Source organism: Ligilactobacillus ubinensis (assembly GCF_024160875.1).
Classification (GTDB): domain Bacteria; phylum Bacillota; class Bacilli; order Lactobacillales; family Lactobacillaceae; genus Ligilactobacillus; species Ligilactobacillus ubinensis.
Map to the genome: position 1 here is coordinate 173,015 of NZ_JAIULA010000001.1, position 56,268 is coordinate 229,282.

General features: G+C 35.3%; 68 protein-coding genes and 1 pseudogene. 58 read left to right on the forward strand and 11 right to left on the reverse strand.

Going from position 1 to position 56,268, the window contains the following annotated elements:
• Positions 1-289: 289 nt before the first annotated feature.
• Genes LB941_RS00760 through cydC form a run of 4 tightly spaced genes read left to right on the forward strand, consistent with a single transcriptional unit; the run spans position 290 to position 6,190 of the window.
• Positions 290-1,711: a cytochrome ubiquinol oxidase subunit I gene (locus LB941_RS00760; RefSeq protein ID WP_253358610.1), complete on the forward strand. Its 1,422-nt coding sequence runs from the start codon at positions 290-292 to the stop codon at positions 1,709-1,711.
• Positions 1,712-2,728 carry a cytochrome d ubiquinol oxidase subunit II gene (gene cydB, locus LB941_RS00765; protein ID WP_253358612.1) on the forward strand — a complete coding sequence of 339 codons (1,017 nt, stop codon included), beginning with the start codon at positions 1,712-1,714 and terminating at the stop codon, positions 2,726-2,728.
• Positions 2,728-4,464, forward strand: a complete 1,737-nt coding sequence (gene cydD / locus LB941_RS00770) for a thiol reductant ABC exporter subunit CydD (protein WP_253358614.1) — start codon at positions 2,728-2,730, stop codon at positions 4,462-4,464. Before cydB ends, cydD begins: the two co-directional genes overlap by 1 nt.
• Entirely contained in the window at positions 4,442-6,190 is a 1,749-nt protein-coding gene (gene cydC, locus LB941_RS00775; protein WP_253358616.1) for a thiol reductant ABC exporter subunit CydC, read from the forward strand. The genes cydD and cydC overlap by 23 nt, the downstream gene beginning before the upstream one ends.
• A 50-nt stretch (positions 6,191-6,240) precedes the next feature.
• On the opposite strand, the gene LB941_RS00780 is transcribed toward cydC, so the two are convergent.
• The 3 genes from LB941_RS00780 to LB941_RS00790 all read right to left on the reverse strand — a co-directional run bounded on the left by LB941_RS00780 (position 6,241) and on the right by LB941_RS00790 (position 8,278).
• A complete protein-coding gene (locus tag LB941_RS00780; RefSeq protein WP_253358618.1) occupies positions 6,241-6,567 on the reverse strand; it encodes a MoaF-related domain-containing protein in 327 nt (108 codons plus the stop codon).
• Positions 6,568-6,590: 23 nt separating this feature from the next.
• Positions 6,591-7,166 (reverse strand): NADPH-dependent F420 reductase, encoded by a 576-nt coding sequence (locus tag LB941_RS00785; RefSeq protein ID WP_253358620.1) that lies wholly within the window; start codon positions 7,164-7,166, stop codon positions 6,591-6,593.
• Between the two features lie 128 nt (positions 7,167-7,294).
• Positions 7,295-8,278 (reverse strand): polyprenyl synthetase family protein, encoded by a 984-nt coding sequence (locus tag LB941_RS00790; RefSeq protein ID WP_253358626.1) that lies wholly within the window; start codon positions 8,276-8,278, stop codon positions 7,295-7,297.
• Between the two features lie 175 nt (positions 8,279-8,453).
• Here LB941_RS00790 and LB941_RS00795 point away from each other — a divergent pair, with 175 nt between their 5' ends.
• The 10 genes from LB941_RS00795 to LB941_RS00840 all read left to right on the forward strand — a co-directional run bounded on the left by LB941_RS00795 (position 8,454) and on the right by LB941_RS00840 (position 18,420).
• A complete protein-coding gene (locus LB941_RS00795; RefSeq protein WP_253358628.1) occupies positions 8,454-9,356 on the forward strand; it encodes a prenyltransferase in 903 nt (300 codons plus the stop codon).
• A 19-nt stretch (positions 9,357-9,375) separates the two neighbouring features.
• Positions 9,376-10,584, forward strand: a complete 1,209-nt coding sequence (locus LB941_RS00800) for an NAD(P)/FAD-dependent oxidoreductase (RefSeq protein ID WP_253358629.1) — start codon at positions 9,376-9,378, stop codon at positions 10,582-10,584.
• A gap of 41 nt (positions 10,585-10,625) precedes the next feature.
• Positions 10,626-11,516, forward strand: coding sequence for a hypothetical protein (locus tag LB941_RS00805; protein WP_253358630.1), 891 nt, complete (start codon positions 10,626-10,628; stop codon positions 11,514-11,516).
• Positions 11,517-11,795: 279 nt separating this feature from the next.
• Positions 11,796-12,884, forward strand: coding sequence for an ABC transporter ATP-binding protein (locus LB941_RS00810; RefSeq protein WP_253358631.1), 1,089 nt, complete (start codon positions 11,796-11,798; stop codon positions 12,882-12,884).
• A gap of 12 nt (positions 12,885-12,896) precedes the next feature.
• A complete protein-coding gene (locus LB941_RS00815; protein ID WP_253358632.1) occupies positions 12,897-13,703 on the forward strand; it encodes an ABC transporter permease in 807 nt (268 codons plus the stop codon).
• A gap of 3 nt (positions 13,704-13,706) precedes the next feature.
• Complete coding sequence (locus tag LB941_RS00820; protein WP_253358633.1) at positions 13,707-14,534, forward strand: ABC transporter permease; 828 nt, start codon at positions 13,707-13,709, stop codon at positions 14,532-14,534.
• Positions 14,531-15,604, forward strand: coding sequence for an ABC transporter substrate-binding protein (locus LB941_RS00825; RefSeq protein WP_253358635.1), 1,074 nt, complete (start codon positions 14,531-14,533; stop codon positions 15,602-15,604). The genes LB941_RS00820 and LB941_RS00825 overlap by 4 nt, the downstream gene beginning before the upstream one ends.
• A gap of 246 nt (positions 15,605-15,850) precedes the next feature.
• Positions 15,851-17,275 (forward strand): hypothetical protein, encoded by a 1,425-nt coding sequence (locus tag LB941_RS00830; protein WP_253358637.1) that lies wholly within the window; start codon positions 15,851-15,853, stop codon positions 17,273-17,275.
• On the forward strand, positions 17,272-17,460 hold the full coding sequence (locus LB941_RS00835; RefSeq protein ID WP_253358639.1) for a hypothetical protein: 189 nt from the start codon (positions 17,272-17,274) through the stop codon (positions 17,458-17,460). The genes LB941_RS00830 and LB941_RS00835 overlap by 4 nt, the downstream gene beginning before the upstream one ends.
• A gap of 474 nt (positions 17,461-17,934) precedes the next feature.
• The gene (locus tag LB941_RS00840) at positions 17,935-18,420 is read left to right on the forward strand and encodes a hypothetical protein (protein ID WP_253358640.1); all 486 of its coding nucleotides are present in this window, start codon (positions 17,935-17,937) and stop codon (positions 18,418-18,420) included.
• Positions 18,421-18,552: 132 nt separating this feature from the next.
• Here the strand turns inward: LB941_RS00840 and LB941_RS00845 are convergent, their stop codons facing one another.
• The 5 genes from LB941_RS00845 to LB941_RS00865 all read right to left on the reverse strand — a co-directional run bounded on the left by LB941_RS00845 (position 18,553) and on the right by LB941_RS00865 (position 23,315).
• On the reverse strand, positions 18,553-19,581 hold the full coding sequence (locus LB941_RS00845) for a DUF1002 domain-containing protein (RefSeq protein WP_253358642.1): 1,029 nt from the start codon (positions 19,579-19,581) through the stop codon (positions 18,553-18,555).
• 102 nt (positions 19,582-19,683) lie between these two features.
• Entirely contained in the window at positions 19,684-20,334 is a 651-nt protein-coding gene (locus LB941_RS00850) for a type II CAAX endopeptidase family protein (protein ID WP_253358644.1), read from the reverse strand.
• Between the two features lie 247 nt (positions 20,335-20,581).
• Positions 20,582-21,742, reverse strand: coding sequence for a tyrosine-type recombinase/integrase (locus LB941_RS00855; RefSeq protein ID WP_253358646.1), 1,161 nt, complete (start codon positions 21,740-21,742; stop codon positions 20,582-20,584).
• Between the two features lie 163 nt (positions 21,743-21,905).
• The gene (locus LB941_RS00860) at positions 21,906-22,571 is read right to left on the reverse strand and encodes a DUF3862 domain-containing protein (RefSeq protein WP_253358648.1); all 666 of its coding nucleotides are present in this window, start codon (positions 22,569-22,571) and stop codon (positions 21,906-21,908) included.
• Between the two features lie 60 nt (positions 22,572-22,631).
• A complete protein-coding gene (locus tag LB941_RS00865; protein ID WP_253358650.1) occupies positions 22,632-23,315 on the reverse strand; it encodes a helix-turn-helix domain-containing protein in 684 nt (227 codons plus the stop codon).
• Between the two features lie 137 nt (positions 23,316-23,452).
• Here LB941_RS00865 and LB941_RS00870 point away from each other — a divergent pair, with 137 nt between their 5' ends.
• The 12 genes from LB941_RS00870 (at position 23,453) to LB941_RS00925 (ending at position 29,424) form a co-directional block, all read left to right on the forward strand.
• Positions 23,453-23,674: a helix-turn-helix domain-containing protein gene (locus LB941_RS00870; protein ID WP_253358652.1), complete on the forward strand. Its 222-nt coding sequence runs from the start codon at positions 23,453-23,455 to the stop codon at positions 23,672-23,674.
• Positions 23,675-23,714: 40 nt separating this feature from the next.
• Positions 23,715-24,443: a phage regulatory protein/antirepressor Ant gene (locus LB941_RS00875; protein ID WP_253358659.1), complete on the forward strand. Its 729-nt coding sequence runs from the start codon at positions 23,715-23,717 to the stop codon at positions 24,441-24,443.
• A gap of 40 nt (positions 24,444-24,483) precedes the next feature.
• Positions 24,484-24,684, forward strand: a complete 201-nt coding sequence (locus LB941_RS00880) for a hypothetical protein (protein ID WP_253358660.1) — start codon at positions 24,484-24,486, stop codon at positions 24,682-24,684.
• A 17-nt stretch (positions 24,685-24,701) separates the two neighbouring features.
• A complete protein-coding gene (locus tag LB941_RS00885; protein ID WP_253358661.1) occupies positions 24,702-25,010 on the forward strand; it encodes a hypothetical protein in 309 nt (102 codons plus the stop codon).
• A 38-nt stretch (positions 25,011-25,048) separates the two neighbouring features.
• Positions 25,049-25,276, forward strand: a complete 228-nt coding sequence (locus LB941_RS12510; protein WP_275979968.1) for a helix-turn-helix domain-containing protein — start codon at positions 25,049-25,051, stop codon at positions 25,274-25,276.
• A gap of 382 nt (positions 25,277-25,658) precedes the next feature.
• The gene (locus LB941_RS00895; protein WP_253358662.1) at positions 25,659-26,162 is read left to right on the forward strand and encodes a helix-turn-helix domain-containing protein; all 504 of its coding nucleotides are present in this window, start codon (positions 25,659-25,661) and stop codon (positions 26,160-26,162) included.
• A gap of 5 nt (positions 26,163-26,167) precedes the next feature.
• A complete protein-coding gene (locus LB941_RS00900; protein WP_253358664.1) occupies positions 26,168-26,434 on the forward strand; it encodes a hypothetical protein in 267 nt (88 codons plus the stop codon).
• A 12-nt stretch (positions 26,435-26,446) separates the two neighbouring features.
• On the forward strand, positions 26,447-26,662 hold the full coding sequence (locus LB941_RS00905; RefSeq protein WP_253358666.1) for a hypothetical protein: 216 nt from the start codon (positions 26,447-26,449) through the stop codon (positions 26,660-26,662).
• Positions 26,663-26,731: 69 nt separating this feature from the next.
• Positions 26,732-26,989 carry a hypothetical protein gene (locus tag LB941_RS00910; protein ID WP_253358668.1) on the forward strand — a complete coding sequence of 86 codons (258 nt, stop codon included), beginning with the start codon at positions 26,732-26,734 and terminating at the stop codon, positions 26,987-26,989.
• A gap of 149 nt (positions 26,990-27,138) precedes the next feature.
• On the forward strand, positions 27,139-27,927 hold the full coding sequence (gene bet / locus LB941_RS00915; RefSeq protein ID WP_253358670.1) for a phage recombination protein Bet: 789 nt from the start codon (positions 27,139-27,141) through the stop codon (positions 27,925-27,927).
• A complete protein-coding gene (locus LB941_RS00920) occupies positions 27,899-28,729 on the forward strand; it encodes a PD-(D/E)XK nuclease-like domain-containing protein (RefSeq protein WP_253358672.1) in 831 nt (276 codons plus the stop codon). The genes bet and LB941_RS00920 overlap by 29 nt, the downstream gene beginning before the upstream one ends.
• A gap of 2 nt (positions 28,730-28,731) precedes the next feature.
• Complete coding sequence (locus LB941_RS00925; protein ID WP_253358674.1) at positions 28,732-29,424, forward strand: putative HNHc nuclease; 693 nt, start codon at positions 28,732-28,734, stop codon at positions 29,422-29,424.
• Positions 29,425-29,473: 49 nt separating this feature from the next.
• Here LB941_RS00925 and LB941_RS12515 read toward each other — a convergent pair whose 3' ends face one another.
• Positions 29,474-29,605 (reverse strand): hypothetical protein, encoded by a 132-nt coding sequence (locus LB941_RS12515; RefSeq protein ID WP_275979971.1) that lies wholly within the window; start codon positions 29,603-29,605, stop codon positions 29,474-29,476.
• Positions 29,606-29,658: 53 nt separating this feature from the next.
• Here LB941_RS12515 and LB941_RS00930 point away from each other — a divergent pair, with 53 nt between their 5' ends.
• From LB941_RS00930 to LB941_RS00955, 6 genes are read left to right on the forward strand one after another with little or no spacing between them, the layout of a single operon-like run.
• The gene (locus tag LB941_RS00930) at positions 29,659-29,967 is read left to right on the forward strand and encodes a hypothetical protein (protein ID WP_253358676.1); all 309 of its coding nucleotides are present in this window, start codon (positions 29,659-29,661) and stop codon (positions 29,965-29,967) included.
• An 11-nt stretch (positions 29,968-29,978) separates the two neighbouring features.
• The gene (locus tag LB941_RS00935; protein WP_253358678.1) at positions 29,979-30,857 is read left to right on the forward strand and encodes a hypothetical protein; all 879 of its coding nucleotides are present in this window, start codon (positions 29,979-29,981) and stop codon (positions 30,855-30,857) included.
• A gap of 5 nt (positions 30,858-30,862) precedes the next feature.
• Positions 30,863-31,072 (forward strand): hypothetical protein, encoded by a 210-nt coding sequence (locus LB941_RS00940; RefSeq protein WP_253358680.1) that lies wholly within the window; start codon positions 30,863-30,865, stop codon positions 31,070-31,072.
• Positions 31,069-31,263 (forward strand): hypothetical protein, encoded by a 195-nt coding sequence (locus tag LB941_RS00945; protein ID WP_253358686.1) that lies wholly within the window; start codon positions 31,069-31,071, stop codon positions 31,261-31,263. Before LB941_RS00940 ends, LB941_RS00945 begins: the two co-directional genes overlap by 4 nt.
• Before the next feature lies 1 nt (position 31,264).
• The gene (locus tag LB941_RS00950) at positions 31,265-31,579 is read left to right on the forward strand and encodes a hypothetical protein (RefSeq protein WP_253358687.1); all 315 of its coding nucleotides are present in this window, start codon (positions 31,265-31,267) and stop codon (positions 31,577-31,579) included.
• A 34-nt stretch (positions 31,580-31,613) separates the two neighbouring features.
• Positions 31,614-31,817: a hypothetical protein gene (locus tag LB941_RS00955; protein ID WP_253358689.1), complete on the forward strand. Its 204-nt coding sequence runs from the start codon at positions 31,614-31,616 to the stop codon at positions 31,815-31,817.
• 260 nt (positions 31,818-32,077) lie between these two features.
• On the opposite strand, the gene LB941_RS00960 is transcribed toward LB941_RS00955, so the two are convergent.
• Complete coding sequence (locus LB941_RS00960; RefSeq protein WP_425270465.1) at positions 32,078-32,560, reverse strand: TspO/MBR family protein; 483 nt, start codon at positions 32,558-32,560, stop codon at positions 32,078-32,080.
• 111 nt (positions 32,561-32,671) lie between these two features.
• Here LB941_RS00960 and LB941_RS00965 point away from each other — a divergent pair, with 111 nt between their 5' ends.
• The gene (locus LB941_RS00965) at positions 32,672-33,202 is read left to right on the forward strand and encodes an ArpU family phage packaging/lysis transcriptional regulator (protein ID WP_253358691.1); all 531 of its coding nucleotides are present in this window, start codon (positions 32,672-32,674) and stop codon (positions 33,200-33,202) included.
• 210 nt (positions 33,203-33,412) lie between these two features.
• Here LB941_RS00965 and LB941_RS00970 read toward each other — a convergent pair whose 3' ends face one another.
• Positions 33,413-33,700, reverse strand: coding sequence for a hypothetical protein (locus tag LB941_RS00970; protein WP_253358692.1), 288 nt, complete (start codon positions 33,698-33,700; stop codon positions 33,413-33,415).
• Positions 33,701-33,702: 2 nt separating this feature from the next.
• On the opposite strand from LB941_RS00970, the gene LB941_RS00975 reads away from it, so the two are divergent.
• From LB941_RS00975 to LB941_RS01095, 25 genes and pseudogenes are all read left to right on the forward strand, one after another.
• Positions 33,703-34,572: a hypothetical protein gene (locus LB941_RS00975; RefSeq protein WP_253358693.1), complete on the forward strand. Its 870-nt coding sequence runs from the start codon at positions 33,703-33,705 to the stop codon at positions 34,570-34,572.
• Positions 34,573-34,594: 22 nt separating this feature from the next.
• Positions 34,595-35,419, forward strand: a complete 825-nt coding sequence (locus LB941_RS00980) for a terminase small subunit (protein WP_253358694.1) — start codon at positions 34,595-34,597, stop codon at positions 35,417-35,419.
• The gene (locus LB941_RS00985; protein WP_253358696.1) at positions 35,406-36,698 is read left to right on the forward strand and encodes a PBSX family phage terminase large subunit; all 1,293 of its coding nucleotides are present in this window, start codon (positions 35,406-35,408) and stop codon (positions 36,696-36,698) included. The genes LB941_RS00980 and LB941_RS00985 overlap by 14 nt, the downstream gene beginning before the upstream one ends.
• A gap of 3 nt (positions 36,699-36,701) precedes the next feature.
• A complete protein-coding gene (locus LB941_RS00990) occupies positions 36,702-38,261 on the forward strand; it encodes a phage portal protein (protein ID WP_253358698.1) in 1,560 nt (519 codons plus the stop codon).
• Positions 38,262-38,268: 7 nt separating this feature from the next.
• The gene (locus LB941_RS00995) at positions 38,269-38,982 is read left to right on the forward strand and encodes a minor capsid protein (RefSeq protein WP_253358700.1); all 714 of its coding nucleotides are present in this window, start codon (positions 38,269-38,271) and stop codon (positions 38,980-38,982) included.
• Between the two features lie 69 nt (positions 38,983-39,051).
• Positions 39,052-39,282, forward strand: a complete 231-nt coding sequence (locus tag LB941_RS01000; protein ID WP_253358701.1) for a hypothetical protein — start codon at positions 39,052-39,054, stop codon at positions 39,280-39,282.
• A gap of 136 nt (positions 39,283-39,418) precedes the next feature.
• On the forward strand, positions 39,419-39,964 hold the full coding sequence (locus LB941_RS01005) for a capsid assembly scaffolding protein Gp46 family protein (protein WP_253358702.1): 546 nt from the start codon (positions 39,419-39,421) through the stop codon (positions 39,962-39,964).
• 14 nt (positions 39,965-39,978) lie between these two features.
• Entirely contained in the window at positions 39,979-41,115 is a 1,137-nt protein-coding gene (locus LB941_RS01010; RefSeq protein WP_253358703.1) for an Ig-like domain-containing protein, read from the forward strand.
• A gap of 67 nt (positions 41,116-41,182) precedes the next feature.
• The gene (locus LB941_RS01015; protein ID WP_253358705.1) at positions 41,183-41,527 is read left to right on the forward strand and encodes a phage head-tail connector protein; all 345 of its coding nucleotides are present in this window, start codon (positions 41,183-41,185) and stop codon (positions 41,525-41,527) included.
• Positions 41,524-41,814: a hypothetical protein gene (locus LB941_RS01020; protein WP_253358707.1), complete on the forward strand. Its 291-nt coding sequence runs from the start codon at positions 41,524-41,526 to the stop codon at positions 41,812-41,814. Before LB941_RS01015 ends, LB941_RS01020 begins: the two co-directional genes overlap by 4 nt.
• Positions 41,815-42,195, forward strand: a complete 381-nt coding sequence (locus LB941_RS01025; RefSeq protein WP_253358709.1) for an HK97-gp10 family putative phage morphogenesis protein — start codon at positions 41,815-41,817, stop codon at positions 42,193-42,195.
• Positions 42,195-42,548 (forward strand): hypothetical protein, encoded by a 354-nt coding sequence (locus LB941_RS01030; RefSeq protein ID WP_253358712.1) that lies wholly within the window; start codon positions 42,195-42,197, stop codon positions 42,546-42,548. Before LB941_RS01025 ends, LB941_RS01030 begins: the two co-directional genes overlap by 1 nt.
• A gap of 12 nt (positions 42,549-42,560) precedes the next feature.
• Positions 42,561-43,163 (forward strand): phage major tail protein, TP901-1 family, encoded by a 603-nt coding sequence (locus LB941_RS01035; protein WP_253358714.1) that lies wholly within the window; start codon positions 42,561-42,563, stop codon positions 43,161-43,163.
• A 57-nt stretch (positions 43,164-43,220) separates the two neighbouring features.
• Positions 43,221-43,649, forward strand: a complete 429-nt coding sequence (locus LB941_RS01040; RefSeq protein WP_253358717.1) for a tail assembly chaperone — start codon at positions 43,221-43,223, stop codon at positions 43,647-43,649.
• Between the two features lie 41 nt (positions 43,650-43,690).
• Complete coding sequence (locus LB941_RS01045) at positions 43,691-43,954, forward strand: hypothetical protein (protein ID WP_253358719.1); 264 nt, start codon at positions 43,691-43,693, stop codon at positions 43,952-43,954.
• Positions 43,954-47,214, forward strand: a complete 3,261-nt coding sequence (locus tag LB941_RS01050; RefSeq protein ID WP_253358721.1) for a tape measure protein — start codon at positions 43,954-43,956, stop codon at positions 47,212-47,214. Before LB941_RS01045 ends, LB941_RS01050 begins: the two co-directional genes overlap by 1 nt.
• Entirely contained in the window at positions 47,215-48,045 is an 831-nt protein-coding gene (locus LB941_RS01055) for a phage tail domain-containing protein (RefSeq protein ID WP_253358724.1), read from the forward strand. It begins immediately after the preceding gene.
• Positions 48,046-48,058: 13 nt separating this feature from the next.
• Positions 48,059-51,340, forward strand: a complete 3,282-nt coding sequence (locus LB941_RS01060) for a phage tail protein (protein ID WP_253358726.1) — start codon at positions 48,059-48,061, stop codon at positions 51,338-51,340.
• Positions 51,340-51,777, forward strand: a complete 438-nt coding sequence (locus tag LB941_RS01065) for a DUF1617 family protein (protein ID WP_253358728.1) — start codon at positions 51,340-51,342, stop codon at positions 51,775-51,777. Before LB941_RS01060 ends, LB941_RS01065 begins: the two co-directional genes overlap by 1 nt.
• Before the next feature lie 2 nt (positions 51,778-51,779).
• Positions 51,780-52,010 (forward strand): hypothetical protein, encoded by a 231-nt coding sequence (locus tag LB941_RS01070; RefSeq protein WP_253358730.1) that lies wholly within the window; start codon positions 51,780-51,782, stop codon positions 52,008-52,010.
• 54 nt (positions 52,011-52,064) lie between these two features.
• Entirely contained in the window at positions 52,065-52,313 is a 249-nt protein-coding gene (locus LB941_RS01075; protein WP_253358732.1) for a hypothetical protein, read from the forward strand.
• Between the two features lie 2 nt (positions 52,314-52,315).
• Positions 52,316-52,879, forward strand: coding sequence for a hypothetical protein (locus LB941_RS01080; protein WP_253358734.1), 564 nt, complete (start codon positions 52,316-52,318; stop codon positions 52,877-52,879).
• A 10-nt stretch (positions 52,880-52,889) separates the two neighbouring features.
• On the forward strand, positions 52,890-54,167 hold the full coding sequence (locus LB941_RS01085) for a LysM peptidoglycan-binding domain-containing protein (protein ID WP_253358736.1): 1,278 nt from the start codon (positions 52,890-52,892) through the stop codon (positions 54,165-54,167).
• Between the two features lie 335 nt (positions 54,168-54,502).
• Positions 54,503-55,501: an Abi family protein gene (locus LB941_RS01090; RefSeq protein WP_253358739.1), complete on the forward strand. Its 999-nt coding sequence runs from the start codon at positions 54,503-54,505 to the stop codon at positions 55,499-55,501.
• A 350-nt stretch (positions 55,502-55,851) separates the two neighbouring features.
• A pseudogene (locus LB941_RS01095) lies at positions 55,852-56,268 on the forward strand (hypothetical protein); the annotation flags it as partial.

Here is a 56,268-nt window from a genome sequence, read left to right on the forward strand (position 1 = left end):
TGTGTAAATAAATGTAATTAACCTTATTAAATAGCTAATCCAAGGAACTTAAAAAGCTAATTTATTTTTATTATACCTTTGAAAAAATTTTAATGTAGGCGTATACTTCAAGTGTAACCTAATTAATCGTGCACAACTTTGCTTTGCAATAAATTTAGCTATTTTTATATTAAAATGCAATATATTCTTATTTAAGTAGTGCAGTTTACTAGTATTAATTATAACTTTTTACATATGGTTATTTATATTATTATGGAAGTATCTTCTGTAGAACTTAGGAGGGGTTTTTATGAGTATTGTAACATTAGCTCGTTTTCAGTTTGCAATGACAACAATTTTTCACTTTTTCTTTGTGCCATTTTCCATTGGGACAGTTTTGATTGTTGCAATTTTAGAAACATGTTATGTAGTTACAAAAAATGAACAATATAAGCAGCTCACAAAATTTTGGGGAAATATTATGCTTTTGAGCTTCGCGGTAGGTGTTGTTACAGGTATTATTCAGGAATTCCAGTTTGGAATGAATTGGTCTGATTATTCGCGCTTTGTAGGGGATATTTTTGGAGCACCACTGGCAATTGAAGCCTTATTAGCTTTCTTTATGGAATCGACATTCTTGGGCCTTTGGATGTTTACATGGGATCGTGTAAGTAAAAAATTACACTTGCTATTTATTTGGCTGGTGGTTGTAGGTTCAATGGCATCAGCATTATGGATTTTAGCTGCTAATAGTTTTATGCAGCATCCAGTTGGCTATGTAATTCGACATGGAAGAGCAGAAATGGTTAACTTTTTTGCAGTGATTACGAATGCACAGTTTTTCTATGAATATGGACATGTTATCACTGGAGCAATCACGATGGGTGGTATCATAGTTGCTGGTTTATCTGCATTCCAATTATTGAAAAAAGACAAATTAGAAAAAACAACAGTTGCTTTATATAAAAAGACAGTTCGTTTAGGTTTGGTGATTTCATTAGTGGGTTCTATCTCAGTTATGGGTGTTGGTGACTTGCAGATGAAGGCTTTAATCAAAGAACAACCAATGAAATTTGCAGCAATGGAAGGTGCCTATAAGGATTCAGGCGACCCTGCTGCTTGGACACTAATTGGTTGGGCGAACGAAGCTAAGCATGAAGAAGTATTTGGTATTAAGATTCCATATATGTTGAGTATTCTTTCATACGATAAATTATCCGGTTCTGTTAAAGGGATGGATTCAGCTAATAAAGCATTAATTAAGAAATATGGGAAACGTAATTATTATCCAATGGTAAATATGATGTTTTGGAGTTTTCGTGTAATGGCAGGCTTTGGGGCATTGATGTTCTTAGTATCAGCATTGGGACTCTTCTTTACAAGAAAGAAAAAAGCTATTCTATATGAGCACAAGTGGATGTTATGGATACTAGGTATGATGACATTCACACCATTTATAGCTAATACATGTGGTTGGTTGATTACAGAATTAGGTCGCTATCCATGGACTGTTTATGGTTTATTTACGATTAAGCAAAGTGTATCACCTAATGTCTCTGCAACTTCATTGATTATTTCAAATACGGTTTATTTCCTATTGTTTACGACTTTAGCAGCGACAATGGTTAGTTTGGTTATTCGAGAACTAAAGAAGGGTCCCGAATATGAAGAACAGCAATTACAATTGGCTAATCAAGCCTCAGTTGATCCATTTGATAAGGGGGCCTTTTAAATGAGTGGTTTACAATTCTTTTGGTTTTTACTAATTGGTGTTTTGTTTTCAGGGTACTTTTTCTTTGAAGGCTTTGATTACGGCGTAGGAATGGCAGTTCAAACATTAGCTCATAATGAGGATGAAAAAGATCAAATAGTTGCAACAATTGGACCGGTTTGGGATGGCAATGAAGTATGGCTATTAACAGCTGGTGGAGCGATGTTTGCTTCTTTCCCATATTGGTATGCATCTTTGTTTAGTGGATACTACTTAATCTTATTTGTGGTTTTGTTTGGTTTAATTATTAGAGGTGTTTCCTTTGAATTTAGGCATAAAGTACCACTTAAGCAAAAGCAACGTTGGAATTGGACATTAAGTATTGGCAGTTTTATCGTACCTTTCTTTTTAGGTGTTATGTTTATTAGCATGGTAAAGGGAATGCCAATTGATGCTCAAGGTAATATGACAGCTACATTTGGTGATTATTTTAATCTCTTCTCTATTGTTGGTGGAGTTGCAGTGGTTTTACTGACATATTTGCATGGATTAAACTATATTGCTTTGAAGACAGAAGGCGCAGTTCGCCAACGTGCACGTAATTATGCTCAATTCTTATATTGGGTATTATATGCTGGCTTAGTAGTTTTTGCGGTTCTATTGTTCTTTGAAACAGATTTCTTTAAACTACATGCAGTTGCTACACTAGCATTAGTAGTTGCACTTGTTGTGTTAACAGTAGTTGCACATGTAGCATCATTTAAGGGTACGGAATTAGTCGCATTTTTGGCTAGTGGAATTTCTTTGGTAGTAGTAGTGGCTTTATTGTTCCAAGGTCTATTTCCACGCGTATTAATAAGTTCAATTAGTCCAAAATACGATTTGCTAATTAAAACAGCATCATCATCGCCATATACGTTAAAAGTGATGTCGATTGTTGCTATTACGTTAGTACCATTTGTTTTGGCATACACAGCTTGGGCATACTATATATTTAGAAAACGTATCAAGCAACCAGTTGTGGTGGGGGAAAAATAATGATCGATAAAGCGATTATGCGCTTGTCGGGTATTCACAAATTGATGGGATTGCTTGCGGGGCTTGATGTTTCGCAAGCAATCTTTATTATCGGACAAGCTTATAACTTAAGTAGTGCTATTACAGGTCTATGGCAAGGACATGGACTTGCTGCACAGATACCAGCAATCATTTGGTTTATAGTCTTTTTTCTCGCACGCCATTTAATTAACTATCTTAAAGATGAGATGTTGGATAAGTTTGCCGCGACAAAGGCAAAAGAATTACGGCGTGAGCTTTTAGAAAAGCTATTTAGATTAGGACCACAAATTGTACAGCGCGAAGGAACAGGAAATGTGATTACCATGACGCTAGATGGAGTAGCATTAGTTGAAAATTATATTCATTTGATTCTTAATAAAATGATTAATTTAACGATTATTCCGTGGATCATTCTCGCTTTTGTCTTTTATTTAGATTGGGAATCAGGGCTAGTGTTATTACTTGTTTTTCCAATAATTATTATATTTATGATTATTTTAGGCTACTCTGCTAAAGCTAAGGCAGATCGCCAGTATAAATCATATCAAGTTTTATCTAATCACTTTTTAGATTCTTTGCGTGGAATTGACACTTTAAAATTTTTTGGACTAAGTAAACGCTATGCTCATAGTATTTATTCGACGAGCGAACGTTTTCGTAAAGCAACGATGAGCACATTAAAAATTGCTATTTTGTCAACTTTTGCGCTAGATTTTTTTACAACACTTTCGATAGCAATTGTGGCCGTCTTTTTAGGTTTGCGTTTAATTGATGCTAAGATTTTATTATTCCCAGCTTTAACGGCATTAATCCTTGCGCCAGAATATTTTTTACCGGTCCGTGATTTTGCTGGTGATTATCATGCAACGCTAGATGGCAAAAATGCGATGACAGCTATTCAAAAAATATTAGCCGAACCCGAAATCAAAGCAAATCCAGTTGTAATTAGTACCTGGAGCGAAGAAAGTTCACTTGTATTACAGGATGTTAAGTTTTCGTACGGTAAAAATGAATTTTTACAACCAGTTAATTTAACAATTAATGGATATCAAAAAGTGGGTATTATCGGAATGAGTGGTTCAGGCAAATCAACATTAGTGAATCTTTTGAGTGGCTTTTTACAACCGCAACAAGGGAGAATAAGTATTGACGGTAATGAATTGAAAAATCTTAATCAGGATTCTTGGCGTAAACAATTGCTGTATATTCCTCAGAATCCATATGTTTTTGAAGCTACTTTAAGAGATAATTTGACTTTTTATACACCAGATGCAACAAACGAGCAAGTACGAGCTGCTATTAAGGTTGTTGGGTTAGAAGAACTAGTATCTGAATTACCCGAAGGTCTAGATACGCAAATAGGTAATGGGGCTCGGGCGCTAAGTGGTGGTCAAGCACAAAGAATTGCGTTAGCAAGAGCCTTTTTAGATCAAGAGCGTAAAATCATGCTTTTTGATGAACCAACGGCACACTTAGATATTGAAACAGAGTTAGAGTTAAAAGAAAAAATGTTACCCTTGATGCAAAATCGATTAGTGTTATTTGCAACCCACCGTCTACATTGGTTACAGCAAATGGATATAATTGTTGTTTTAGATGAAGGTAAGGTTGTTGAAATAGGAAAATATCAAAAATTGTTGGCACAAAAAGGATATCTCTACAGGCTAAAAAATAGAATGGGAGGGAAGTTGAATGAACAAAATACCCTTGTTTAAAGAATTAAAACATGATAGATGGGTTAAACCTTTTTTCAAACAATATAAAAAAACATTAGTTACAGCTTTAATTCTGGGCTTTTTTACATTCTTTTGTGGCTCAGCTTTAATGTTTAACTCAGGGTACTTGATAAGTAAATCAGCTTCATTACCAGTTAATATATTGTTAGTCTATGTGCCGATTGTGCTCACTCGTGCATTCGGGATTGGTAGACCGTTGTTTAAATATTTGGAACGATTAACAAGTCATAATTGGGTTTTAAAAATGACTTCTAAATTACGCTTGAAATTATATCAAACATTGGAGAAAGATGCGGTGTTTTTTAAGCGTGATTATCGAATGGGTGATGTTTTAGGATTACTAGCAGAAGATATCAATCACTTGCAAAATTTATATTTAAGAACTATTTTTCCAACGGTTATTGCTTGGATAATCTATATTTTTGTAGTAATTGGAGTCGGTTTTTTCTCATGGTGGTTCGCTTTAGTGATGCTGCTGTACTTTGGTGGAATATTGATAGTTTTTCCACTGTGGTCAGTCATAGTTAATGGAGCACGGCAAAAAAGAGAAAAAGTTTTAAAAAATGAACTCTATACCGATTTAACGGATAATGTTTTAGGGATTTCTGATTGGATTTTTAGTCAGCGTGCACAAGAGTATGTTGCTTTACATGAAGACTCAGAAGCTGAATTACTGGCAGTTCAAGCAAAATTACGAAAGTTTAATAATCTTCGGAATTTTTTATTTGAGCTTGCCTTTGGAATGTTAGCGATTTTAACATTATTATGGACTAGTACGCGCTTTATAGGAACTCATGGAGGGGATGCCAACTGGATTGCAGCTTTTGTATTAGCCGTTTTTCCATTGGTAGATGCTTTTGCAGGTTTGCCAGCAGCTAGTCAAGAAACTAATATATATGCAGATTCATTGAATCGCTTGAATAATCTTCCTGATAAGGCAATTACAAAAAAGGTAGAGACGGATTTGCCGCAAAATCCATTAGACTTAAAGGTGCAGCATGTAAGTTTCCAGTACACAGCCACACAAAAAGAAGTTTTAAAAGATATAACGATTAATATTTCTCAAGGAGAAAAAATTGCTATTTTAGGTAGAAGTGGTTCGGGGAAAAGTACGTTAGCTAATCTATTACGGGGAGATTTGCAGCCGACTAAAGGAAGTATTCTATTAGGTGATGCTGTAGTTAGCACATTGGATGATACAGTTGCAGATTATATTGGAGTCATTCAACAAGTACCATATTTATTCAATACGACTGTAATTAATAATGTACGTTTGGGAAATGAAAATGCTACAGAAAAAGAAGTTTGGGATGTATTAGAACGTGTTAATTTAAAAAAAATGATAGCAGCTTTGCCAAATGGACTTGAAACAATGGTTGATGAAGCAGGACTTCGTTTTTCTGGCGGAGAACGTCATCGCTTGGCGTTGGCACGAATTTTGCTACAAAATACACCAATTGTTATTTTAGATGAGCCGACAGTTGGACTTGATCCAATTACGGAACAGGCATTAATTAATACTTTTATGCAAGAACTTAAGAATAAAACTATAATTTGGATTACGCACCATTTAAAAGGGATAGATAATGTTGATAGAGTTATCTTTATTGAAAATGGAATATTGGAAATGGAAGGTTCACCAACATACTTAGAGCAAACAAGTGCACGTTATCGTAACCTGAAAAACATAGATAATGGAGAATAAATAAAAATAAAGCAAGAAATTGTTCTTTTCAAACAATTCCTTGCTTTATTTTATGCAATTTTTTTAATGGTTCCTTTTAGTCTCCAAAATTGTTTAGAATCAATGTTAGTAATATTGGTGTAACTAATGCCGTTTGCAAAATTATCAACGTGAGTAACGGTGTTGCTACTTTCAGGTTCTGTCCAAGTTATCATATAGAAGTTATCTTGCAAATTTGTTATTTCAATTTCAAAATGATTTATTGTACCAGCTTTGAAATAACTATCTGCTACGACAGTAACTTCAAGTGATGTGGTAGAAGTAAACTTTAATTTATATTGAGCATTTTCCCCAAAGTCAAAGAGATACTCATGATTTATTATTTTCAGTTCAGCCATGTATATTCCTTCTTTACAAAGATTTAGTTGAAAATACCAAAACCACCGGTCCAACTTATTTTTTCAGCTGATGCTAGTGAAATTTGCAAAAAGCCCATTGCTTCAAGCTCACGAGCACGCTTTAATGAACCAGCATCAATAATTTTCAGACCACAGCCATTAAGTGCATCTGTAACTTGCTTTTTTGCAGAAGCATCATCACTAGCTATAAGGACGGTCGTTTGATGTTGGTCAGCAACCTTCTTTGTTGCTAATGTAGCAGCAAATGTGGTGTTAAAGGCCTTAACAACTTTGGAATCGGGAAGTTTTGCAGCAATTTCAGCAGCAGCAGAGCTATCTGCTGGAACTACTAAATCATCAAAGGTATTAAAATCAACAGGATTAGTGATATCTATAATGATTTTTCCAGCGAGGGCAGAACGATATTTTTCAAGAATATCATGAACTGCTGGATAAGGAACAGCAAGAACAACAATGTCTCCTAACGTTTCTACAGTTGAGTCTTTAGTAATATATTCTGTTTGATTACCTGCATCGGCGAAGTTTTGTCCAATTGCAGAACCCATATTGCCTTTTCCAAAAACACTCACTTTAACCATATTATTTGTCCTCCTAAAATTATCAGATTAATACATTTTCATTATATCATTTGTAAAAATATAGTAAATTAATTTTACTCTTAATAAACAAGGAAATTAATTTAAATAATTACAGGTGGACTATAAAATTAAATGGTTCGTCTCAAAAGATACTTAGTGATCTTCAACAATTGTTTACGTGTTTCTCCTTTAGGAAGTCGTTTAACATCCATAAGGGCTTTTTTGGTAAACTTAGCCGCAAGTTCGCGAGCTAGTTGGACACCATCATTTGCAATGACTAATTTTTGGACTTGGTGCATATCTGAAATAGTCATCTGTGTTTTTTTGTCTAATAATGGTTTAAATACAGCCGGGTTTTTGTGCAAGGCCATCAACAATGGAAGTGTGAAAACGCCTGTTGTTAAATCTTCCAACACAGGTTTATTAAAATCAGTGGAAGCAGCTGTGTAGTCTAAAATATCATCAAGCATCTGAAAAGCAATACCGATATTTAAGCCAATTTTGCCAGCAAGTCTAACAACTATCGGATCTGCACCGCCGAAATAGGCGCCTTCAATGCTTGCAAGGCGAAAAAGCTCTGCCGTTTTACCAGAAGTGCTTCGCAAATAATCATGAAGTGTTTGTTGTTGATTATAGCGTAAGTGCATTTGATCAAGTTCACCCATTAAAATTCGTTTCATAGCACGAGCGTTAACTTCTAGGTAGGTAGAGCCATTCATAGACTCAAGAACTAACTCGAAAAAGATAGTAAATAAAAGGTCACCAGTATAGACGGCTGTATCCTTACCATACTTTGCTTGAATAGACATATTTCCGCGACGTAATGGTGAATCATCAATGATATCATCATGAATCAGCGTTGCCATATGTAATATTTCGATAGAAGTCGCTATTTTAGTTAGCTTAGCTTCTTCAATAGGATCTTTTTGTTCACCAAATTCAGCAAATAAAAAGAAAAAAGCGGGTCTAAGATATTTACCACCTGCAAGACTTAGATCAATAATTGCAGTTTCAATTTCAGGATTGCGAACATGAGCTCGTTGTTTAATTAAGGTGCAAACATTTTGGATTTTTGCGTGAATAGTGGGATAATTATTCCAGTAAGATGACATATAGTTTCCCTTCCATGAACATTTATATACTATATTATTTTACCGTATTTTAGGTGGTAATTGCTAGATAAAGGATTGGTTTTTTAAATTAAATTGTGCAAAATATTTTCCACAAAGTGGTTTCTATGCTTTATAATAGTAATAGGATAATTTGAATTTGAAGGAAGGCGAAAAAATGACAGTGCCAATTTTTCTAGAATTGGTGGAGATGAAAGCCAAAACAGCTAGTGTTTTGCCATTTTTGATCGGTTTGTGTTTTAGCTATTATTACTATGGCTCGATTCATATCACATATGTAATATTGTATTTTATAGCAATGTTTTTATTTAATATGGCTGTTGATGTTTTAGATAATTATAATGACTATCATCATGCAGTAGATGTAAATGATTATAAGAAGAATACAAATATAATTGGTCGAGAGAACTTGTCTGTACGTAGTATTTTTCTTTTGATGATTAGTATGGCGACTGCTTCAGCCGTAATAGGTTTTATTCTAGCTTGGTTTGTTGGATGGCCATTACTAATTATGGGGGGGTTTTGTTTTGCAATAGGTGTTTTTTATTCATCAGGCCCCAAGCCGCTATCTAGTTTGCCATTAGGAGAATTCTTTTCGGGGTTCACAATGGGATTCATGATTAGTTTGATATGTGTTTATTTGAATACATATCATCATTTTTCATGGAGCTTTGAAAATTTAGGTTTGATATTTTTAATATCATTGCCTAATACATTATGGATTTCCAATTTGATGCTGGCTAATAATCTGTGTGATAAAGAAGAAGATGAAAAAAACCAACGCTATACTCTAGTGCATTATATCGGGGTAAAGGGTGGATTATGGCTTTTTACAATTTCGAATATAGTGGCACTGCTGGCTATCATTTGTGAGTATATTGTAGGTATTGCGCCAATTACAATTCTATTTAGTTTATTGCTAATTCCGTTTGTTTATAAGCAAACAAAGCTTTTATGGCGTAAACAAGTAAAGAAGGAAACTTTTGTTTGTGGAGTTAAAATTTTAGCGCTTGGTTCTGTGGTACAAGTAGCTACTTATTTTTTAGGAATTATTATTTAGTGAAGGAGAGATAATTATTATGAAACAAATAGTAGTATTAGGAGCTGGATATGCAGGTCTTAAAGCCGTTCGGAGTTTACAAAAAAAAGAAGGTGATTTTCATATTACTTTAGTTGATCACAATGACTATCACTATGAAGCAACAGAACTACATGAGGTTGCTTCAGGAACACAACCTAAAACGAAAATCTCATATCCGATTAGGGATGTTCTAGACACCAAACGGGTTACATTTATCCAAGACTCAGTTGTCAAAATTAATCCAGAAAGTCAAAGTGTGGAATTAAAAAATCATGCTACATTGCAGTATGATTATGCAGTTGTTTCGCTTGGCTTTTGTTCAGAAACCTTTGGGATTAAAGGCGCAAAAGAAAATGCATTAGAAATGGTAGATGTTCCTTCATCAGAGAAAATATACCAACATATTATGGAAATGATGAAGAAGTACCGTGAAACACAAGATGAAAAATATCTACAAATTTTAATTTGTGGCGCAGGTTTCACTGGAATTGAATTGGCCGGGGCGCTTGTAGATGGACGCAAAGATTATGCTAAAGCTGCAGGCGTTAGCGAAGATAAAATCAAAATTTCCTGTGTAGAAGCTGCAACACGTGTATTACCTATGTTTGATGAGAAGTTAGCTGATTATGGGGTTGAATTAATAAAGAAGCTAGGCGTTAATTTGATGACTGGTTGCATGATTAAGGAAATAAAACCAGGAGAAGTATTATATACTAAAGGAAAGGATGATCCTGAAGTTAACACGGTTGCCGCAGCAACAATTATTTGGACTACAGGTGTTAGTGGTAGTCAGGTAATAGGTGAATCAGGCTTTGAACAACGTCGGGGTCGAGTAATGGTGAATGCAGATTTAACAGCCCCTGAATATCCAAATGTTTACATTATTGGAGATGTTTCTGCTGTAATGGACCCAACATCAAATCGTCCATATCCAACAACTGCACAAATAGCTACTCGAATGGGATTACATGCAGCAAAAAATCTATATAATCAGTTGCACTCTAAACCAACAGAAGCATTTACATTCCACTCTTTAGGGACAGTTGCTTCTATTGGTAATACACATGCTCTTGGATTAGTGGGGAAAACACAAGTTAAAGGTTATCCAGCTTCAGTGGTTAAAAAGAGTATTATGAATAAGTCATTATTGGATATTGGTGGCTTAAAAGAATTACTATCTAAAGGTCGTTTTGATTTATATCATTAAGCGTAATTGTGATATAATCAAGGGGAAAAGAGGGGATAGTTATGAAAAAAGGAACAGTATTAGGTATGCTTGCACTATCATTGATATTAGCTGGATGTGGGAATAACAGCTCAAAATCAAGTGCTTCAACAAGTACAAGTAGGACAAGCGCAGTTAAGAGTGACAAGAAAAGTTCTACTACTGCTAGTAGTAAGGTGAGTTCTAATAGTGTAGTGAGTTCTACGAGTTCTAATTCAAGTTCTAACGAAGCAACTTCCTCTTCTACTAGTTATAGCAGTAGTACCAGTGTATCCCAAAAGACAAATGTACAGAGATTAGCACAATTCAATGCGACATTAAAAAGCAACATGGGTACAGGAATTATTCTTCCTAATAACCCGGGTTATAGTAATGAAAATCAAAAAGTAAATGTTTGGTATGAGGGAAATGCAGCAAACTTTACTATTTATTATAGTTCTGATTCTAACGGGCAAGAATTTAATGCAACTAACTTAAAAAATGTTACTAGTTATGCGACATTTACGAAGAAAACATATGCGACAGCTAGCCAAGCGCAAAGTGCAGTTAACTATCGCACAATCGATACAAATAATGGATTACCAACCGTTAATTTGGGTTATAGATTGACGGGGACAATTGATTCTGGTGCAGGTCAAAAGTATCTACAATGGAATGAAGGTAGGTGGTCTTTTACAGTTCATGCAACAGCAGTTAATAATGAAGATCCAACAGCAACCGCGAAGACAGTTGTTTCGTTGTTAGAGGAGTACTATTTGCCAGCGCCTAACACACAAGGCTCAGGATCATTCAATGTGGCAGTATCAAATGATCAGTTAAATCAAACTTTAACATGGCAAAATAACAATGTTGTCTATACAATACGTGCTAACAGTATTGATACTTTAATTAGAATGGCAGCAACAGTAAAATAAGGTTATTAAAATGGTATAAGAAGTGCAAGGTAGTTTTTAAAATCTGTTATCAAAGGTTGAAATAATCTTTGACAACAGATTTATTTTTATCAATAAAAATTACTAATTTAATTTATCTAAATAGATGTTGAATATGAAGTGTTTAAGATATAGAAAAGTAAAATAATTTTGTAGCATAAATAGAAAAGACAGTGTATTATTCTATGGGGTATAAATAAAATGGCATAGATAAAACTAAAAGGTAGTTGCAGTATGCTTAATAATGAAGGAGGTTAGATTTTGAAACAACCAATTATTTCGTTTAAAAATGTTATGAAAACTTATGATGGCGATGTGAAAGTTTTGAAGAATATTAGTTTTGATATCGAGGAGGGTAAGTTTTACACGTTGCTTGGGCCATCTGGTTGCGGAAAAACAACAATTCTTCGGATGATCGCAGGTTTTTCAGAGCCAACGAAGGGCGATATTTATTTTGAAGGCAAACGGATTAATGAGATATCTTCAAATAAAAGACAAGTGAATACAGTCTTTCAAGATTATGCATTGTTTCCACATATGAATGTATTTGAGAATATTGCATTTGGCTTGAAAGTAAAGCACTTGCCCAAAAAACAAATTGAGCAAAAGGTAAAAGAAGCATTGAAGATGGTTCGATTGGATGGTTATGAAAAGCGCGGGATCAATGAAATGTCAGGCGGACAAAAACAGCGTGTTGCGATTGCACGGGCGATTGCAAATGAACCTAAGGTATTGCTGTTAGATGAGCCGTTATCAGCGTTAGATCACAAGTTACGAACAGATATGCAATACGAATTGCGTGAATTACAGCAACGTTTAGGAATAACCTTTATTTTCGTAACGCATGATCAAGAAGAAGCATTGGCTATGAGTGATGAAATTTTCGTTGTTAATGATGGACTAATCGTTCAAAGTGGGACGCCAGTTGACATCTATGATGAGCCTATTAATCATTATGTTGCTGATTTTATTGGAGAAAGCAATATTGTTGATGGTGTAATGATAAAAGATGAATTGGTTGAATTTGTTGGCCACCAATTTACTTGCGTTGATAGTGGAATGCGTTCTAACGAACCAGTTGAAGTAGTTTTGCGACCAGAAGATTTAACTTTAACGGATTTAGCACACGGAAAACTGCAGGTAAAGGTTGATACGCAGCTGTTTAGAGGTGTTTACTATGAAATTATTTGTTACGATGAAGCGGGCAATGAATGGATGGTACATTCAACGCGTAAATCAGTTCCACAAACGGTGTGTGGGCTTGATTTTGAACCAGAGGCAATTCATGTCATGCGTTTCAATGAATCAGAAGAAGACTTTGATGCACGTTTAGAAAGCTACGAAGAATAAAGAGGACAAACTATGAAAAAAGTTCAGACATTATTTGCAATTCCTTACTTTTTATGGTTGCTATTATTTGTTTTTGCACCTGTTGCACTAATTGTTTTTTATTCTTTTTTAAATACGAGCGGCCAATTTACGTTACAGAATTATGATAGTTATTTTACATCAGGTAAGTATCTAATAATGACATTTAATTCGGTTTGGTATGCTTTTTTGATAACTTTAATAACATTGATTATTAGCTATCCGACGGCATATTTTTTGACCAAATTAAAACATAAAGATTTATGGTTATTACTTATAATCTTGCCAACTTGGATAAATTTATTGCTCAAAGCATATGCATTTATTGGGATTTTTGGAATCCATGGAGGGGTAAACAAATTTTTGGAATTTTTTGGATTTGCACCGCATCAAATTTTATTTACAGATTTTAGCTTTATTGTGGTTGCGATGTATATTGAATTGCCATTTATGATAATCCCGATTTTTAATGCATTAGAAGAGTTAAATCCTTCCTTATTATCAGCAAGTCATGATTTAGGCGCTAATAATATCCAGACATTTATAAAAGTTGTTTTACCACTGTCAATGAATGGTGTTAAAAGTGGTATTCAGGCAGTATTCATTCCTTCATTATCCTTGTTTATGTTAACGCGTTTGATTGGCGGAAATCGAGTAATTACATTGGGAACAGCGATTGAGGAACATTTCTTAGTTACACAAAATTGGGGAATGGGTTCGACAATAGGGGTTGTTTTGATTATTGCAATGATTATTGTCATGATACTGACGGGTGAAAAGAAGAAAAGAGGGGGACAGTAAAAAATGAAAAAGTTTAAATGGTCTAATCTGTATTTACTGTTTGTTTTTATCTTCTTATATATTCCAATCGCCTATTTAATCGTCTATTCATTTAGTGCGGGTAACTCGATGAGTGGATTTACTGGCTTTTCGCTGAAACATTTTTATACGTTATTTAGTGATACTCGCTTAATAATTATTTTACTAAATACGTTTATGTTAGCTTTTTTATCTTCATTAATAGCAACCCTCATCGGTATTTTTGGGGCCATGAACATTTATTATATGAAAAAAAGAACGACACGAATGATGATGTTATCAGCTAATAATATTTTGATGGTTTCCCCAGATGTTATTATTGGGGCTAGTTTTCTAATTTTCTTTACAGGCCTAGGGAGTCTTTTCCCAGGGTTTGGGTTAGGTTTTACAACTGTTTTACTATCACATATTGCGTTTAGCATACCAATAGTTGTGTTGATGGTACTGCCCAAATTAAGAGAAATGAATGATTCCATGGTTTGGGCAGCGTATGATCTAGGTGCTAATAATTGGCAAATCTTAAATAGAATCATTTTGCCATACCTTACTCCAGGTATTATTGCTGGATACTTTATGGCTTTCACGTATTCTTTGGATGATTTTGCGGTAACTTTTTTTGTTACTGGTAATGGGTTTACCACTCTTTCTGTGGAAATATATTCACGTGCGCGGCAAGGGATAAGTTTAGAAATAAATGCTTTAAGTGCACTGGTTTTTCTTTTCTCATTGATTTTAGTCGTTGGGTATTATTTTATTAGTAAAGATAATATGCCGCGAAAAAACAAAAAGGAAAGGAAGAGTCTCAATAGATGAAAAAATTAAGAGCGCTATTTATAGGAATTGTTAGCATTATTTTAATTTTGCTGTTGGGATCATATGAATTAAATAAATCTACAGGACAGTCCGGTGACAAAGTTCTAAATATTTATAATTGGGGCGATTACATTGATCCAACATTGATTACAAAGTTTGAAAAGGAAACGGGTTATAAAGTCAATTATGAAACCTTTGATTCTAATGAAGCGATGTATACAAAAATTCAACAAGGAGGTACAGATTACGATATAACTGTACCAAGTGACTATATGGTTGAAAAGATGCGCAAAGCTCATATGCTGACGCGTTTAGACAAAAGTAAACTACCTAATTTGAAATATATTGGAAAAAGTTACTTAAACAAAAGCTTTGATCCAAATAACAGCTATTCAGTTCCTTATTTTTGGGGAACATTAGGAATTGTGTATAATGACAAGTATTATAAAGAAAGCGATGTTGATACTTGGGGTAAATTGTGGAGTTCTAAATTTCATGATCAAATAATGTTTATTGATGGTGCCCGCGAATTTATGGGAATTGGGTTAAGCAGCTTGGGTTATTCGCTTAATAGTACAAATGCGCAGCATGTAGAACAAGCTTATAAAAAATTAAAAAAACTGACACCTAATGCTAAAGCAATTGTATCAGATGAAATAAAAATGTATATGATAAATGGTGAAAGTAACATTGCTGTTACTTATTCGGGTGAAGCGGTAGACATGTTAGCTAAAAATAAACATCTGCATTATGTTATTCCCAAAGAAGGAACTAATTTATGGTTTGATAACATTGTTATTCCTAAAAATGCTAAGAATAAAAAGGGAGCATATGCATTTATTAACTTTATGTTACGTCCTGAAAATGCTGCTAAAAATGCAGAGTATGTTGGATATTCAACGCCAAATGAGGGGGCACTAAAATTATTGCCTAAATCGGTTACAGCAGATAAACAATTTTATCCAACCAAAAAGCAGTTGCAAACAATGGAAGTCTATAAAAATCTAGGAACAAAATGGCTTGAAAAGTATAATGATCTTTTTCTAGAGTTAAAAATGTATCATAAATAGCAAAATAAAGCTGAAAAACAAGTATTAAAAAGGAAAATAAGAACTGCAGCATAGTGAGCTTTTTAGCACATAATGCTGCAGTTCTTGTCTTTATAACGAAAATACTTCAGTTCAGTTATTATTACTTAAATTAAAAGGATAGTCGCAAGCTTTATAAATTTAGTTTACAATTTGAATGATGGTAGATAGTGGCTAGGGTTTTTAAGTTAAAATAAGAATATTGTTATAAGAGAAGAGGGATTTATAGTGGTTAAATGGCTTAGGTCTCTAAGTAAAAATGTTATCTATCTAATAGCACTTATTTTATTTGGTTTAATTGCTGTGGACAATTTTACTTACTTTAATAGTAGTTATTTTCCGTTTAAATTAACATCGCTTGTTATTGTTGGGTTAGCAGGTGCTTTACTTTTAGCTAGTATTATTTCATTTTATTTATGTAAGTGGTTACTGGTTAAGGCACAGCAGTACCAATACAAATATGTTATTGCGCTTGTTTTTGGCATTGGAATAATATTGCGTTTACTCTGGATTTTTTTTGTTAGACCACCAGTTATTAAAGATTATCAAGAAATGTATCAAGCTTCTTTACAGGCCATGCAGGGAGATTTTAGCTTCATGCATAATGTTGCTTATTTTGTGCTCTCACCATATCAAATAGGCCTTGTGTTGTATGAGAGTGCTATTTTAAAAATAGTTGGAAATCATATTGTAGTTTTAAAATTATTGAATATTCTATGGCAATTTGGAACAGGGATTCTAGTACAAAGACTAACGCTAAGAGTAACTAATAGTAGAGTAGCTAGCTTATTTGCAGTAATGTTTTATGTTTTTTACATTCCTAATATTGCGTTATGTTCGGTATTGACTAACCAGATTGTCGCACTGTTCTTTTTATTGTTAAGCGTTGATTTATTTTTAGAAGGAAATCATTTTGGACTAGCACTTTTAAGTGGTCTCTTTTTAGCTATTGGTAACTTATTGCGACCTTTAGGCAGTATTATTTTAATAGCATATGTTTTGTGGACTATTTTTATTGTCACTAAAAAGCAAAAAAGCAAGTTAGTTAATCTTGTGCTCATCGGATTAATGTATTTTGGATGTAATTTTACACTTGATCAGGTTTTGCAAAAAACGAATGTAACAACTGCATCTATTGAAACTGTAAATTCTGATTGGAAATTTGTGTTAGGCTTGAACTATAAGTCAGATGGTAAATGGAATTTGAAAGACTATACAGCCGTAGAAAAGTATAAAAGTCAGGTAAAGCGTGAAAAATTTGAAAAGAAATTAATTAAGCAACGTTTGAAAAACAAATCGCAGTTGTCTAGGTTGATGATTAGGAAATTTAGGTTAATGTGGTCAGATTTTGATACATCTATTAGCTGGGGAACAAGAAATTCTAATCTTTCCCAAACGACCATAGTCTTTTTGACAATTTTGCAACGTGTGATGTATCTGTTGGCAATTAATCTTGCCTTGCTTGCACTTATCCGTGATTATAAAGAGCGGGAAAAATTGACACATACTTTTTATTTTGTACTTATACTAGTTATAGGGTATATTTTAATACATGAAGGAATAGAAATTCAAACACGATACCGCTACTTTATTATGCCGTTTTTTACGGTGGTAGCAGCGTGTTGGTTTAAAAAGGGAGGTAAATTGATGTGAATTGGCGACAGTTTGGCATAGGAATAGCCTTCTTTATACTTGCACTGGCTATTGGGGCAATTTTAATGTATCGTTTAACGCATCAAGGGCATATGGGGATAGGCTTGCTCAGAGGATTTAAATTGAGTGCGCTAATGTTGGCTGCGTTAGGTGCAGCTATCTATAATATTACCCATAGCTTGTAATATTGTGGGAATCTACTAATAAAATATAAGAAAAAGTATATTTTATTGAAAAAATTCACACTTTCTTCATAATTTAATAGTAATATTATGTTCATAAGCTAATAACCAAAAACAAAATAATTTTCATTTACTTATCTCCCCCTAATGATATAGTAAATTGATTTAAGTATTAGTTATCATTTCCCCTAATGATAACTATAGATACTCCTTTTTCACCGTAACTTCCCCTGGTTACGGTGTTTTTTTATTATTATAGCTAAAAAGGAGTAATGGATATGTAATGTTAAGCAACAAGCCAATCGTAGTTGAATTCAAAGATATGGATCAAAGTAGATAAAGCATTTTTTAAGATGTGATATATAATCTATAAAAGTTATTACAAAAGCTTCAAATATTCTTCATGGTTAATTACCTGAATATTGTTAAAATTATAAAAATAAGAATGATATAGAAGGAAAAAGGAGGGATATTTTGATGAAAAAACATTTAAACCTTAGTTATGCATTAGCGTGGCTAGTAATATTTTTAGGTGTTCCAACACCACTGTTGCTTTTGTTGAATCGAAGTACTAGCAGTGACTTTTGGCGATACAAGCTTTTAGTGATTTTGTATTGTTGGTTATTAACGAGCTTATGTGTAGCAACAAGTAATGGAAAGTTTATGCAAGTTTCTAAAAATATATTAAATAAGCAGCTAATTAGTTTGAGCAAGAACTTCTATTATATTAAGAAAGCACTCCAGAATTGGAATTTTTTAGCTACATTTAAAGTAACTAGAATACTGCAATGGATGGTCTTTGTGGCAGTAATTTTTATATGGAGTTTAATTCAATTTAATGATGCTTTAACTGAAAATATTCCGTTTATTTTGACTTTAAACGCTTATACTTTTGTAGCGATAATTCTTTATGCAATTAAGATGCTCTTTGGAGAGGCTTCGGGAAATATTGTAAAAAGATAAGAAATAAAAGGTTACAAAAAAACAGTCTTCAGGTGTAGCTTCCCCAAAAAGTTAGATTGAAAGTCTAACCCTTAGAGAACGACAAGCTTAAAACCTGAACGACTGTTTTTTTTACGGAATATTGTAAAAAGCTTAATTAAAAAGGTCTTTAACCCAAGTTACTAGCTTATCAAGCCAGCTTTGAGCTTCTGCAATTGTTTTTTTACCAGTTGAACTGTTAGCCCAATTTTTAGCTTTATTCATCAAATCACCAGTTGAATTTTTAACATTATTAATCGTATTTGTCACATTAGTAACATACTTGGAACTTGATGAAATAGGTGAACTTTGGAAATTAACTAAGACATTAACGATATTTGTAATTTGTGTAGAAGATGTCTTAGATGAAATGCCACGGTTAGATAAAGCTTTTTCAAATAAGGCTGTTATTTCTGCGGTTGTTAATGTGTTACCCGCTTGTTTATCTTTAGCAATTTGTTTTGTAGTATCGCCAACGGCAGCCATTAATTTACCGGGATAAGATGAATCGCTACTATTAGCATCAATAGCTGATTGAGTAGCACTTAACATTTGGTTAGCTGTAGACGTATTGGTTGAATTAAGAGTAACACCGTCAGCAGCAAAGGCTTTATAAACACCAGTAAGAGCAGCTTCACCAGAAACTGAACGATTAGCAGTAACATTAATTGTTACATCAGTAACACCGGCCATTTGTGCAACTAAAGCATATTGTTGAGCTGTCACTGAGGTAATATTATCATTGCCATTATAATTTTTGATGTTAACTTTAACCCCTGAACCAGGATCACCGGGTGCAATAGCCACTGAACTAATCATGGCAGCATCGGTGGTGCTGGTTGAACTTGAAATATACTCGTTATAATCACTTGCGGTAGAAGTCAAAGTCTTAAAGTTAGAATCGGTTCCCAAAACATTGTCAATACTATCATAAAGACTTGAAGCAACACCGGCTCCATAAACAACATAAGAATTTGATAGTGTATGAGTCGTTGTACCACTTGTACTAGAACTTGAACTTGTTGTTGTATCTGAACTTGTATCAGTACTATCAGCAAGTACATTTTTAACAGGTAAGCAGATTGTTGCAACTGCCAAACTAGCAACTAATAGAGTTGTAAGTCCTTTTATTGATTTAAACATAAAAAACGCTCCTTTAAAAAGTATATACCTAATTCCTTTACTGTAAATATTTTACCATGTAACTTAGAGTAATGAATTTAAGAAATTGAAAAATAACTTAAATTAAAAGAAAAGTAATAGTATTGCAGGAGCATTATTTAAGAAATGTAGTCCCCAAGTGACGCTTAAATTATTGTATTTTTTATAGATGAAGCCTAAGACCCAGCCAATACTGCTGTATAACAAGGCACTAATTATATTTGAATTTGAATGGGCTAAACCAAATAACAAGCCACTTATAAAAATAGGTAGATAAAAACTATTTTGACCAAAGAATTTCATGAAGATGCCTCTAAAAAGTAATTCTTCGCAGATTGGTGCAAAAACAACAGCCATAACAACAATCATCAAAGCACTGGTATTATTATAATTCAAATATGCCTGAATTTTAGCATCATTAGCGGTGGTTGTTTGGTGGTAGATAATCTGATCAAGACTAATGAAGGTTGCCTTAATTAGTAGAAACACAAAGTAGCCGACAATAATAGCAACAAAACCATTAGCATCGATACGCTTAAAGACCTTTTGAGGGCGTAAAACCCACAGATATAAAGCAATAACAAGGCCATACAATATAAAAAACATAAACCAACCAATTAAATGAGAATTAGTTGAATTTTTACGAGCAAAATATAAACTAAATTGGGGGATAAATAATGCAACTACTAGGCAAATAAAATAAAAAATGTGTAATGCTAGAGTTTTAATTCGCATAAAGACAAGCATCCTTTTTCTCTTAAGATACCCTTAGACTAGCAGATATAAAAAAAAAAAGCTAGCTGTTTAGCTAGAGATACATAATGAAGTTAAAACGATATTTATGAGAAATAAAATACATTTACCTGTATATAAGACATAATATTAAGACTATGATAAAAATCCTAGAGGCCACAAAGGCCTATATAACAGCGATCTTTTTAAATTAATTTTTAAATGACCCACATTTTGACCCACATTCACTTTAAATATCGATATATTTTGCAAATTTGTATCCTGTTTCAGTTTGACGATTTTTAGTTACGTGTGTGTAAATATCGAGTGTAGTTTTTGAGTTCGAGTGTCCAAGGCGAGCCTGCACTTCTTTAATGCTTGCTCCAGCTTCAAAAAGTAGAGAAGCGTGTGTATGCCTAAATCCGTGTGCAGTTATTCGCTTGGAAACATTCGTGTTTTTATATATTTTTCTTAGCCAATACACAGAAGTTGTTGAAGAAGTTAGTCTATTACTGTCGTTGGTAAAAATAAGCTGGTTGGTCTGCTTAATATTTATTCCCTGTTGAAACATATTTTTAGATTGTAGCAGTTTCCATTTAGCCAAAATAGAAATGGTTTTTTTATCCAAGTAAATATCGCGAATGGATTCCTTGGTTTTAGGAGCATTGATTACCGTTTTGTTAGTTGCCATGTTTAACGACACAGTTTTGTTGATAGATAATTTCCCGCTTTTAAAATCGATATCTTTCCATGTTAGAGCGTAGGCTTCTCCAACACGCATTCCGGAAAATGCAAGTAGTCTAAAGAATGTAAAAAGTTTAGTATCGAATTTTTCTGTTTCATTTAAAAACTCAATTAATTCTTTACGGTTGTAAAAATTATCTTCTTTTTTCATACGTTTCGCTGCTCCAATTTCCAAGGTGTTAGGATATATGATCCGTTCGATTGGATTGAGTGAAATTGCGCCTAGCTTATATGCATATTTCAATGGCATTGCTACAGAGAGAAACAGGTTTTTGTAATTCTTATATTTTTTAGACTTGCTATTTACTATTTTTTGCAAAAAAGCAGGGGATATTTTAGAAATATATCTACTACCAATATCACTCTTGAAAAAGTGCTCATACCGATATCTTATTTGACTAGCTGTAGTATTTTTGACGGTCGTTTGATATGTTTCAAACCATTGCTCAAACAAATCGTCAAATTTGATATCTTCTCTTTTTGTCTTACCTTGTGCAAAATCGATTTTCAATTGGTCTAGTGTGAGTTTTGCTTCTTTTTTAGTTGAAAAGCCACGCCTAGTAGTTTCAACTCGTTTGCCAGTCGCTTGGTTTATGCCTAAATAAGCTTTAAACATATATTTAGTCTTGCCAGTTCGCTTATTTTTGTATGATTTAAAAGTAGCCATGATTATACCTCCTGCGTTGATTAAACGTTGTATACGCAATTTTGTGGACGAATAGGGCGTATATTAAATATGTGAGTGTATTTTGTGTGATTATTCCATTTTATACGCACGTATGTTCGAGTGATGGTTAAAATAAAAACCCCGAAGTGGGGCTACACAATTGCTATTTCATACTTGTTTGAGTTTTTCCACTAACTACACCATTATCAAAAGTAACGCTGAAATTAGCACCTAAGTCTCCTTTTACACCAGAAGTATATTCCCATATTTCTGATTCTTGGCCAGCAATATTTGTATACGAGTATCCGTTCGGGTCACCAAACTTACTCGTTACATCTGCTTTAGATGTTCCGTTTTCCAAACTGTCAAAATCAGATAAGGTAATTTTAGATGACCGGGTAACTTTCAATCCACTAATTGCTTTTGAGATAGCATGATCGTTTTCAAAACCAATCACGATTGAAGAAGTAATATCTCCGTTAGCAACTCCACTCCATGTATACATTTTAGCTTTAACGTTTTCAACGGTTTGTTCACTTGTAGAATTAGGGCTCTTGCCAAACATCTCTTTAACATCAGATGGAGAAGTGCCGGTTGAGTCAGAAACTGTAATTTTATCAAAGTTATCTTTATTGATTTTGTTAGTCTCTTTTTTAGAAGATGATGAAGAAGCGTTACTAGAACTACTGTCTGATTTGGATTTTCCGCTCATGCTGCCACCAACAATAGCAATAACAATAATAGCTAGAATCCAAAACCAAACTCTTTTGTAAAACGGCTTTTTCTTAACATACACATTACCATTTTCATCTTTAATCTTTTTTGACATAATTAGTTCCCCCGAACCTAGTTTCAGCTTTTATAGTCATCAGTATTTGGACGAATAAGTTTAAATATAATCTCCACTAACAAAGTATACCATTTTACCTAAAATCTTGAAATCTTGTTCGCCACGCTTTGGAATAATGATAGGAGCAAATTTCTCATCATATGACATTGGTTGAAAAATAACTGCCAATGATGTTTCTTTATATTGTTTGATTGTAGCGTCTTGCCCGTCAATCAATACAGCTACTACATCTCCATTTTCAATAGCGGCTTCTTTAGCGAATATAGCTACTGTGCCTTCTGGAACTTTCCTGTTCATTGAATTCCCTTTTACCATTAAAGCGAAAAGATTTTTCTTTCCATATTTTTGCTGAACTTTATCAGCAACTATAACTTCACCAATAATTTCTTGTTGCGCGAAAGCAGGTGAACCCGCTCTAATACTTCCGTATACACTAACTTTAGCTGAAAGAGTAGGAATCGGAACGGTATCAGTAATATCTCCGGTTATTTTTGGTGTACCCTCTAATTTAAAATCACTAAAAATCATCATTTTAAGTAATTTTTTATCAGTGTCATTTAAAGCGGCGGATAATTTTTTTACTGTGTCAATGGTTGGATTTTTTTGTTCATCATTTTCTATTCTTGATATCTGAGAAGCACTTACTCCGGATTTTAATGCTAATTGATTTAAACCCATTGACATTTGTTGTCGCATACTTTTTAGTAATTCTCCTAAAGTCATATGAAGTCCTCCTTAGTTTTATTTTATGGCATAGATGCAACAAAGTAAATTTTTTTTTGCATTTTTACAACAAAAGTGTTGCATAAATGAAATGATATGTTGTTATAGTGTTGTACAAAAGAAACGGAGGTGAGAAAATGGAAGCTACTTTGAAGCTAAATAAAGTGGAGTTCGAACGACTTTTAAAGGTTAATAATCTAAGTATAACTTCACTTTCAAAAAAAATGAATGTTGATAGGTCAACAATATATCGCTGGTATAACGGTTCAGACAATTTCCGTGGTAAATCAGTTGCAACTATGCTAAAGGTATTTGGACTAAAGGAAACAGAATTTGATAAGCTTTTTTATATTGATTAAATATTGCATATATACAACAGAATAGTTAGGAGGAACAAATATGGATTTAAAAATTATAACACCCGAGTTTTCTATTGAAAGCCGTGAAGTCGCAAAAATGGTTGGTAAACGCCATTCGAATTTAGTTAGGGATATTGATATTTACATCGAGTATTTACTCAACTCAGAATTGAGTTCAGCGAAATATTTCGTTGAATCAAGCTACAAAGATAAATCTGGAAAGACCAATAAATGTTACCTAATTACCAAAATGGGTTGTGAAATGATTGCCAACAAATTAACAGGTCAAAAGGGAGTTGTGTTCACTGCATCATACGTTGATAAGTTTAACAAAATGGAACGAAAAATTGAGAAGCCTAAATTTGAAATTCCACAAACATTTTCAGAAGCTTTGCGATTAGCGGCAGATGCTATTGATGAAAACCGGAGATTAAAACCGGCAGCAGACTACACTTATAAAATTTTGGCAAATAAAGGTTTAGAAACTGTGTCAGTAATCGCTAAGAACTACGGCATGAGCTCAATAAAATTTAATAAATTGCTTCATGATCTTGGCATTCAATTTAAACAAGGTGGAGTTTGGTATCTATACGCAAAATATCAGGATAAGGGGTACACGCATACAGAACCATTCGAGTATCCAGATACAAATGGCAATAAGAAGCTGAACAACACCATGAAATGGACACAAAAAGGTCAAAAATTCCTGTATGACTTTTTAAAAGCTAAAGGAATTTTGCCAATCATTGAAATGAAGGTAACTCAATAGAGACTGGCAATACAAACAACGTAATAAGGAGATGCTAAATATGGAATATGGCAATGTACGCGAAGCTTTAAAGCTATTGCTTGAATATAACGATAAACAGCTAAACCCAGGATTAAAAATCGGTTCCCTTGGTGAGCCGCAAAAGCTCGCAACCGTCAACGATGTTCAAGATTTTAATTTAGAACTCTTAATGAATATTACTGACTTGTTGGGGATGAGTGATTTATATCTAGAAAAATAAGAAAGAGTGGTGAATTTATGCTAGATAAAGAAAATTTTTACAAAACACTAATTATAGCAGAATCAATTGGTGATGAGATGCAAGCGCTCAACAACTGTTTGTATAGATTGATAGAACTTATTGAAAAGTCAGAAAAGGGCCTAGTTTCACTATTAATCGCTAGACAAAAAGTTGATGAAGCTGAAAAAATTCTGAAAATCCAAAGCGATTTGTCTAAACCGTTCGCAGTTTTATGTGGAATGGTTGATGAATTTGTAGAAAATAACTTCGATTGGTGTTCAAAAAATTTAAACGAAGCACACCTTGAATTTATTGGGATGGCTTAACTAAATTTCTAATTTTATTTTACATTAAAAAATCGTGTATGACTGGCATTGTGCACGCAGTTAGGGAGGCGGGATATATCAATTCATATCTTAAAGAATTTAGGAAGAAAAAAGGTCTAAAGCAACAAGAAATGGCAGATGTTTTGAAAATATCGTATTCGCATTACGTGAAGGTGGAGAATGATTTTGTAAATCCGAGTTTCGAATTGTTAAAGAGAATAAAGGAAAAATATAGAGATTTCAATGTTAATAAATTATTCAAATAAAAAAGCTTGCCCAATCTAGCGCTTGAACAAGCTGCGAAATTTTAAAAGCCTACGGTAATCGCTAGCTTACCTTTAATACTTTGTTGGTATCGCACCCAACACTGCAATTAAAAATAGAGAACATATTTCTTTCATCAACCCCAAACATTTCTTCCATTCCGGTTAGAGAATTTCTGACCCATCCATGGTTAATTCCATTTTAACGTTGCTGGTCAGCTACGGTGTGGAAAGAGAACACACATAGGTAAATATCAAACTCTATTGAGGCACAGTTGAGATCAAAAATGTTTCCAAAGCCGATTAGCCCCTTTCGCAATTTAAACTCAAAAATATTATATCAAAACATTCTTTTAAAAGGAATATTTAAAGGAGAGAAAATACTATGAAATTATCAATCAGTTTGGACAAAGTTATGAAGAAAAGAGATATAACGCCTAGCGAGTTAGGCAGAATGATACATCTATCAGCACAGGCAGTATCTAATTACCGGACTGGATATAGACGTATGTCAGCCCAAAAGGCTACAGAAATACAAGGTGTTCTGCATGACGCAAGTTTTGGCAATCATGCAGCAGCAGAATATTTTGGAACACTGTTAGAACGTACAACTAAGGACTTGAGCCACCCAGAAGATAGCTTTTTAATTCGAGAATTGAGAGATAACGAAGAATTAGAACGCCAAAGATTAGATGATAAAACGTACAAAATATTTATGATTCCGTATCAAAAACGAACCATGTTACAAAACGCGATTACAGAAAAATATTTAAAGGAATTTGCCGAAGAAATGGCAGTCGAAATGCTTTCGTTTTTCAAGGCGTGTGAAGAAGCACAAATGGATCCATACGACGTTTTAAAAGAGACAAATAAGCAAAATGAGGAGTGATGAAAATGCTGGAAATGTTAAACGACAAAGCACAATCGGCACTAATTGAAGAATTAACTGAAATTATGAAACAACAATCAGAGTTGGTTATTGAAGCTAAATTTAACCCATATATGACGCAAAAAGACGCTGCTAAATATTGCGGCGTATGCACGGACACGTTCAACGTATTCAAACGTGCAGGATTAAAGCCAATTGTAATTCCGGGATATTCAAGACCGATGTATTCAAAACGTTCAATAGATGAGTTTATGGAATCACATCAACTTTAGGAGGAATTAATCATGAGAATAGGTTGGGTAAAAATAACAACTTCCAAAACAGAGGAGGCCAAGAAACATTATGACGACACAAAAAAAGGTATTTTAAAATTGACGGTTTCAGAGGCTCGAATGAAGACTAGAAACTACACCACTTTAGCATTACATTATGAGGCTTTAAATTTCTGTGGTGATGAGCTTAACGATCTGATAGATAAGGAGTCGGACTATGAAAGCTAATTTAACAGCAACGTTCCTAATAGGTTTTTCACTAGCTTTGATGATGAAGCCATATCCAGAGGAGGAAAAATGATGGAAAAAGCAAAAGTTCTTAGCGAGGAAGCGGTAAAAGGCGCTTATGAATCATTAAAAAGTCATGGATATGCTCCGACAGTGGACACACTTTTGACACAAATTATTTTTGATGGCAATAACGGATACTGGACATATTTTGACGAAATGGCACACCGACTTTATGGCTACAGACAAGGAGCTATTTTAACCGATGATGAAGTAACACAAGCTATACAAGCGTTTAAAACTTATAAAAAGTGGGCAGAACAATGACAAGCTTAATAATCATACTCGCCTGCATAGCAATAGCAGGCGCATACACATTATTTTTCGAACACAAAAAAGAGCCGATTGAAGTCGGCTCTAACGAAAAATGTTGAGTAAAAATTTCTACACTTTCATTTTAACACGGAGGGCGAAAAATGGAAAATCAAATAGCAAAAAAAGAAAGTACAGTTTTCAAAGCTGAATATATGGCCAACAACGAAAAGGTGAAATTAACACCGCAGACAGTGCGTCAAACGTTGGTACATGGCAACGGAAAAATCACAGACCAAGAAGTGACGATGTTTATTACGCTTTGCAAGTATCAACATTTAAATCCTTTTTTGAATGAGGCATACATCATCAAATTTGGAACACAGCCCGCACAGCTTATCACGTCAAAAGAAGCTTTTATGAAACGCGCAGAATCAAATCCTCAATATGACGGAATTAAAGCTGGAATTATTGTTCTAAGAAAAGAAGAAATCGTATATAGCAACGGAGCATTTAAGCTTAAAGATGATGAATTGGTAGGCGCTTGGGCGGAAGTGTATCGCAAAGATAGAAAAGAACCACATAGAGTTGAAATTTCGGTTGGCGAGTTTAATAAATCACAATCCACATGGAAAACTATGCCAGCAACTATGATTCGCAAAACCGCAATGGTTAATGCACTCCGTGAAGCTTTTCCAGAGGCATTAGGCGGTCTTTACACAGAAGATGATCGCAACCCTAACGAAGGACCCATTAAAGATGTAACACCACAGGCCAACAAAGCTAATGATTTGCTAAAAAGTGCAATTGAACCACCAAAGAAGGTAGAACAAGTACATGATCCACGAGATGAAGAAGTAGAAGAAGTAGACATTTTCAGAGAAGCGCAAGAACGAGAAAAAGCTGAAAAGGAGGTATTAGACAATGCAAACAATCCAGTTGAGTCAAGATAACTACTACACTTCAGACATTAACAAAGAATATATGTCTGTTTCACTGTTCAAAGATTTCCAAAAGTGTGAAGCTGCTGCATATGCCAAGTTAACAAACGCTTGGAAACCCGATAATAATGTCACGGCATTATTAGCTGGCAATTATGTACATTCGTATTTTGAGAGTGAAGAAGCGCACGAGAAGTTCATTGAAGCACACCAAGATGAGATGATTTCTAGTCGCGGAGCTTCAAAGGGGAAGTTAAAAGTGCCATATCAAATTGCACAACAAATGGTTGAGCGGCTTGAATCAGAAAAAGCATTTCAAAATCTGTATTTGCCAGGAAGAAAAGAAGTAATCGTAACTGGCAAAATTGGTGGGATTAAATGGCGAGGCAAAATTGATAGTTTGGTTTTGGAAAATGATTATTTTTGCGATATTAAGACCAATCAAGATTTCCATAAAGGGTATTGGGATCCCGATGAACGTCGCAAAGTACCGTTTGTAAAAGCATATGGCTACTATATGCAAATGGCTATGTACAAAGAACTGATTAAGCAAACGTTTGGTAATGATTGTATGCCGTTCATCTTTGCGGTTTCTAAGCAAACGCCTAGTGACATTATGGCTATTAGCTTTAATAGTCAACAAGACGAGTTAGAGCTTGAAAATGCTATGACAACTATTGAGGCCTTTCAAGAAAGGTATAGAGCAATTATTGAGGGTGTAGAAACACCTGATAGATGTGGAAAATGTGATTATTGCAGATTGACTAATAAAATTGTCGATTTTGTTAACGCTTCAGATATCGAGGTGGAATAAATGTGAGCTTAACTAATCAAGGTATAGCAAAGTCATACACGAAAGATAAATTAGAAGTAGGGCTACTAGACCAAATCAATGTTGAACGTCTTTTAACGATGTATCAAGGTGATTTAAGCAAGGTTCAGGTTGAAGTTATATTTCCTGATCCAAGACGAGTTACTAAAAAGCAACGAGCACTCTATTATGCGTTACTAGGCGATATATACGCTTGGAGCGGTCATAGTGTCGAGTTCCTAGATGAGTTATTCAGAGCTAAATACACAATTGAAACTTTGGGTGATGTAATTAGCCTATCAGACGCCACAGAGTCAACCGTGAGCGACGCTAATAAGCTTTTGGATATAGTTATAGATTTCATGTTCAAATGGCGTGTACCGTTCAAATACGGCTATGAACTACTACCTAAAGAAGAAAACTGGTATCTATATCGCTGTTGCAAATATCGGGTGTGTTGTATATGCGGAAAACATGCAGATATACACCACGTAGATGTTCTAGGAGCAGGGCTTAATCGAAACAAAGTAGATCATACTAAAAGACATGTTTTGCCACTATGTAGAAACCATCACGGACAAATTGAACAATATGGAAATGAGAAATTTGGAGAACTATATAAGATACCAACTACAGGAATTAAATTGGATGAGCAAACGCTAAAGGAGATTGGAGTGAAAGGCGATTATGGCAAATAGAACTTATTTTCAAAATAAATAGCCCTCAATGTAAGAGGGCTTAAACGCATTACGCTTTGCGTGGAGGAGTTCTTTTATAAGGCTTTTGTTTTTTAGGACCTTTTGAAGGACCTACTGGAACGGTTTTAGGACCAGTTTTATGAGGATGTTCAGGAAAATGTCTATGTTCAGAAGTAGCCATAGTTATCATCTCTTTTCTAGAGATAATTTTATAACAAAAAGGAGACTATTAAAATGAAAAAGATAAAAATTGGTGGGATTATTTACAAAGTTGAAAATGTAAAAAGACTCGAAGATGACAACCAGTCAGCGTGGGGGGTAACACAATATGAAAATGCTCACATTTCAATTAGAGACAAAATCGAAAAGCAAAAGTATTATCAAACGATTATTCATGAGGCACTTCATGGAATGCTACATGAAGCAGGTGTTGACAATCTAGCCAACGATGAAAGCCTTGTAACCCCGCTAGGAAACATGCTTTATCAGTTTATTGTTGACAATCCTAAGCTGATTGAGAAGATCAATAACTTACCGTTTTAGGAGGTTGGACTATGGCTCAAAGGAGAATGTTCAGTAATCGAATTACTAACAGCGCAAAATTTTTAAAAATGCCGCTTAGTAGTCAAGCTTTATATTTCCATCTCGGATTACATGCTGATGATGATGGAATAGTTGAAGCGTTCACAATAATGCGACAAGTTGGAGCAGTCGAAGATGATCTTAGAATTTTAGCAGCAAAAGAGTTTGTTGTAATACTTAATACAGATCTAGTTACCTTTATTACTGATTGGAGTGAAAACAACCGGATTAGAGCTGACAGGAAAGTCGACTCAATTTATAAAAATATGCTTTTAAAAATTCTTCCTGAAGCAGAAATAATCAAGCCTAAACCTCGTGCTGACACTGGTAAACCAACTGGACGTCCACTGGACAACCAATGGACCGCACAGGTTAGGTTAGGTAAGGATAGGTTAGGTAAGGATAGTAAAACAATAGATCAGGTTCAAAAACCGAACCGTGATCGTGTCAGCCATCTTGAAAATGATTTTGATAAGCTCTGGTCTCTATATCCAACAGGCAGAAAGCAAGGGAGAAAAAAAGCTTTTGCAGCCTATCAACGAGCTATTAAGAATGGAACGACAAATAAGCAGATTCAAGATGGAATTGTTAATTATAAAAAAGAAATCAAGATTCAAAAGACACCAATTAACTATATCAAACAAGGCTCGACGTGGTTTTTCAATGAATGTTGGTCGGACGAATTTAACTTCACTCCACCAACTCAAAAACGAAATGGTCGAGAAGTAGTTCAAAAAGAAACACTGCCAGATTGGGCTAAAGAAGATCACGTTGAAGAAGAAAAACCTAATGACGAAGACAAAAGTAATCGCATAGCCGAATTGATGGAACAAATAAACAAAAAGGAGTGAAGAACATGGAGCAAATGACAAGCTTTGAGTTAGAGCATTTGAATGAAAAAATTGATGAAATTCAATCTGAATTTGAAAGCTTCAGCAGTGGATACAGACGCGCAGGGGTGGAAAAACAAGCTGAAAAGGTAGTAGAAGCCTTAGACACATTACACAAAGAATTAGACAACAAATATGATGAGGTATGGGCTGAAGAACAGGAGTTTCCGATATGAGAGAAATATCGCATGACTTAGCTAAAAGCATAGTTGAACTAGAAAAATCAGCATATCAAGCAGGAGTTAATAACTCTAGCCTAGATGACGTTAAAGAACGCCGACAAGCAGTTATAAAGTTAGCAACAAAAATGTACGACAAAGGCAGAAATGAGGCCTTTGAGGATATCAAGAAAGAGATGGGTGTTTGAGATGAAAAAAGCAGTTATTACGATAATTATAGTTGTTGGGGTTATTATTTTTGGAATTGGTAGTTGTTCGTATTGGTATTTAAACCATACAGCTAGTGGCGTTAGAACCGTAAAGGATTTTAAATCTGAAACAAGTAATGGTATTGAGCGTGAAATCACTGTCTACAACGCAGACGGTAAAGCGATCATGCACTTTAAAGGAAAATTTGATATATCACATAGTAGCCGTTCGTTGCAATATGTGGACCAACAGAATAGAAAACACAATATTTACTTTGGTGATAACACAACTGTAATTGTGAACGAGTTGAAATAATGCCTATTGGAGCAATTAGAGGAGGTAAAAAGATATGTATGAAGTAGGAGACAAGAAATACTATCTAAAAATATTAGGCTGGTATGTAAGCTATGATTCCATGACAGGTAATATCACCCAAACTTCATGGAAAACCAATGCACATTCTTACACCCAATCAGAAATAGACGAGTTACAGAAACTAGCAATATTTCAACCAATAAACTTAGAAAAATGCAAGGAGGAGGCAGTGGATTAATTGAAAATAGTAAAAGATTATGGACTAGTTGCAACGGAAAATGAACGCATATATCGCCTATATTTGTCCTTAGAGCGAGTTTATTCCAACTCAAGTATTAATTACCAGTTGAAATTGTAAAATTGCGTCAGCACGATTTTAGAATGGTTATATTGAATTTTACAAAGGAATTTGAAGAACAAACACATACGGATATTAATTACGATATTTTGGAAAAAAAGGAAGCAACAAAAAAGCCGCCAATTTAGACGGCTAAGCAGTTAGTTTAATATGGCTACGCCAATCGTTAAATATGATGCAAATATGATCCATACAAAATAAGGAATGAACATAATGCTTGCTAGTGGACTTGTTTTGTAAAAATGAATGATACAGACCAAAACAATTAAATCAAGAATAATTATTACAGCGAAACCAAGCCAATACGCGTCATATTTGAAAAAAATAATACTCCAAATAAAGTTAATAACTAATTGAGAGAAAAAGAGTACGTAATTAATAACTTTATCTTGTTGGATAGACGGGGTGTAATAAATTAAATATCCTGCTATTCCGATAAGAGCATAAAGTATGGGCCACACGATTCCAAATAAATAGTCTGGTGGTGATAAAACAGGAAGGTTTAGACTATTGTAAATAGTTTTAATGTTTCCAGCAAATAACGCCGATAAACTACCAATAACTTCAATAACAATAATGAATATAAATAAGTAAATCCAATTGAATTTTATACTATTGTTCATTTTCATATTCCCCTTTCTTAAGCGAAGTATAACATTAATATTTTAGTTATTCATTGATAGTGACTTTCATGGGAGATAATTAGAAAATTGAAAAATAAGAGGAATGGTCTAATGAATTGGGTGAAAATTTCAGGAGCGATTATGATGGAAACAATAAAAAAGCATCTACTATCCCTAGTAGACACCAACCAAATTAATAATACCATAAAGGGGTGGCAGAGTGTGAATTTGTTAGCGGAATTAGACATCAAAACTACGAAGAAAAAAGTCGATGAGCTATTATCACAGTACAGAACATTTGTTAGACTAGCGGACGAAGAGTTTGAACCAAAGGTGACGACTACATACTCACTAGAGCCTAAGTCATTAACTAATCAAATTCATCGTCCAATTGAAAACGCAGTTGTATTCAAGGTTACAGCTCAAGAAGAAATTTTAAAAATAAATAAGGCAATCAATAAGCTAAATGCCTATGACCGCCAAAGGCTTTATGATAAATATTTATGTAAACGTCAGTATCCTGACAAAATCTTAATAGCAAAATATATAGAGTCTGAAAGTGGATATTACAAATTGCTTGAAAGAGCACAATTGAGATTTGCTGAGTCATACGAAAACGGTCGTTTGCTGAAGTTTTTATAAAATAGAGTTTTTGTGGAGTTTTCGTGGAGTAAACGTGGAGTTTTTGTGGAGTCAATCCATGTTAATATGATATTGTTCAAATATTGATTTGACATGGTGAACAGCCTCCTTTAAGAATGCGACCTAGCGTGATCTAGGATATATCCCTATGCCAGTAGGGATATTATGCAAGTATACTAAGCAGTTCCAGTTGCTTGATCAGTGACTGGGTTAGAAAAATCGGTGTGGGGCAGCACCACGTGCTTGCATTGGCAAATAGTCAAACCAAGTATTTCTTTCAATTTCATTTTCTTTGAAGATATTCCATATTGATGGAGTAAATAACACTAGCTCGCTTCGGCGAGCTTTTTGCTTATAAGATAAATATATCGCAAATAGATGTGTATGCATGACTAAATGCACACAAATCGAATGCCCTCGCAATAATTGTTTATAGTAATTAATAGCATCTGTTTCAGGTGTATAATTGTGAGATAAAATGATTACCGTGGGGTGCAAAAATGAAAACTTTTTTTAAAAAATATTGGTGGTTAATATTAATATTTTTAGTAGGCATACCTTTGATTGTAAATATAGGCATAGGGTTAATTCCTGGAAATGGTAGCAATGATGGATGGTTAGGTTTTTGGGGAGGATATCTTGGCGCTGTAGTATCTATAGTCGGCATCTTCTGGAGTGTTAACAAACAAAATAGCTTTGAAAAGTCATTGGAAAAAGAAAGAAATAAACCGATATTAGTACCAATTTCAAAGGATTTCAGAGACCTGCCTGTGACAACGGATTTAAAAAAGCTTACAAATTCGAAGGAAAGCTATAATGGAACTACGGACCTTTTTTCTGACCTCTTTTTTATGCTTGTAAACGGGAGCGGCAAAAATATATATGATATTCGTTGTGAATTTACAATGGTTAATTTAGAAAAACTAAAACCAATGTATAACCCAACGGTAAAGGGAACTAGAATAATAGGAAATGAGAAAATTTCTATAGATATTAAGAAAAATGATGATATAGTATTTAATTTTACGAATGGTTATTCGACGTTAGAAAAACAGGATGTGGTTTATACCATATCATATATCGGTGCTGGAGATCTAAAAAAGGTAAGTATACCTGTTACAATCTTTCCTTTTTTGAAAACTTATGTAGTATGGAATGTGGGAATTGCAAGACCGTTCTTAACGAGCGTTAAAAATATACTTCCATTTTACAAAGTCAGCCTTAGTTATAAAGATTTTGAACTTCGGGAACATAATATGACATTTGAAATAAATTTTTATGAGCTTACATACAAAGGAAATTTAGTGTTAATGAACAACTTTTACACATCCTTGAAGATAAAACCTGAGAATATAAATAATTTGGATTAAATAAAGGTGGTGATGATATGACATGACAAAACAGGAGCAAGAGAAAGCTAAAAAAGACTATTTAGCAGGCATGAAGTATAAAGATATTGCTACCAAGTATGAAGTGTCTATCAACACCGTCAAATCTTGGAAGAATAGGTATGGGTGGCAAAGGGGCGCACCTGCTAAAAAAAGTATGCACACAAAAATAAAAAAGGGTGCACACAAAATTACAAAGGTTGCAGTCGAAAAAATAGCAGAGAATGATGAACTGACAGAAAAACGAAAACGTTTCTGTCTTTTTTATTTGCAAAGATTTAATGCAACATGGGCGTATCAACAAGCTTATGGGTGCAGTTATGAAGTCGCAATGGTCGAAGGACATAGACTCCTAAGAAATCCTAAGATTAAATCATTGCTTGCAGAACTAAAGAAACAGCAATCTCAAGAACTTTATGTTGATGCTAATGATATTTTAAAAGGATACCTAAAACAAGCTACGGCGGACGTTACAGACGTTTTAGAGTTTAAGATGGTTAAACGGTTGAAGTGGCAGAAGAACTACTCAAAAGATGGAAAATATGGTCCGAAGAGTAATCCTTATGATTATGTTCCTGTTATTGACCCTGAGACTGGGCAACAAGCTTTTTATTATGAGCACGTTGTTAAATTACACGATAGCAGTAAGATTGATGCTTCTAATATCAAGTCAATCAGGATCGATAAAGGAGAACCTGTCGTTGAAATGTACGATAAACAGAAAGCTATGAAAGAACTGCTTGAACGATTGCCTAATTTGAATGCTAGCGACAGCCAAGTTGTTGTTAATGTAAAACTCCCGGAGGTGGATAATAATGCCAGTGATTGATTTAGATGTTTCTAAAATAGTTAGCCCTGCGTATTATCCATTATTTACTGCTAGTAACCGTTACTTGGCGTATAAAGGCTCTCGTGGCTCTGGGAAGTCCTACAGCGCAGGAGTTAAGGTTTTATTAGACACAATGATATATCCATACGCCAATTGGTTAATCGTTCGTCAATATTTTGGAACACATAAAGATTCAACATATGCAACTTTAAAAAGGATTGCTTACTCATTAGGGGTGAGTGATCTTTTTAAGTTCACGGTTAGCCCTTTAGAAATAACCTACAAACAAACTGGGCAAAAAATATTATTCAGAGGAATGGATGACCCGCTTAAAATTACATCAATTAATGTTACAACTGGTTATTTATGTAGAAGCTGGTGGGAAGAAGCATACGAACTTAAATCGCTAGACGCATTCCATACGGTCGAAGAATCAATGCGTGGCGTTTTGCCTGATAACGGGTTTTATCAATCCATAATCACATTTAATCCTTGGAGTGACAGACACTGGCTTAAAAGTGAGTTCTTTGATGAGAAGACAAAAGATAAGCGAGCACTAGCATTAACAACAACTTATAAAGATAATGATTATCTTGACAATGATTACATTGAAAGCCTAAAAGATATGCTTGTTCGTAACCCTAATCGCGCTAGAGTGGCAGTTTTAGGTGAGTGGGGTATAGCGGAAGGACTTGTATTCGACAGTTTATTTGAGCAACGTGATTTCAGTTATGAAGAAATTGCTAATTTGCCAAAAGCTGTTGGTTTGGATTTTGGTTTTAAACACGATCCAACCGCTGGAGAATTTATGGCTATCGATCAGAAAAACAGAGTTGTTTACGTCTATGACGAGTTTTACCAACAAGGAATGCTCACACAACAAATTGCACAAGCGTTAGCGCAGCATAAAGCTATTGGATTGCCAATTATTGCTGATAGTGCAGAGCAACGTTTAATTGTTGAGTTATCGCAAGTGTTTGGTGTGCCTAATATCAGACCTGCAGGTAAAGGCAAAGATTCAGTTATCCAAGGTGTTCAATATATGCAGTCGTACAAATATGTAGTCCATCCACGCGTCAAAGGATTACTCGAAGAATTTAACACATACGTTTATGGAAAAGATAAAGAAGGTAATTGGTTAAACACGCCAGAAGATGGAAATAACCATGCTGTTGATAGTTTGAGATATGCAATGGAATTATTTATGTTTACGCAACACGGACAGTATATGAGCTATCAAGAAAGACAGAAAGCTGTTAAAAACTTAGGGCTAATTTAGGAGATGAAGACAATCAAATTTAAATGGAATATCAAGCAAGCAAATTTAATTTATCAGGAAGATTTAGAGAAGTTAACGCCTGATAGAATTATGAAATTTATTTCGCACCACTATAATCAGCAAAGACCAAGGTTGCAAATTCTAAATGACTATTATTTAGGCTTCAATACTGAAATATTGACAGACAAAGATAGGCGGAAAGAGCATGGCAAAGCTGATTACCGAGCAACACATAGCTATGGAAAGTATATAGCTGATTTTCAAACATCATATTCAGTCGGAAATCCAGTCAACGTTAAATTGCCAGTTGAAGAAGATAAAAGATTTGAAGATATAGTAAAAGCTAATAAAGTTGACGCACAAAACTATGATTTATTCCTCGATATGACGAGATATGGGCGAGCATATGAGTACATTTATCGGAATACAGATGATATTGAACATATTGTGGTGTTAGACCCACTAGATACATTTATTATTTACTCGCTTGATGTTGACCCACAACCAATCATGGCGGTTAGATATCACCAAATAGAAATTGTTGACGATAATGAGGTATCTAAGATTAATTTCGTGCCTGAAATATGGACTGCTAGCGAGCACATTGTTTATAAGCCGACACCAATCGACGGAGTTATGAGTGTTGACAAAGAAGAAACAATTTACGCTTTTCCAGTGATTGAATATTGGAATAACTCATTTCGTTTAGGTGATTATGAGAATGTTATTCCTTTGATTGATTTGTACGACGCTGCCGAATCAGATACCGCTAATTACATGACTGATTTAAACGAAGCTATGTTAGTCATTAAAGGTGATATTGATACTTTGATGGACGGTTCAACGTTAATGCAAGGTGTAGATCCAACTAATAGTGACGCAATGGCCAAACTAGCAAAAGACAAGTTGGACATTCTAAAAGAAATGAAATCAGCTAATTTATTATTGCTGAAATCAGGCATGACCGCTACAGGAACACAGACTAGTGTTGACGCTGAATATATCCACAAAGAATATGACGTCAACGGTGCAGAAGCTTATAAAAAGCGGTTATCAAGCGATATTCATAAATTTAGCCATACGCCAGATTTAACTGATGAAAACTTTGCTTCAAACGTTTCGGGCGTGGCCATGAAATATAAGTTGCTTGGAACGGTCGAGTTAGCTGCTACCAAACGTAGACTATTTGAGAAGGGATTATATACGCGCTATCAAATTATTGCGGAGTTGGAAAAAAAGGCATCGTCTAGCCTTAGTTTTGACCCTAACGATATTATTTTTACGTTCAAGGATAATCTTCCGACTGATGATGTTGGTACTATTCAACAGGTCCAATCAGCAGGTGCAACGATACCACAACAGTACCTATATCAATTCTTGCCAGGTGTTACTGAAGTTAATAAAATCGTAGAAATGATGCAGAAACAAAAAGATGAGAATGCGGAATATCAGTTAGGCGGTGATTCTGATGAACCAGGAGAAGCTGAACAAGATAATTCAGAAGTTCGCGGACAAACAGTATCAAAAGGACGTAAACAACAGTCAGATACGCAAGATAGTTAATTCTTCAATGGATGATTTCTTAGAATTTTGGCATGAGTTTAACGAAGATTTTGAAGACTACACAAAAGCAGATGATTCACGGCTAGCTAATCGAAAACTGAAAGCTAAATTAGACAAAATTGCTAAAAGCTATGGCATTAAAACCAAAGGAGTGGCTAACAATGATGATTTACTACAGTACGCAACATATGTCCATTCGTCAGCTCTTGCAAAAGATTTGGTTAAGTATACAGGTGGCGAACTCAATAATGAAGCCGCCGAATCGATAGCAGTTGGAGCAACTGCATATGATGTTAATTTCAAAAATAAGTTGAAACAGATTGACGAACTGGTTAATGGTCAAATCGATAAGACGTTATGGAGTGACCGTATATGGTCTAATATGGACGCTCTAAGGTCAGATTTGCTGAAAGATATGAAACATTCTTTATTGACACATCATAATCCTGTAACACGCACTAGTGAGCTTAGAAAGAGATATTCAGTAGCTAGATATCAAGCTGAAAGAATATTGAGGACCGAAAGTTCAAGAGTGATGGCTCAATCAGGTATAGATAGTATTCAAAAGGCAGGGTATGAGAAAGTGGTGTGGGTAGCTAATTCTAAAGCATGTGATGAATGCCAGTCACACATTGGAGAGGTACACACGTTGAAACAAGCGCAGGGCGTACTTCCTTTTCACCCAAATTGTAGGTGTGCTTGGTCAGCATATGTAGACTAGAAAGGCTTGGTGGTCTAATATCTCGTAGTTATGCGTTAAATAGCAGATTATTTTAGGAGGAAAAACAACATGAGTGAATTAAAAGTTGAAACATCAGAATATGAAGTGGTTGATATTGCTAAACTAACATTAGAAATTGAACAATTAAAACTAGCTTTAGCAACTACAAATAATACGGTTGCACAATTGGTTAGTGCTTTGAAATTAAAAGTTGATAAGGACGATATTACAAAACAAATAATTTCACACGAAAGAGTCATTAGTGGAATTATCAATGCAGACAAAATAAACTTTAAATAGCATTTGACCTAAGCAAGTCGCTAAACTGCTTAAAAATCTAAATAGCGTGAAGTGATAGACGTGTGAGCGTGGCTGGACTATGTGTAGCTGAGTTCTTATAGCACGTCTATTTGTTTTGGGCTAAGGAGGACTAATAATGACTGAAAATAACGAAAATGAACAAGTAGAAAACGAACAAGAGGAACAAGAGCAAGTGACTTTGTCTCAAAAAGAATTGCAGTCAAAACTCGACTCAGAAGCAGATAAGCGTGTAGCCAAGGCACTTGAAAAAGCTAATGCAGAATTTGAGACAAAACTTCAAGCTAAGTTAGATGAAGCTAAATCAGAGGGCGCTAAGCTAGCTAAAATGAGCGCTTCGGAAAAGGCGGCAGCTGAACAAAAAGCTAAAGAAGATGCACTCGCTCAACGTGAAGAAGAGCTTAATAAGCGCGAATTATCAGCAAATGTTAAGGACATTTTGAATGAAAAAGGATTGCCTGTTAGTTTATCAGATTCATTAGTTGCTTTAGGCGATGCAGACAAGATTAATGACGCAATTGGCATTTTAAGCAAGTCAATTGAGGAACAGGTAAATCAAAAAGTTAAAGAATCATTGAGAACGGAACAACCAAAAACAGGTTCTACTGTTTTAAAAGATACCACAGATCCATTCCAAAAAATAATGGAAAAATATAAAAAATAAGGAGGTAGTCAAATATGGCTACAACAAATAATAATCAAATTGCAGTACGCATGTACCAAAAACAGTTTATGCAATTAATGCAGACTGTGTTTCAAGCTCAATCAGCATTTAGTCCAGCATTTGGAGAATTACAGGCGCATGATGGGGTTCAAAACAAGGATATTGCTTTTTACGTTAAAACTAATGATTTAGCGGTTGTAATCGGTGAATATTCAACTGACGAGAATACAGCATTCGGTTCAGGAACCGGAAATTCAAGTCGTTTCGGCGAAAGAAAAGAAATTATCTATGCCGATACAGATGTTCCTTACACATTTGAGTGGGCAATTCATGAAGGGCTAGATCGATATACCGTAAACACAGACTTAGATGCAGCTGTAGCTGACCGGTTAAACTTGCAAGCACAAGCTAAAACACGTTTCTTCAACGTTAAGTTGGGTAAAGCGTTAGTCGAAGCCGCAAGCGAAGACTTAGGCTCTGATTTAAGTACTGGCGATAAAATTAATGCAGCATTTGAAACTGTTGTTCAAAAGTTTACAGACTTAGAAATCGTAGTACCTGCTCGGGCTTATGTGACTGCTGACATTTACAATGCAATTATTGACTATGATAAAGTTACAAACTTCAAAGGTTCAAAAGTAAATATTGATGAGAATGGTATCTTGTCATTCCGTGGAATTACGGTTAACAAAACGCCAGCACGTTACATGGACGGTAAACAAATTATTTTTGCTCCTGACAATATCGGGCATGCATTTATTGGTATCGTAACGACTCGTACTATTGAATCAGAAGACTTCGATGGCGTTGCATTACAAGGTGCTGGTAAAGGTGGCACATTCATTCTTGATGATAATAAAGCTGCTATTTTCACCGCTGGAGCAACAGAAGTTACAGGCATTACATTAAGCCAGAAAACAGCTTCAATTAAAGTTGGAGCAACTAAACAAGTAACTGTTTCTGCCGAACCAGCAACGGCATCTAACGCTAGTTCTGTAGTATCTGCTGCAATATTCGCTTCAAGTGATACAAACGTTGCTACAGTCGCAACAGATGGAACAATCACAGGTGTAGCTGCTGGTACTGCTACAATTACGGCTACAAGTGGCGATTTCACTGCTACTGTCGCTGTAACCGTAACAGAAGCCTAAGTAAATTATTAGTCGCTTAGAGAAATAAACAGTAGCTTATGCGGCGGCTATTAAAAGAGGTGACATTATGGCAGATATATTATCAAGCGTTAAATTGAGGATAGGCATTAGCGACACGATTCAAGATGATCTCTTAAACGATTTAATCGCTGATACGCAAGACAGAGTTATGAGCTATATCAATCAAGATGGTGACACAGGTCTAGTTGCCTTGCCGAATTCAACCGATTGGATAGTTAAAGACGTTGTAATTAAAATGTACAATCGCATTGGTGATGAAGGCAAAAGTTCAAGCGGCGAAAGTGATATTAGCAACTCGTGGGAATCTATTGATTTATCCGAGTATTCTAATAGCTTAGATCAATACCGAAAGTCAGGCTTAAGAAAAAGGGCAGGAATGAGGTGGGTATGAGATATAGCGATAGAATCACACTCATTAGATACTCGCAAGATGATGATGGTTTAGGCGACTCACCGACTTCTACTAAAACGGAGAATGTGCCATGCGAACTAATACCTATCACAAACGTTCAAGACTTAGAAAGTTTTGGATTGCTATCAGCAAATGCCTATGAAATCCACATCAAAAATAAAATAGCACTGGTTAATAGAGTTAAAATTGATGGAATTGAGTATACGGTTAACAAAACATTCTTAAATCGCAAATCAACCGTTTTGATTGTTTCTGGAGGTGGTTAAATGTCCGGAGCAAGTTTCGATGTTAAATTCGATGGGCTAGAAAAATTATACTCACAATTTAGCACAAACAAAGCGCAAGCTAGGACGGCAACTGCTACAGCCATGAAAGCTACGATTGCAAAAGCACAGCAAACATCTCAATCAATAGTGCCGGTTGACACAGGATATTTAAGGCAAAATATAGTCGTTAAACCTGTTGAAACAAACGGAGATACTGTTTTAGGTGAGTATGTTGCTTCAAAAGCTGATTATGCGTCATATGTTGAGTATGGAACGTATAAAATGGCTGCACAACCATATATACGCCCAGCTATTGCGGCTGTAAAGCCTTATTTTTACTCACAAGTTAAATTAGCTTTGCAGAAAGTGGGGAATGATTAATGAGGTTAGCTGATTTCTATACAGGTATCAAAACGCAGCTAAAAAATGATGGTATAAATGTCATTTTCAGACAGCCTACAACAAGCGATACATTACCACTCGTTCAAGTAGGTGTTCACACTGATTTAGATCAATCAACTAAATTCGGTTCAGAATTAAATCAGATTGAACAACAAATTGATGTATGGACTGAAAATGTGAGTGTAATTGAGTTTGAAGAATATGTAAGACAAGTTAAATTATCGCTTAGCAAATGCGTTAGGTGGGATAGTTTGACAGTACAAACAATGATAGATGAGAGCATCGGCAGAGATTTACGCCGTGCTCTTTTTTTAATGACAATAACAATTTAGGAGGAATGCAGAATGGCAGATGCAATTAATAACGGCATTGAACTAGTGAAAGATACCCCATACCGCGGGAAAGACGTGTGGTACTTCATTCAATCAACAGATGCAGCAGTTGGTAGCAAAGCAATCTTACCAGCACACCAAGAATCGGGTGATACATCAATCGAAGGCGATTCACTTGATGAGCAAAGTAAAATGGGGCGTATCGTAGCACCTTCAACGAACGAAGATTCTATCGAGGTTACTTCATATATAGTTCCTGGCGATAAAGCGACGGACGTCATCATTAATGCTAAACATGAAGGCAAACAGGTCAAGGTTTGGCGTGTAATTGTTGATTCTCGCTTAGCTGTTACAGAGGGAGATCATAAAGTTTATCCGGCTATGTTCGGGTACGGAATAGTTGATTCAGCAGATATTTCAGACGAAGATTCATTCTCTGAAATTGACTGGACAATCAATATTCTTGGAAAATTAGTTGACGGTACATTTCCACTAACTGACGCCCAAACATCGGTGCTACAAGAATTATACGATTATGAACGCCCAGGTGAAAAGACCGGTGAGTTTGCTGATACAGCAGATAGCACTACGACTTCGGAAACCACAGGTTCTTAATTAAAATAAAGATAGACAGAGACGATAAAAATGAGACGAATTGATGGAGGAAAATAAATGTTAACTTTAAAAATTAAAGGTAAAGAAAAAGATGTGAAGTTCGATTATGCTACTTTTTTTAGAGCAAATAAACTTTTTTCAACTAAAAATCCGGAAAACGGAGCTTCTAATAATGATGGCGCAGGGAACATTTGGGTATCGCTAGTTACTGGAGATGATACTGCAATTTTCAATGCAATCAGCGCACTATTATCAACTGCTAAAGAGGAAGAAATATTAGCTGTTATTGATGAATACGATGGCGATATTGCAAGTGATTTAATTGAGGAATTAAAAGAATCGTCTTTTTTCAAGAACGCCGCTCAACGTTGGATGAAATTTACAAAAATGTTCGTGGAGGGCAAAAAAACGGAGACGGACGACGAGAAAATGGAACTGAAAGTGATGAAGAATACCCTGGAAGAAGTGGAGAAGAGTCTCTCTTAATTCGTTTTGCACGCGTTGGAATATTTGACAGACGGCTTATTATGAGCAGCTATTTTTGGGAAGCTAGAGCACTTATGGAAGGTGCTGTGCTGATGCGTAATGACGAACGTAAACATGCTTTAGAATTAGCTATCAACATTGCAAATGTTCAAAATGCAAAGAATCCAAAACGTTCTGCAAAATCAGCTGAAAAAGCAATAAACAAGTCAGAAAGACAAATAATTCAACGTAAATCATCTAAAGAAAGCAAGCCTAACTTAGAAGCTTTGGCCAGAGTCAACAAATTGTTTGGAGGTGAGGATTAATGGCAAACGTGGCAGCTACGTTTACGGCTAACATATCAGGCTACACTAGCGCTATGAGCAAAATGCAAAACGCGACTAAAAGTATGTCTGGCAAAGTATCCGGTTCAGCGACTACAGGAGGAAAATCTATTGTAAAAATGGGCGCCCTTGCAGGATTAGGAGCAAGTGCTGCCTCATCTGCTTTTAACTTAATAAAAAGTGGAGTTAGCAGTATGGTTTCGGAATTGAGTAGTTCAAGCGCTGCATGGAAAACGTTTAGTAGCAATATGAAATATCTTGGCAAAAGCTCAAGTCAAATTTCTAAAATAAAAAAAGAGTTGCAGAGTTATGCTCAGCAGACTATCTATTCAGCATCTGATATGGCTAGCACATATTCACAACTTGCAGCTGTAGGTACCAAAAACACTACTAAGCTCGTTGAAGGTTTTGGTAATTTAGCGTCCGCCGCTTCTAATCCAACACAGGCTATGAAAACTTTGAGCCAGCAAGCTACACAAATGGCAGCTAAGCCAACTGTACAATGGCAGGACTTTAAACTCATGCTTGAACAAACGCCTGCGGGGATTGCAGCCGTAGCCAAAGCAATGGGCGAGAGTACCAGCCAGTTAGTGGAAGATGTTCAGAACGGTAAGATTAAAACTAGCGAGTTCTTTGAAGCTGTTGAAAAAGCTGGTAATACCAAGGCGTTTTCAAAAATGGCAACTCAATATAAGACTGTAGGTCAAGCAATGGATGGGTTGAGGGAAACTCTAGCGAATAAGTTGCAACCAGCATTCGATGCGGTCTCTCAGGTTGGGATTAATGCCATCTCAAAGTTAGTAGATGCAATCGGTAGCATAGATGCACAAGGTGCTGCTAATAAAATGATTTCCGCTTTCAACTCTTTAGGAACAGAACTAAAGCCTTTAGCATTAAATCTAAAGACACTATTTTCTAATATATTTAAAGGACTTAATACAGATGGAGCAAGAGCTGCTTTTAACGGTTTATCTAGTATCGTATCTAATGTTATTAGTCATATCATTGGTATTTTAAATGGATTTGTCGTTGCAGCAGAAGAAATTTGGAATAGCATGAGCAAAGGATTTGCTAAAGCTTTTCAATCAGGAGATATAAAGTCAATTGTTAGCACCATTAATGGCATCATTACTAATGTTTCCTTGATAATTCAAACCAGCGTTGGTGTGTGGGCTCAAACTTTATCGTCAATTCCGTGGAGTGCTGTTTTCAGCGGTTTGAAGGCGGCTGTAGGAACAGTAACTGGAACTTTATCAGGATTAAGTAAGATAATGTTAGCACTGGTTCAGAATTCTTTTTTTCAGGCTTTTGCAGTAGGCGTTCTAACAATCTTGGTTGCTTATAAAACCATTATGAAAGTTTATGCAGCATTTGAAGCACTAAAAAAAGCAATTTTGGCCCTTAAAATATTAAGTGCACTCATAGGTGACTTTAAACTTTTCAGAGTTGCATTAGCAAGTATGGCAGCGGAAAGCAAAATAGCCGCCGCAGCACAAGCAGCTCTCAATGCGATCATGGCAATTAATCCTTTTGTATTAATAATTGCAGCAATTGTAGCTGTGGTTGCAGCGTTGGTATTTTTTTTTACTAAAACGCAACTAGGTCAGCAAATTTGGCAAGATTTTGTGTCATTTCTTTCTAGTGCTTGGTCAACAATTAAAAGCACAGCTGTAGCGGTGTGGAATGGCATTGGTAGCTTTTTGTCAAATACTTGGAATAGTACGGTGAGTGGAGCAAAAGGTATTTGGAATGGGCTTGGTTCTTTCTTTTCGGGGTTGTGGTCAGGAATTAAAAATACGGCAGGTTCTGCATGGACAGGATTAGGTTCTTTTTTTAGCGGTTTGTGGTCTGGAATAACAAGTACAGCTACAAGTTTGTGGACTGGGTTTACAAGTACGTTGTCTTCAATTTGGAGCGGTGTAGTAGGTGTTGCGTCGACGGTTTGGGGCGTGTTAACTTCGTTCTTCTCAACATTGTGGAACGGGATTGTTAGCGTTGCTCTAGCCTTGTGGAATACGTTTGGCTCATCTATAACAACTATTTGGAATGGAATAGTTCAAATAGCTAGTGGCGTTTGGGGACTAATCAAAGCAGTGATAATGGGACCAGTTTTGCTTGTACTTGATTTGGTCGTTGGAAATTTTACACAATTAGGTTCTGATGTCACTTTGATATGGAATAAAATTGTGCAAGCAGCAACTACTTTGTGGAATGGAATTAAAGATGTTATAAATGGTGTAGTTTCTTTTATAGTGACGTATGCTGAAACCGTGTGGTCTGCATTCTCAAGCTTTATCGTGAATATTTGGAACTCAATAGTTTCAACAGGGGAGTCTTTGTGGAACGGGTTTAAGTCCTTTATGAGCTCTTTGTGGGACGGAATTAGATCAACTGCTAGCTCAGTTTGGAATGGAATAGTATCATTTTTCACTTCCACATGGAATAGCATAATAAACACAGGAAAATCTCTTTGGAACGGGTTTAAATCGTTTATGAGTAGTCTTTGGGACGGAATTAAATCAACGACAATGAATGTATGGAATTATTTAACGTCCGCTATTCCTAATGCGATTAATACAATTAAATCCACAGGGATAAATCTATGGAATAGTTTTAAATCAGGCGTAAGCAATATCTGGAACGGATTAAAGTCAACAGTCGTTAATGCTGGCAATGCGATAATAAACGGCATTCATTCCGCGTGGAATGGTGTTGTGTCATGGGCTAGTGGCTTGTGGGGCGGAGTTAAGTCTGTTATAAGAGCGGCTTTGAATTTCAATTTATGGGACGCCGGCAAAGCGATTATGGATAGTTTTCTAAGAGGCTTAAAATCGGTTTGGAGTAGCATTACTAGTTTTGTTGGAAATATTGCTTCATGGATAAGGGAACACAAAGGACCCATTAGCTATGATAAAAAGCTCTTAATTCCAGCCGGTCAAGCTATTATGGGTGGCTTTAATAAGTCGCTTCAAAGCGCGTTTAACGACGTACAAAGCAATGTTTCTAACATGGCTTCGCAGTTAGCCAATACCGTATCAGATTCAACTGCAGCAATTACTGCGGGAGATTTGAGTTACTCGTCAACTAGCGATACATCTATACAGCCAATCGATTCAAGTGATCAAAAAGATAGTAATGTATACGTATCTAACGAAATTGTTGGCGATAAGATTTACACATCTGTAAAAACAAATGAAGCACGGAAAACTAATCTATCAACATTAAAGTTAGGAGGCTCGTAAATGGATTTAAAAATTACAACTCTTGACGGAACTAGTGTTAAACTAAGCGATTATGGTGCTAGTTTGATAGCTTTTGATGAAGAACCCGCTGAAATTGATAGAACTACGCAAAGTTTCAACGGTCGCAATGGTTCACTTGATTATGGTGGGCGCTACACATCTAAAAAGATAACTGCGACCATCTTAATGAAATCAGATAGTATAAGTGATGATTTGAGTAAGCAGCAACAGATAAACGGACTGCTTTCAAATATAGATGGATATTATATTCAGCAACTTTACAGTGATGATGGTTTGTATGATTTTTCAAGACCTGGAGAAAATACAGGAGAAATAACGTTTGCTGGCGGTGATACAACTGCTAACAAGCGTTTTTTAGTATATCGTTCAGATACTAATAGTCCTGATTTTCAAGGCAAGGCGGGAGATAAATTGCTCTCAACATGGGAGTTTGAGTTTAAAACAAAAGAGCTTCCATTCGGCGAATCGATAACACAGGATATCAGTGTTTCAAGTGGTGGGTCCGTGCAATATGGTGGAACAATCGCTAATAATCAACTTGAATCTGGTTGGTACGTTCAAATTACCGCAAGCGAAGCTAAAAGTGCAGGGTTTGATTTTACAATCGGATCTAACCATTGGGAATGCAGTCAAACAATAGAATCTGGTGATGTAATCAAGCTTGCCGGAATCACTAATTTACTAAATGGCGTTAATTTTAATGCTTTAACTAATGCGAAATATTTTGTTTTGAACCCAGGCACAAACAAAGTTACTTCGACTTTGGCGGGCACAATAATTTTAAAAGACGTCAAGAATCTATATTTGTAGGGGGTGAGCAAAATTGACGTTATTTTATGATAAAGATGGTAATGGATTTATTGCTCGCACGACTTTTACAAGAGAAATAGACACTTCGGGCAATATTTCTATTTCAGGAACTATTTTTGAAGGTGATGATGTTCTCCAAAATGTTGGATATGGTTGGAGTTTTAAATTTCAAGATGAAAAATATGTAATCAGTTATACAAAGCTAAATGATGAAGATAATACCGTAGAGTTTGATGCCGTTCATAAGTTTTTGTGGGACTTTTCTAAATCCATGTTCTACGAGACTTGGAATGGGTCACATACATTTGTGGCGTATCTAAATGCTCTTTTTGACGATAGCGGGTATACGTATGATTTGCAGACAACTGTTGCAGCTTTCGAAAAAGAAAACTGGGGCATGAAAAGCAAAGCGGATTTACTGTCAGATATTATAGATCAAGCCGATGTTGAGCTTTCAATAAGTGGAACAAAAGTAACTATTAAAGAGTCTATTGGTGCAGACTTAACTTCAATAGCGAGATATGGCGTTAACCTATCTGATTTGATTGAAGAAAATAGCATATCTGATTTCGCCACTCATGGCAAAGGTTTTGGCGAATATTATGATGAAAATGATACATCTAAAGGACGATTAACAGTTGAATATACATCTGATTTAGCTACAACTTATGGAATTTTAGACGTCGAACCGATTGCAGATGAAAAATATTCAATTGCTGCTAATCTTTTAGCTGCTGTAAAGAAAAAGGTTGACGCTACTTTTGCAGTGTCGCTATCGCTGAATATGTATGATTTAGAAAATGCTGGTTATCCTAATTATGATAGTCCAGAAGTGGGCGATTGGATTTTAGCAATTGATGAAAAGTTAAATTTCAAACGAAAAGTTAGAATTGTCAAACTAAAAGAAGAATTTAACGCTAATGAGAAGCGCATAGGCTACACAGTTACGGCTGGCGATTTGTCACAAGCTGAACAACTTCAAAGCGTACAATCTTCAACAGCTAGTGCTATTCAGCAACTTCAAAGCGATGTAATAACCGTGTATTATGCTGCAAACGGGAAGAACAGGACGTTTACAGGCACAGATGACCCTAACACGCTTAGTTTAACGGATTTGATTGCCAATGATATTTATTGGCGTACAAATGGTAATTATAAAGAACTGTGGATTTATGACGGAACACGGTGGAATCAGGAAATTTCTGATGCAACTGGTGTAGAAATATCTAAGAACGTAGCAACCGCTATGGCTGATTCTGACAAAGCTACACAGGACGCCAACACAGCGGTAAGTGGCGCAAGTAGCGCCTTAGCCAAAGCACAGACTAGCATTGATACGGCTAATACCGCAAGCGATACAGCAACAGCGGTTCAAGAACAAGTTACAACCCTTAAGGGTGGTTCTACTATAACTTTAGCGGAACTTGAAAACGGACTAGCTACTAAAATTTCAAGCGATGAGTTTACATCATATAAAACTCAAACGGATAATGCCTTGATAAATAAGGTGAGCAGTACAGATTTTGCGTCTTATCAAACTCAAACAGACAGTGCTATTCAACAACGTATCACAACAACGAATGCGCAAGCCTTAGTCACTACTACCGCTAATGAGTGGAGTGCAAATTTAAGCGCATTACAAGACCAAGTGAATAATAGTGCTGTGGGGACTAATTTAGCAGTAGGTACCTCAAATGTTTTAGCTACCGGTTCTTACGGAACATGGGGCCAATCCAACACCGTGCTACAAACAACTGGAATGACTTTAACATCAGGAACAACGTATACAGCTAGGGTTTATGTTACGGGATGTGATATTGATACTAACCTTTGCATTAGGGTTTACAATGGAAGTTCTCAACTTAAGATTTATGCTGGAAACAAGGTGTCAGCTAATACAAGTGGGTATTCAACAGTAACCTTTACCGCCACTGATAATGTAACAGGAAACCAAGTCTATGGCACAGTTTCTTATACTGCAAGTCAAAGTGCAAGTCACACAATATCATGGAAAGAGTTCAAACTTGAAAAAGGTTCAGTTGCTACTGACTGGTGTTTAGCGCCATCAGAACAAGCTACCACTGTAGCCTTAACCGCAGTAAATACAGCATTAACATCAGCAATTAACCTACGCGTGCAGAAAAACGACGTAATCAATCAAATTAACATTTCCACCGAGTCAATTCTGATAGGTGGTAGCAAGGTACACATTACTGGCTCAACAACCATAGATGATGCAATTATAACTTCTGCCATGATTGATAGTTTGAGCGCAAGCAAATTAACCGCGGGCACGATTGATGCTTCGCAAATAACAGTTTTAAATCTAGATGCTTCAAGTATTGTTTCTGGAACGCTCACGGGTATTAGAATTATGCAAACAGGGACTGCATTTAATGCAACTATATCTGGTGGTACAATCTCAATACAAAATAGTGCGGGAACGTTTTTGGCTAAGTTCGGACCCAGTCTTGATAGCAATTATGTGCCTAACGGCGCATACATTGTGAATGGCGAAGGACAAATATTCTCTATAAATCAAGGCAATAGTGACGGCTCTAAAAGTATGGCCTTAGTTCAGGTTCCAAGTGATTCAACATTTGATTCTCCACATGTTAATATTTACAATGCGCGAATAGGATTTTCTGGTAGTCAAACATTTATCGGAAATTGGTTCACAAACCCGAATAGCCAAAACGCGATTGTTGGAAACGGTGGAGTAGCATTGATGGCAGCTTCTGATAATGCATGGACTTCAAATTCAGGGACTATCTTGATTAACGCTAAACCTGGGTCTGTCGATATTAATGTAGCAATGTATCCTAAACAACTTGTGGCCATAAGTGGAAGAACATACGCCTTAGGCGGTATAACGATGCGGAATAATCAAGCTATATTGGTAGATACCGGTAACCTGTGGGTTCAAACTGAGTCAACGGATCCAGCAAATGTGCATGCACTATCTTTTATAAATTCTTCATTGCTTTCTTTGAAGAAAGTATCTACAGCTTTAACTAAAGATAAGGCTAGAGAAGCGATAAAATCAGTAGACATCATGGAATATCAGTACATTTCTGAAATTGAACGAGGCGATACTAAGGTGTATGCAACGCCAATTATCGATGACGTTAATGATAAGCCTGAATATACAATTCCGTATGACTGGATGTCTGCTGACGGTACGGGAAGAGATGATGGTACTGCTATCGGATACACAATAGTCGCAGTACAAGATTTATATGATAAGATTGATGATTTGCAATCACAAATAACAAAATTAAAAGGAGCAGCATAATGAGTAAATTAATTGAATTTAAGAACGCAGATTTAGTACCAGTAGGAAATTTTCTAGCACAAGCAAAATTAAAAGGAAAGGCAAGCCGCGGGCGTACTAAGCTGATTAAGCTATTGGAAGATAAAAATAAGGAATATAACGAAGATAGAGAAGAAATTCGTGACCCATACTTTGCTAAAGATGATGAAGGAAAAAGCATTGTTAAAGACGACAAGTATGTTCTGAAAGACGAAACAAAAGCTGACGATTTAAACAAAGAACTTATTGACCTAGCAAATGAAAACTCAAAGATTGAGTTCACGGAATATTCAGAAAAATTCAAGGCATTGTACGAAGCTTTGAACAACTATGATTATGAGTTATCCAACGCAGATGCAGTGCTTTACGATTTAGTATTAGATCAGTTAGAAAATAATTTTGAAAAGGAAGGTAAATAATTATGACAATTTCACTAAACAGATTAGCTTATAGCTTTGGCACAGACGGCACAACATCAGCAGTTCAAGTAGGCTTAAACGGTTCAGAGGACAGTAACTCAGTTAGTGCTACTTTACAAATTACAGCTAGTGACCTAGCAACTGGAAAAACGCTTGATGACATGACTAAATCAGATTTCGAAACGCTAGCTAAATCCAAGCTAGCCACACTCACAGCAGTAACTACAGCCTAAGGGCTTATTTTTTTACAAAAACTTCGGGTGGGCGGTTGGTGTTGGAGGTGAGATATGGACGAAAAAAAGGACGGGCTAGACGTCACGAGAACGTTATTTGACCTTAGTACTAAAGTAGAACGGATAGACAGCAAACTAGATTTATTGATTAAAGCTGATGATAAGGCAGATAAAGCATTAGCTAAGTCGATAGAAAATGAACATTCAATTGAAACTATATCAAAATGGACGTACGGAATCGGCATAGCGTTAATCGTTTCTGTTTTAGGAATAATCGCATTTTTTATTGAAAGAGGGATATAAACATGGAAAAAATTAAAAAAGTAGCTAAAGCAGTATGGACTATCTTGAAAGATAATTCAAAGAAGATAAATTTCTGGGTGTCATTATTGACCTTGGGGTTAGTAGGCGTTTTGGTGTATTTGAAGTTGGCGCTTAAAATCGATATCACAAGCGCTTCTATTCTTTCTATCATTACCGCTGTTGGTATTGTAATTTCACTAATCGGGCAAATGTTAGGTAATTCCAGTGTGACAAGTGCTGGTGAATCACTAGACGCTACTAAGATTACTAAAGCCGCTGAATCACTTTCGACTACTTTGGAATCATTAGCAAAACAAGTCGAGCAAGTCAGTTCAACGGCTACACAAACACAAGCAACTGTATCGGCGGTTGCTACTACGGTTGGAGCAGATACATCAACATCTGATACAGAAGATGAAAGTACAAGTGACGCTTCAACAATCACAACTTCAATCGGTAGTGTGCTTGATTCCGATGGAAATATCGTAGGTGTGGCTTCGACGTCATCTTCGAGCGATTCCACAACAAACACAACAGCTTCAACAAGTGCAACGACTTCAAAATAAGGAGGTTCACATGAAACTCAAAAAGAAAATAATTCTAGGAGTGATTTCATTTGTCACTCTTTTTTTAGTTGCTGTAAAAATATCAGCTAACACATTAGGCTTTGATGTAGCACATTATCAAGACTCGTCACTTAGCTACATGCAAACACTAAAAAGTAACGGTGGTTCGTTTGTAATCGTTAAGTTAGGTGGCTCTGGTGGCAGTGAAGGGAAACATTATCAAAATCCTAGCGCAAGTGCTCAATTAGCTAATGCTGCTAATGCAGGAATGAATGTCGGTGGATACTTTTGGGGACAGTTTGGTTCTAGTGTTTCTAGTGCTAAAAGCATGGCCAGTCTAGCCTTATCAGATGCTAAAGCGGACGGATTGAAAAAAGGCTCTGTAATCGCACTTGATTACGAAGCTGGGGCTAGTTCAGATAAAGAAGCAAACACAACAGCTATCATAGCCTTTATGCAAGCTATTGAAGATGGCAGATATAAACCAGTTTTATATTCTGGATATTCTTATTTAAAAACATATATTAATTCAGATGAAATTGGCCAAAAGTTTGGAACTGTTCTGTGGGTTGCAAGATATAAAACTACATCAGCACAGACCGCACCGGATTTTAACTATTTTCCATCAATGAACTATGTTGCTCTGTGGCAATATGGCGATAATGTGTACGGACTTGATGGTGATGCAGATTTAATTGGCATTATGAGTTCAGGCGGTGGAGTTACTACAACCACTAAAGTCACAGCAACAACTGCAACAAGCTCTGATGCTACTGTGACTGTCAAAACATACACTGTAAAAAGCGGTGATAGTTGGTGGAAAATAGCAAAAACATACAATGTTGATATGAACAATCTTGCGGCATTAAATAATAAGACGACTTCTGATTATATTTACCCAGGCGAAGTATTGAAACTAAGTGGTAAGATTACAAACAATGTTTCTAAATCAAATAGTAAGAACAGCACATCGAAAACTACAAATTCGACGTATACTGTAAAGTCTGGCGATACATTAAGTGAAATAGCAGCTAAATATAACACTACTTATTATAAGTTGGCTAATTTGAACGGAATTAAATCGCCATACATTATTTATGTTGGTGAAAGTTTGAAAGTGTCTGGATCTACGGCAACATCAAATAAAGTTTATTACACAGTCAAAAAAGGTAACACAGTTAGTTATATTGCTAATAAGTACAGCACTACTATTACTAAGATTAAGACACTCAACAATTTATCCAATGTAAATCTGGTATATGTTGGACAATCATTGAGAGTTAAATAGATTAGTTAAGTTAGCATTCTTAGATTTAATAACATCAATATGTTAAAATAAAACGACCAACAAACATTGTTAAAGCCTCACTCCTTAATCGGGGTGGGGCTTATTTAAATATTTTCAGCCACAATATATTGTGGTATGTCTATTACAAATAACGTTCATTAAATGTCGTATGGTTCATAAAACACAATATGTTGTGCTTTATAGTGGCTTTATATCAATTGACATTTCAAGTTGTTTAGAGTATAAAATAAGTATAGAGATCAATCCCCTTCGTTCCACATATTGTGGCAGATACGTTCTGTAGACGAAGGGTTTTTTTGTGGGTGATAAAATATATGAATAACGATGTGGAAGTTCTTGAGGAACAAGAACTACTTGATAAATTAGGAACGCATGGAATTAAGTTAACAGAACGTGAAAGAACAAGAAATATTAGAACCATAAAAAGAATTGGCTATTATAAGCTAAAAGAGTTTGCAATATTATACCAAGGTAATAAAGCTAAGGAAATATCTTTTGAAGATCTATTAAGTAGATACTATTATGATAAGGCATTGAGAATGGGGACTCTACATGCTATAGAAGATATAGAAATATATTTTCATAACTGTATAGGTGAATTGTTTGCTAAATCGTACGGACCATTTGGGTATTTAAAATTCTCGAATTGGTGTGATAGAGGAATAGATAGGAATAAAGTCATACGGGATGAAAGAGATTTTAAATACAAGTTGGAAAGGAAAAAAAGAAAAAGTAATTTACCTGACTTAAATGTTGATAAAAATATAAAAGATGGATTTCCAACTGTTTGGTTAGCAATGGAGTTATTAATGTTTGGTGAATTAGTATATATTTTTAAAAATATGTCTCCTAAAAATAAGAAAGAAATTGCTAAAAAATTTAATGCAAAGCCCACTGACTTATTGTCGTGGCTGGAATGTTTAAACTTAATCCGTAATATATGTTGCCATAATTCAGATTTAATAGATTTAAAACTGAGAACCCAACCAGTTATGCCCCCTAAATATCAAGAAGTTATTTTTTCAGATGGAACTAAGCAGACAAACAGGATTGCTATAGCTTTAGTTATATTAAGAAATTTAATGGATGTTGTTAATAAAAATTATGATTATAAATTAATTAATGATTCTCTGTGCAAAATTATGCGAAAGAAAACATCCTATGCTGGAGGCAAAAGAAGGCGTAGGGCTAGTGATGACGTTATGAATAACATGGCGCATGAACTAGGATTTAAGAATGCTTCAGCCATAGATATTTTTTCTTCTCATCATTCTCCAAGAAAGATTAAAAGGATGAAGAAAAAAAGACGATAATTTAACTAAAGAGAGTTTGGCATATATAGCCCCTCACTCTTAATTGAGCGGGGCTTTTTTGTGTGTTCTCATTTTAGCTTTTTATTTTCTATATATACAAATAGTAGAAACACGTTTTAAAATAAGTAATAGTGCTGCAGTTAATTAATTAATAAAATACTATTGATAGTGTTAAGATAGGAGTATCATATAATCTTTGCTAATAGCAACAGCAGAACATACTTAGAAAAAATGAGAATATTGCAGTAATATTAATAATTTTGGTGTAAAAATCTTATATGTTGGACAAATGATTTTATTGTTTTTGTAAGGATTAATTGAAATCTTTTTGAATTAATATGGGGCAAATTATGAAACAAAATACTCAGTTGATTGGAAATACTGTACTTAGTATTATCAGTAGTACAGTTATTGTTTTACCATTTATGATTTTTTTGAAGTGGGGAAGTAGTCATACCGTTATAGCGATTTTACCATTTGTTATTTTTTATACATTTAGGACGACCGGTGTTTTCTTTATTCGCGGTATAAAGACTAAGCTAAATAGCTATACGTTGCTAAAGTTAGCCATTTATTGCGGCTTTTTAGGATCACTTTTTGGTTTGTTTGGGGTTGTTTTTCCATATTTAGAGCTTATTGCTGGTTTTTTTCTTGGGTTGAGTGCGGCTTGGCTCCCAATGGCTAGTAATGCTATTAAGTATTATCGTGTTGAAAATGATATAGTTGGTTCAAAAAATATTGGAATTACAGTACTGCTTTTAGTTTTA

Coding starts and splice junctions, on each gene's coding strand:
- LB941_RS00760 (WP_253358610.1), top strand. CDS start 290: ATGAGTATTGTAACATTAGCTCGTTTTCAGTTTGCAATGACAACAATT.
- cydB (WP_253358612.1), top strand. CDS start 1,712: ATGAGTGGTTTACAATTCTTTTGGTTTTTACTAATTGGTGTTTTGTTT.
- cydD (WP_253358614.1), top strand. CDS start 2,728: ATGATCGATAAAGCGATTATGCGCTTGTCGGGTATTCACAAATTGATG.
- cydC (WP_253358616.1), top strand. CDS start 4,442: ATGAACAAAATACCCTTGTTTAAAGAATTAAAACATGATAGATGGGTT.
- LB941_RS00780 (WP_253358618.1), bottom strand. CDS start 6,567: ATGGCTGAACTGAAAATAATAAATCATGAGTATCTCTTTGACTTTGGG.
- LB941_RS00785 (WP_253358620.1), bottom strand. CDS start 7,166: ATGGTTAAAGTGAGTGTTTTTGGAAAAGGCAATATGGGTTCTGCAATT.
- LB941_RS00790 (WP_253358626.1), bottom strand. CDS start 8,278: ATGTCATCTTACTGGAATAATTATCCCACTATTCACGCAAAAATCCAA.
- LB941_RS00795 (WP_253358628.1), top strand. CDS start 8,454: ATGACAGTGCCAATTTTTCTAGAATTGGTGGAGATGAAAGCCAAAACA.
- LB941_RS00800 (WP_253358629.1), top strand. CDS start 9,376: ATGAAACAAATAGTAGTATTAGGAGCTGGATATGCAGGTCTTAAAGCC.
- LB941_RS00805 (WP_253358630.1), top strand. CDS start 10,626: ATGAAAAAAGGAACAGTATTAGGTATGCTTGCACTATCATTGATATTA.
- LB941_RS00815 (WP_253358632.1), top strand. CDS start 12,897: ATGAAAAAAGTTCAGACATTATTTGCAATTCCTTACTTTTTATGGTTG.
- LB941_RS00820 (WP_253358633.1), top strand. CDS start 13,707: ATGAAAAAGTTTAAATGGTCTAATCTGTATTTACTGTTTGTTTTTATC.
- LB941_RS00825 (WP_253358635.1), top strand. CDS start 14,531: ATGAAAAAATTAAGAGCGCTATTTATAGGAATTGTTAGCATTATTTTA.
- LB941_RS00840 (WP_253358640.1), top strand. CDS start 17,935: ATGAAAAAACATTTAAACCTTAGTTATGCATTAGCGTGGCTAGTAATA.
- LB941_RS00845 (WP_253358642.1), bottom strand. CDS start 19,581: ATGTTTAAATCAATAAAAGGACTTACAACTCTATTAGTTGCTAGTTTG.
- LB941_RS00850 (WP_253358644.1), bottom strand. CDS start 20,334: ATGCGAATTAAAACTCTAGCATTACACATTTTTTATTTTATTTGCCTA.
- LB941_RS00855 (WP_253358646.1), bottom strand. CDS start 21,742: ATGGCTACTTTTAAATCATACAAAAATAAGCGAACTGGCAAGACTAAA.
- LB941_RS00860 (WP_253358648.1), bottom strand. CDS start 22,571: ATGTCAAAAAAGATTAAAGATGAAAATGGTAATGTGTATGTTAAGAAA.
- LB941_RS00865 (WP_253358650.1), bottom strand. CDS start 23,315: ATGACTTTAGGAGAATTACTAAAAAGTATGCGACAACAAATGTCAATG.
- LB941_RS00870 (WP_253358652.1), top strand. CDS start 23,453: ATGGAAGCTACTTTGAAGCTAAATAAAGTGGAGTTCGAACGACTTTTA.
- LB941_RS00875 (WP_253358659.1), top strand. CDS start 23,715: ATGGATTTAAAAATTATAACACCCGAGTTTTCTATTGAAAGCCGTGAA.
- LB941_RS00880 (WP_253358660.1), top strand. CDS start 24,484: ATGGAATATGGCAATGTACGCGAAGCTTTAAAGCTATTGCTTGAATAT.
- LB941_RS00885 (WP_253358661.1), top strand. CDS start 24,702: ATGCTAGATAAAGAAAATTTTTACAAAACACTAATTATAGCAGAATCA.
- LB941_RS12510 (WP_275979968.1), top strand. CDS start 25,049: ATGACTGGCATTGTGCACGCAGTTAGGGAGGCGGGATATATCAATTCA.
- LB941_RS00895 (WP_253358662.1), top strand. CDS start 25,659: ATGAAATTATCAATCAGTTTGGACAAAGTTATGAAGAAAAGAGATATA.
- LB941_RS00900 (WP_253358664.1), top strand. CDS start 26,168: ATGCTGGAAATGTTAAACGACAAAGCACAATCGGCACTAATTGAAGAA.
- LB941_RS00905 (WP_253358666.1), top strand. CDS start 26,447: ATGAGAATAGGTTGGGTAAAAATAACAACTTCCAAAACAGAGGAGGCC.
- LB941_RS00910 (WP_253358668.1), top strand. CDS start 26,732: ATGATGGAAAAAGCAAAAGTTCTTAGCGAGGAAGCGGTAAAAGGCGCT.
- bet (WP_253358670.1), top strand. CDS start 27,139: ATGGAAAATCAAATAGCAAAAAAAGAAAGTACAGTTTTCAAAGCTGAA.
- LB941_RS00920 (WP_253358672.1), top strand. CDS start 27,899: ATGCAAACAATCCAGTTGAGTCAAGATAACTACTACACTTCAGACATT.
- LB941_RS12515 (WP_275979971.1), bottom strand. CDS start 29,605: ATGGCTACTTCTGAACATAGACATTTTCCTGAACATCCTCATAAAACT.
- LB941_RS00930 (WP_253358676.1), top strand. CDS start 29,659: ATGAAAAAGATAAAAATTGGTGGGATTATTTACAAAGTTGAAAATGTA.
- LB941_RS00935 (WP_253358678.1), top strand. CDS start 29,979: ATGGCTCAAAGGAGAATGTTCAGTAATCGAATTACTAACAGCGCAAAA.
- LB941_RS00940 (WP_253358680.1), top strand. CDS start 30,863: ATGGAGCAAATGACAAGCTTTGAGTTAGAGCATTTGAATGAAAAAATT.
- LB941_RS00945 (WP_253358686.1), top strand. CDS start 31,069: ATGAGAGAAATATCGCATGACTTAGCTAAAAGCATAGTTGAACTAGAA.
- LB941_RS00950 (WP_253358687.1), top strand. CDS start 31,265: ATGAAAAAAGCAGTTATTACGATAATTATAGTTGTTGGGGTTATTATT.
- LB941_RS00955 (WP_253358689.1), top strand. CDS start 31,614: ATGTATGAAGTAGGAGACAAGAAATACTATCTAAAAATATTAGGCTGG.
- LB941_RS00960 (WP_425270465.1), bottom strand. CDS start 32,560: ATGAACAATAGTATAAAATTCAATTGGATTTACTTATTTATATTCATT.
- LB941_RS00965 (WP_253358691.1), top strand. CDS start 32,672: ATGAATTGGGTGAAAATTTCAGGAGCGATTATGATGGAAACAATAAAA.
- LB941_RS00975 (WP_253358693.1), top strand. CDS start 33,703: ATGAAAACTTTTTTTAAAAAATATTGGTGGTTAATATTAATATTTTTA.
- LB941_RS00980 (WP_253358694.1), top strand. CDS start 34,595: ATGACAAAACAGGAGCAAGAGAAAGCTAAAAAAGACTATTTAGCAGGC.
- LB941_RS00985 (WP_253358696.1), top strand. CDS start 35,406: ATGCCAGTGATTGATTTAGATGTTTCTAAAATAGTTAGCCCTGCGTAT.
- LB941_RS00990 (WP_253358698.1), top strand. CDS start 36,702: ATGAAGACAATCAAATTTAAATGGAATATCAAGCAAGCAAATTTAATT.
- LB941_RS00995 (WP_253358700.1), top strand. CDS start 38,269: ATGGATGATTTCTTAGAATTTTGGCATGAGTTTAACGAAGATTTTGAA.
- LB941_RS01000 (WP_253358701.1), top strand. CDS start 39,052: ATGAGTGAATTAAAAGTTGAAACATCAGAATATGAAGTGGTTGATATT.
- LB941_RS01005 (WP_253358702.1), top strand. CDS start 39,419: ATGACTGAAAATAACGAAAATGAACAAGTAGAAAACGAACAAGAGGAA.
- LB941_RS01010 (WP_253358703.1), top strand. CDS start 39,979: ATGGCTACAACAAATAATAATCAAATTGCAGTACGCATGTACCAAAAA.
- LB941_RS01015 (WP_253358705.1), top strand. CDS start 41,183: ATGGCAGATATATTATCAAGCGTTAAATTGAGGATAGGCATTAGCGAC.
- LB941_RS01020 (WP_253358707.1), top strand. CDS start 41,524: ATGAGATATAGCGATAGAATCACACTCATTAGATACTCGCAAGATGAT.
- LB941_RS01025 (WP_253358709.1), top strand. CDS start 41,815: ATGTCCGGAGCAAGTTTCGATGTTAAATTCGATGGGCTAGAAAAATTA.
- LB941_RS01030 (WP_253358712.1), top strand. CDS start 42,195: ATGAGGTTAGCTGATTTCTATACAGGTATCAAAACGCAGCTAAAAAAT.
- LB941_RS01035 (WP_253358714.1), top strand. CDS start 42,561: ATGGCAGATGCAATTAATAACGGCATTGAACTAGTGAAAGATACCCCA.
- LB941_RS01040 (WP_253358717.1), top strand. CDS start 43,221: ATGTTAACTTTAAAAATTAAAGGTAAAGAAAAAGATGTGAAGTTCGAT.
- LB941_RS01045 (WP_253358719.1), top strand. CDS start 43,691: ATGAGCAGCTATTTTTGGGAAGCTAGAGCACTTATGGAAGGTGCTGTG.
- LB941_RS01050 (WP_253358721.1), top strand. CDS start 43,954: ATGGCAAACGTGGCAGCTACGTTTACGGCTAACATATCAGGCTACACT.
- LB941_RS01055 (WP_253358724.1), top strand. CDS start 47,215: ATGGATTTAAAAATTACAACTCTTGACGGAACTAGTGTTAAACTAAGC.
- LB941_RS01065 (WP_253358728.1), top strand. CDS start 51,340: ATGAGTAAATTAATTGAATTTAAGAACGCAGATTTAGTACCAGTAGGA.
- LB941_RS01070 (WP_253358730.1), top strand. CDS start 51,780: ATGACAATTTCACTAAACAGATTAGCTTATAGCTTTGGCACAGACGGC.
- LB941_RS01075 (WP_253358732.1), top strand. CDS start 52,065: ATGGACGAAAAAAAGGACGGGCTAGACGTCACGAGAACGTTATTTGAC.
- LB941_RS01080 (WP_253358734.1), top strand. CDS start 52,316: ATGGAAAAAATTAAAAAAGTAGCTAAAGCAGTATGGACTATCTTGAAA.
- LB941_RS01085 (WP_253358736.1), top strand. CDS start 52,890: ATGAAACTCAAAAAGAAAATAATTCTAGGAGTGATTTCATTTGTCACT.
- LB941_RS01090 (WP_253358739.1), top strand. CDS start 54,503: ATGAATAACGATGTGGAAGTTCTTGAGGAACAAGAACTACTTGATAAA.